The 41,030-nt window shown below is 49.0% G+C and carries 43 protein-coding genes, 1 tRNA gene and 2 pseudogenes; 9 read left to right on the forward strand and 37 right to left on the reverse strand.

All coding sequences use genetic code 11. The annotated features are described in order from the left end of the window. The first annotated feature begins 78 nt into the window (after window positions 1-78). Genes AB5935_RS04730 through AB5935_RS04740 form a run of 3 tightly spaced genes read left to right on the forward strand, consistent with a single transcriptional unit; the run spans window position 79 to window position 4,443 of the window. Window positions 79-1,542, forward strand: a complete 1,464-nt coding sequence (locus tag AB5935_RS04730; RefSeq protein ID WP_368327339.1) for a DUF262 domain-containing protein — start codon at window positions 79-81, stop codon at window positions 1,540-1,542. 8 nt (window positions 1,543-1,550) lie between these two features. Then, a complete protein-coding gene (locus tag AB5935_RS04735; protein ID WP_117543617.1) occupies window positions 1,551-4,100 on the forward strand; it encodes a DUF262 domain-containing protein in 2,550 nt (849 codons plus the stop codon). Window positions 4,101-4,125: 25 nt separating this feature from the next. After that, window positions 4,126-4,443 (forward strand): hypothetical protein, encoded by a 318-nt coding sequence (locus AB5935_RS04740; RefSeq protein WP_007839714.1) that lies wholly within the window; start codon window positions 4,126-4,128, stop codon window positions 4,441-4,443. A 209-nt stretch (window positions 4,444-4,652) separates the two neighbouring features. Here the strand turns inward: AB5935_RS04740 and AB5935_RS04745 are convergent, their stop codons facing one another. From AB5935_RS04745 to AB5935_RS04760, 4 genes are read right to left on the reverse strand one after another with little or no spacing between them, the layout of a single operon-like run. Then, the gene (locus AB5935_RS04745) at window positions 4,653-5,429 is read right to left on the reverse strand and encodes a hypothetical protein (RefSeq protein ID WP_087339958.1); all 777 of its coding nucleotides are present in this window, start codon (window positions 5,427-5,429) and stop codon (window positions 4,653-4,655) included. A 37-nt stretch (window positions 5,430-5,466) separates the two neighbouring features. After that, entirely contained in the window at window positions 5,467-6,852 is a 1,386-nt protein-coding gene (locus AB5935_RS04750; RefSeq protein WP_117543615.1) for a hypothetical protein, read from the reverse strand. 40 nt (window positions 6,853-6,892) lie between these two features. Continuing rightward, window positions 6,893-8,512 (reverse strand): zincin-like metallopeptidase domain-containing protein, encoded by a 1,620-nt coding sequence (locus tag AB5935_RS04755; RefSeq protein ID WP_007839696.1) that lies wholly within the window; start codon window positions 8,510-8,512, stop codon window positions 6,893-6,895. Further along, window positions 8,509-8,706 carry a hypothetical protein gene (locus tag AB5935_RS04760; protein ID WP_005841751.1) on the reverse strand — a complete coding sequence of 66 codons (198 nt, stop codon included), beginning with the start codon at window positions 8,704-8,706 and terminating at the stop codon, window positions 8,509-8,511. Before AB5935_RS04760 ends, AB5935_RS04755 begins: the two co-directional genes overlap by 4 nt. Window positions 8,707-9,130: 424 nt before the next feature. On the opposite strand from AB5935_RS04760, the gene AB5935_RS04765 reads away from it, so the two are divergent. The 6 genes from AB5935_RS04765 to AB5935_RS04790 all read left to right on the forward strand — a co-directional run bounded on the left by AB5935_RS04765 (window position 9,131) and on the right by AB5935_RS04790 (window position 14,512). After that, on the forward strand, window positions 9,131-9,400 hold the full coding sequence (locus AB5935_RS04765) for a hypothetical protein (protein ID WP_007839694.1): 270 nt from the start codon (window positions 9,131-9,133) through the stop codon (window positions 9,398-9,400). A 204-nt stretch (window positions 9,401-9,604) separates the two neighbouring features. Next, the gene (locus AB5935_RS04770) at window positions 9,605-10,384 is read left to right on the forward strand and encodes a ParA family protein (RefSeq protein ID WP_007839692.1); all 780 of its coding nucleotides are present in this window, start codon (window positions 9,605-9,607) and stop codon (window positions 10,382-10,384) included. Between the two features lie 13 nt (window positions 10,385-10,397). Beyond that, window positions 10,398-10,631: a hypothetical protein gene (locus tag AB5935_RS04775; protein ID WP_007836052.1), complete on the forward strand. Its 234-nt coding sequence runs from the start codon at window positions 10,398-10,400 to the stop codon at window positions 10,629-10,631. Window positions 10,632-10,651: 20 nt separating this feature from the next. Next, entirely contained in the window at window positions 10,652-12,448 is a 1,797-nt protein-coding gene (locus AB5935_RS04780) for a fimbrillin family protein (RefSeq protein ID WP_007839688.1), read from the forward strand. Window positions 12,449-12,995: 547 nt separating this feature from the next. Next, window positions 12,996-13,841, forward strand: a complete 846-nt coding sequence (locus AB5935_RS04785) for a Fic family protein (RefSeq protein WP_087339938.1) — start codon at window positions 12,996-12,998, stop codon at window positions 13,839-13,841. Window positions 13,842-13,870: 29 nt separating this feature from the next. After that, complete coding sequence (locus tag AB5935_RS04790) at window positions 13,871-14,512, forward strand: hypothetical protein (protein WP_117856193.1); 642 nt, start codon at window positions 13,871-13,873, stop codon at window positions 14,510-14,512. Window positions 14,513-14,620: 108 nt separating this feature from the next. On the opposite strand, the gene AB5935_RS04795 is transcribed toward AB5935_RS04790, so the two are convergent. The 33 genes and pseudogenes from AB5935_RS04795 to AB5935_RS04955 all read right to left on the reverse strand — a co-directional run bounded on the left by AB5935_RS04795 (window position 14,621) and on the right by AB5935_RS04955 (window position 40,950). Then, window positions 14,621-15,592 carry an InlB B-repeat-containing protein gene (locus tag AB5935_RS04795; RefSeq protein ID WP_221413253.1) on the reverse strand — a complete coding sequence of 324 codons (972 nt, stop codon included), beginning with the start codon at window positions 15,590-15,592 and terminating at the stop codon, window positions 14,621-14,623. Window positions 15,593-15,665: 73 nt separating this feature from the next. After that, the gene (locus AB5935_RS04800) at window positions 15,666-15,896 is read right to left on the reverse strand and encodes an HTH domain-containing protein (RefSeq protein ID WP_007839681.1); all 231 of its coding nucleotides are present in this window, start codon (window positions 15,894-15,896) and stop codon (window positions 15,666-15,668) included. Then, window positions 15,893-16,444, reverse strand: a complete 552-nt coding sequence (locus AB5935_RS04805) for a M23 family metallopeptidase (protein WP_007836045.1) — start codon at window positions 16,442-16,444, stop codon at window positions 15,893-15,895. The genes AB5935_RS04800 and AB5935_RS04805 overlap by 4 nt, the downstream gene beginning before the upstream one ends. A 10-nt stretch (window positions 16,445-16,454) precedes the next feature. After that, complete coding sequence (gene traN, locus AB5935_RS04810) at window positions 16,455-17,579, reverse strand: conjugative transposon protein TraN (RefSeq protein WP_117543611.1); 1,125 nt, start codon at window positions 17,577-17,579, stop codon at window positions 16,455-16,457. Between the two features lie 112 nt (window positions 17,580-17,691). Continuing rightward, entirely contained in the window at window positions 17,692-17,856 is a 165-nt protein-coding gene (locus tag AB5935_RS04815) for a hypothetical protein (protein ID WP_007839679.1), read from the reverse strand. 35 nt (window positions 17,857-17,891) lie between these two features. Further along, window positions 17,892-18,848, reverse strand: coding sequence for a conjugative transposon protein TraM (gene traM / locus AB5935_RS04820; protein WP_117929121.1), 957 nt, complete (start codon window positions 18,846-18,848; stop codon window positions 17,892-17,894). A 15-nt stretch (window positions 18,849-18,863) separates the two neighbouring features. Continuing rightward, window positions 18,864-19,520 (reverse strand): hypothetical protein, encoded by a 657-nt coding sequence (locus AB5935_RS04825; protein WP_007839678.1) that lies wholly within the window; start codon window positions 19,518-19,520, stop codon window positions 18,864-18,866. Window positions 19,521-19,534: 14 nt separating this feature from the next. Further along, window positions 19,535-20,332 carry a type IV secretion system protein gene (locus AB5935_RS04830; RefSeq protein WP_117929119.1) on the reverse strand — a complete coding sequence of 266 codons (798 nt, stop codon included), beginning with the start codon at window positions 20,330-20,332 and terminating at the stop codon, window positions 19,535-19,537. Between the two features lie 4 nt (window positions 20,333-20,336). Continuing rightward, complete coding sequence (locus AB5935_RS04835; RefSeq protein WP_087339808.1) at window positions 20,337-20,882, reverse strand: DUF4141 domain-containing protein; 546 nt, start codon at window positions 20,880-20,882, stop codon at window positions 20,337-20,339. A 24-nt stretch (window positions 20,883-20,906) separates the two neighbouring features. Continuing rightward, window positions 20,907-21,230 carry a hypothetical protein gene (locus AB5935_RS04840; protein WP_227194034.1) on the reverse strand — a complete coding sequence of 108 codons (324 nt, stop codon included), beginning with the start codon at window positions 21,228-21,230 and terminating at the stop codon, window positions 20,907-20,909. 245 nt (window positions 21,231-21,475) lie between these two features. Continuing rightward, window positions 21,476-23,920, reverse strand: coding sequence for a conjugal transfer protein (locus AB5935_RS04845; protein WP_117543603.1), 2,445 nt, complete (start codon window positions 23,918-23,920; stop codon window positions 21,476-21,478). A gap of 556 nt (window positions 23,921-24,476) precedes the next feature. Next, window positions 24,477-24,695, reverse strand: a complete 219-nt coding sequence (locus AB5935_RS04850; protein ID WP_007839672.1) for a hypothetical protein — start codon at window positions 24,693-24,695, stop codon at window positions 24,477-24,479. Continuing rightward, entirely contained in the window at window positions 24,688-25,008 is a 321-nt protein-coding gene (locus AB5935_RS04855) for a hypothetical protein (RefSeq protein WP_233514125.1), read from the reverse strand. Before AB5935_RS04855 ends, AB5935_RS04850 begins: the two co-directional genes overlap by 8 nt. A gap of 17 nt (window positions 25,009-25,025) precedes the next feature. Then, on the reverse strand, window positions 25,026-25,334 hold the full coding sequence (locus AB5935_RS04860; RefSeq protein ID WP_032947745.1) for a hypothetical protein: 309 nt from the start codon (window positions 25,332-25,334) through the stop codon (window positions 25,026-25,028). Beyond that, complete coding sequence (locus tag AB5935_RS04865; protein WP_007839670.1) at window positions 25,331-26,134, reverse strand: fimbrillin family protein; 804 nt, start codon at window positions 26,132-26,134, stop codon at window positions 25,331-25,333. The genes AB5935_RS04860 and AB5935_RS04865 overlap by 4 nt, the downstream gene beginning before the upstream one ends. Before the next feature lie 11 nt (window positions 26,135-26,145). Continuing rightward, entirely contained in the window at window positions 26,146-29,160 is a 3,015-nt protein-coding gene (locus tag AB5935_RS04870) for a fimbrillin family protein (protein WP_117928659.1), read from the reverse strand. Between the two features lie 81 nt (window positions 29,161-29,241). Further along, complete coding sequence (locus AB5935_RS04875; protein WP_007839666.1) at window positions 29,242-30,156, reverse strand: fimbrillin family protein; 915 nt, start codon at window positions 30,154-30,156, stop codon at window positions 29,242-29,244. A gap of 48 nt (window positions 30,157-30,204) precedes the next feature. After that, window positions 30,205-31,083: a hypothetical protein gene (locus AB5935_RS04880; protein ID WP_007839662.1), complete on the reverse strand. Its 879-nt coding sequence runs from the start codon at window positions 31,081-31,083 to the stop codon at window positions 30,205-30,207. After that, on the reverse strand, window positions 31,076-33,148 hold the full coding sequence (locus AB5935_RS04885) for a hypothetical protein (protein ID WP_007839660.1): 2,073 nt from the start codon (window positions 33,146-33,148) through the stop codon (window positions 31,076-31,078). Before AB5935_RS04885 ends, AB5935_RS04880 begins: the two co-directional genes overlap by 8 nt. A 12-nt stretch (window positions 33,149-33,160) precedes the next feature. After that, on the reverse strand, window positions 33,161-33,700 hold the full coding sequence (locus AB5935_RS04890) for a DUF3575 domain-containing protein (RefSeq protein ID WP_007835993.1): 540 nt from the start codon (window positions 33,698-33,700) through the stop codon (window positions 33,161-33,163). Next, on the reverse strand, window positions 33,697-34,002 hold the full coding sequence (locus tag AB5935_RS04895; RefSeq protein ID WP_007839659.1) for a DUF3127 domain-containing protein: 306 nt from the start codon (window positions 34,000-34,002) through the stop codon (window positions 33,697-33,699). The genes AB5935_RS04890 and AB5935_RS04895 overlap by 4 nt, the downstream gene beginning before the upstream one ends. 162 nt (window positions 34,003-34,164) lie before the next feature. Then, window positions 34,165-34,884: a DUF2786 domain-containing protein gene (locus AB5935_RS04900; protein ID WP_007839654.1), complete on the reverse strand. Its 720-nt coding sequence runs from the start codon at window positions 34,882-34,884 to the stop codon at window positions 34,165-34,167. Between the two features lie 13 nt (window positions 34,885-34,897). Then, window positions 34,898-35,806 carry a toprim domain-containing protein gene (locus tag AB5935_RS04905; protein WP_117543597.1) on the reverse strand — a complete coding sequence of 303 codons (909 nt, stop codon included), beginning with the start codon at window positions 35,804-35,806 and terminating at the stop codon, window positions 34,898-34,900. Between the two features lie 93 nt (window positions 35,807-35,899). Next, complete coding sequence (locus tag AB5935_RS04910) at window positions 35,900-36,991, reverse strand: DUF4373 domain-containing protein (RefSeq protein WP_007835987.1); 1,092 nt, start codon at window positions 36,989-36,991, stop codon at window positions 35,900-35,902. A 31-nt stretch (window positions 36,992-37,022) separates the two neighbouring features. Beyond that, window positions 37,023-37,097 (reverse strand) — tRNA-Thr (locus tag AB5935_RS04915). Between the two features lie 6 nt (window positions 37,098-37,103). Then, complete coding sequence (locus tag AB5935_RS04920) at window positions 37,104-37,340, reverse strand: hypothetical protein (RefSeq protein ID WP_007835985.1); 237 nt, start codon at window positions 37,338-37,340, stop codon at window positions 37,104-37,106. A 19-nt stretch (window positions 37,341-37,359) separates the two neighbouring features. Next, window positions 37,360-37,581 carry a hypothetical protein gene (locus AB5935_RS04925; protein ID WP_087339817.1) on the reverse strand — a complete coding sequence of 74 codons (222 nt, stop codon included), beginning with the start codon at window positions 37,579-37,581 and terminating at the stop codon, window positions 37,360-37,362. Window positions 37,582-37,656: 75 nt separating this feature from the next. Continuing rightward, window positions 37,657-38,088, reverse strand: a pseudogene (locus tag AB5935_RS04930) (hypothetical protein); the annotation flags it as partial. A gap of 22 nt (window positions 38,089-38,110) precedes the next feature. Next, complete coding sequence (locus AB5935_RS04935) at window positions 38,111-38,329, reverse strand: hypothetical protein (protein WP_005811483.1); 219 nt, start codon at window positions 38,327-38,329, stop codon at window positions 38,111-38,113. A 19-nt stretch (window positions 38,330-38,348) separates the two neighbouring features. Beyond that, on the reverse strand, window positions 38,349-38,720 hold the full coding sequence (locus tag AB5935_RS04940; protein ID WP_007839240.1) for a DUF4373 domain-containing protein: 372 nt from the start codon (window positions 38,718-38,720) through the stop codon (window positions 38,349-38,351). 84 nt (window positions 38,721-38,804) lie between these two features. Continuing rightward, the gene (locus AB5935_RS04945) at window positions 38,805-39,179 is read right to left on the reverse strand and encodes a hypothetical protein (RefSeq protein WP_007839242.1); all 375 of its coding nucleotides are present in this window, start codon (window positions 39,177-39,179) and stop codon (window positions 38,805-38,807) included. Window positions 39,180-39,256: 77 nt separating this feature from the next. Beyond that, a pseudogene (locus AB5935_RS04950) lies at window positions 39,257-40,177 on the reverse strand (DUF3987 domain-containing protein); the annotation flags it as partial. A 131-nt stretch (window positions 40,178-40,308) separates the two neighbouring features. Beyond that, window positions 40,309-40,950, reverse strand: a complete 642-nt coding sequence (locus AB5935_RS04955) for a BT4734/BF3469 family protein (protein WP_007844954.1) — start codon at window positions 40,948-40,950, stop codon at window positions 40,309-40,311. Window positions 40,951-41,030 lie beyond the last annotated feature (80 nt).

Here is a 41,030-nt window from a genome sequence, read left to right on the forward strand (position 1 = left end):
TATCTGCAAATTCAGTAATGAGAGGACGTGTAAACGCAATAAGGACGTTCAAGGGCTTAGTTGCGGATTTGAGGTTACATGAAAACAGTTTATGAGGCTATGGTTGATTGGATGCAAAAAAACAAGGAGTATCGGAATAAAATTGTTGATGCTTTACTGGGACAGGACATTGACGACGCTACTGGCATAGACAAGGCCAACAACATCCGAGTGATATGGTATGAGGTGACAGATGAAGAGAAGGCAACTTCCATTGACATTTTTACACGATTGAATATAGGCAAAATACCTCTGACGAATGCAGAACTGATCAAGGCGCTGCTTCTCCGCCGTGGCAATTTCTCTACATCGGAAGCATCAATGAGGCAGCTTCAGATTTCCACAGAATGGAATCAGATTGAGCAAAGACTGCAAGATGATTCATTTTGGTATTTCTTGTGCAGGTCTTCATGGCCATTCAAATATGACAACCGCATAGAGTTTGTGTTTGACTTGATGAAAAGCCGGGATTTAGATTCTGAGTTTTATTTTACATTCAATGCTTTTAATAAGCAGTTGGAGGAACTTTCTTGCAACCCTGTTTGCACCACAGAGCAAGCGAAAATTGAATATATTTGGCAGGAAGTAAAGCATACATTTCAGACTTTGGAAGAATGGTACGAGGACAGGACTTTATATCACTACATAGGTTTTCTGATTGAGTATGGCGCAGATATAAACGAACTTATGAAAAAGTCCAAGGAAATGAACAAGACAAATTTCTTAACTGACTATATAAAGGGGAACAAGCTCAAGGGGCTTATGAAAGGAATAAAGTTATCAGATCTTAATTATGGGGACAAGGAGGTCAAACAAGTATTATTGCTTTTCAACATCCTCACCGTTCTACAATCCAACAAGTCTGATATGCGCTTCCCTTTCAGCAAATACAAAAAGGAGAAGTGGGACATAGAGCATATCAGCTCGCAGACGGACAAACGCATCAATGATGACAGCCAACGTCTAGAATGGATTCATGACATGTTTGAGTTCCTCGTCGGGTCAACGGAAGAAGAAGACATTTCCGCGTATGTTGACAATCTGAAAAAGGAAATCCAAAAAATTGAATCAAAAGAAAAGGACAAGAACATCGCAAAATCCAAAGTTGACAGCAAGAAAGAGGAATTGATACTGATAAACCGTATAGCAGTCCTGCACTCAAACAGCCAAAGGGAGAAAATCAATGATACAGAGTTTGATGAGTGCTTTGATGCTGTACAAAAATACTATGGTGAGGATAAGTTGGAAGACAAAGACAACATACGGAATCTCACCCTGCTGGATGCCCAAACCAACAGAGGATATGGCAATGCTTTCTTTCCCATTAAGAGAAAATGGATCATATCGAACGACAGTCAAGGCATATTTGTGCCAATTGCTACGAAAAACGTTTTTTTGAAATACTATACAAGGAAAGGTAGCAACTTGATGGTCTGGGACAAGACTGACGCAGAAGACTACGTGACCGCAATGGAACAAACTTTAAGAGAATATCTCAAATAAGAATCATCATGTCAACAAATAACGAATATAAAGGAGAACGACTTTCGTTCTTTAAACTTTTCTCACAAAAAAACTACAAGTTAGTTGTTCCTATTATCCAAAGAGATTATGTCCAAGGGCGAACAAACGACGATACAAATGAAGTCAGGAATGAGTTCTTGGATTCCTTGTATAGCTATCTGGACGAAAACCGTCCAAACAGAGATCTGGACTTTGTCTATGGGACTCTTCAGGCAGGACCGAATGAAGACTACATCCACTTCATCCCTTTAGATGGTCAGCAACGATTGACAACTCTGTTCCTGTTGCATTGGTTCCTCTCTCAAATTTCCCAAAATGAAGAAGCCAAGAATATCTTCAAAGCCAAAATGACAAGTGGCAAAAAGTCCTTGTTCACGTATGAAACCCGCCAAAGTTCCACAGACTTTTGTGATGCACTAATGCAGGCAACAATAGACATGGGGCAATTGGTGGCGATTAAAGAGAAAGACAACAAAGACACTCCCTCCTTGTCCGCTACGCTAAAAAATGAACCTTGGTTTTTCCGTTTTTGGAAGAATGATCCAACCATACAGTCCATGTTGGTAATGCTGGATGCCATTTATCATAAGTTTATAGGACATGAGGAATTTTTTGAAAGACTTTTAGACGAGGAAAATCCTATTGTCACATTCATTTTTATGGATTTGAAGGAATACAAACTTACGGACGATCTGTACATTAAAATGAACTCGCGCGGGAAGCCTCTTTCCAAGTTTGAGAATTTCAAAGCTAAATTCGAGCAATACCTCAAGCAATTTGATGGAAATAAATCGGTACATAGCAGAGAGTTTACGCTGAATTTCAACAATAAAGAGAATCTTGTAGGACTTCAGCAGTATTTCTCATTCAATATTGATACAAAATGGGTTACACTCCTGTGGCAATATTGTAAGGAAGGGAAACAGGACAGAATCGACTCGCACATTGAAAATCTTTTCCGGGTAATTGTCACCAACTATTATGCATCCATCGTCAAACTCCAAAACAAAAACACTTCCGACCCGACTTTCGATGTCCTGACAGGAGGAGACAGGAGTTTGACCTTTGCAAAATATGAGGAAACAAAAGTTCTCACATATGATGCCATATTGGCGGTAATTGATTCACTGGATGCCCTCTATAATGGCAACCAAAAGATAGCCCATTACATTTCAGTGGATTATAAAGATTATTATGACGAGGATGAAATCTTCAACAAGGCTATAGAAAACAAACTGTCAAGGGCAGAAAGAATGCAATTCTTTGCGTATGTGCAATATCTCATCCACCACAGGAACAAGATAGATAGCTTGAATGAATGGATGAGGGTCATTCACAACCTTACCCATCCTGACAATACTATTGCTGACGGCAACGATGACCTTGCCCGTGGAATCAAGTCTATCGAAAAGCTCATTCCACATGCACCAAACATCATCCAATATCTCCGAGAAGCATCAAGCATAGATGGTTTCTCAAAGCACCAGTCAAGCGAAGAGTGCATTAAAGCCCATCTCGTAGAAAAACCAGCGTGGAGAGAATTGATAGAAGGAGCGGAAAAGCATCACTACTTCAACGGACAGATAGGATTCCTTTTAGAGTTCTCTGGAATTTGTGAATACTATCATACCAACAAGCATCTGGACTGGAGTAATAGCGAAAATAAAACTTTCAAAAACGCATTCATCAGATATTCAAAAATCGGAAAGTTCGTTTTCGACCTCAATGAAAAAGGTGTTCGCTTCAATGACAAAGACTTTTGTTTTGAACGGGCCGTGTTGGCCCATGGCGACTATTTGCTTGAAGGGAATACAGACTATTGGAACCTGCTGTCAACAGAAACAGTTGCCAAAAACGTCAAACGTGACCTCAGTTGGAAACGCATGCTCCGTATGGGCGATGACAAGGTTATGCAAAAAGGAAAAAAACTCGTCAAAGCGACTTTTGATGACATAGCAGACCTAAATGACATTATAGGCTCATTGGAAAGACTTTGCATTCCTCAGACAGAAGAAGAATGGCGCAATACATTGATCTCATCACCTAAAATGTTCAAAGTATGCGAAAAAGGGTTCATTTATATTAGCAAGGAAGAGATACTTTTGCTTGGCAAATGGTATCTGAATCATTATCATTCAGAATTATTCACATACCACCTTTGGGTCGAGAAATTTAAGGATGAGGATATCTTTTTTGAAGGATTCTGTAAGGAGTATGCTTGGCAAAAACGATCGGATATTAGTCCACATATATCAATCAAGGACTTCTCGTACAAACACAATAAGTACAGCATTGAAATATATACTGTGTTAAATGCAAACCATGATTTCGATAAGTTTCAACTTACATTCGGGTTTAACAACGAAAACAAGTTCGATTATCCTGATGAAATCATTGAGATTCTTAAAGAATTGGGGATTGAAAATGAAGACGAGACTGTCAATTGGTTTAGCTGGTATTGCAAGTCGGAAAATTCAATCTTAAGCAAAACAAAATATTTGGCAGATGCATTATTTCAATTGAAACAAAAAAAATAAATTTATATATAGAAATACAATATTTATGACAATGTTATTTGTAATATTCTCTATCGTTTTAATGTGTATCATTATAGCTGTCATATATTTCATTTGGCGTATAATGAAAAGTTCATCAGCTACATGGATAAAAATAACAACTTTTTTTATTGGAATAATAATAATCCTCTCTATTATCGGTATGCTGATGCAATTTTTAATGATTATTATTTTTCAAAATTCTATTGAACAGGATGATACAAAAGCTATAGATATGGACTCTCCTATCTTTGAAGAAGAATTGATACCTATAACTGAAGAAGATATGAAATCAATACCTGAAGATACAATCAAATTTCGTTAATAAGTAAATATGAAAAAAGCCCCCCTTTTAAAGGGCTATCCATATTTCGTTTGGTTAGAGCTATAGGAGCTTTACATCCACAATCGCAAATCTATAAAATACTATCAGAAAAACAAAAGAAAACCTTTCCAAAGAAAAAAAGATTCCATATCCACAAAATGAGGCTGTCGGTTCGCAGCCTCATTTCAGAAAAGAGGAGTTCCGGCCTCTTATACCTTCTCCTGTTTTCCCGCCTCTCTCTTTTTCTCCATATCCTTTTCAACCAGGGTTGTGATTACCCTAGATGGGGAGGAATTATGGATGTACATGAACAGTCCCGGATTTTCTTTCAGGGCGACAATCACTGCCTTCTCGCAAGGTTCCTCTATATATCTGACCGTTTCACAATCTTGTGACACCGCACTTATCTGTAGTTTTTCAGACGGTCTGGATATATACATGATATTGTCCGCACATGCGCTGACCGCCGCATACCTGACCTTTTCCGTCGGGGATCCGATATAAATGAAAAGCTCCGGATCGGCCGTGACAGCCCTTATCTGAACCTTCTCGGTGGGATGTTCAATGAATATGATGGAGCCGCAGTCACTCTCCACAGCCTGCATCTGGAGGTTTCCGGACGGATTATCCATATAGATGATCTGTCCGCTGTCACTCTTCAGTACCTCGGACTTTACCTTCTCCGTCGGTTTGTTGATATACAGGAACACCCCTATGTCCTTCCTGACCGCTTCTAGTTGTACCTTCTCGGATGGCGCATCAAGAAGCATGATCAGGGAGGCGTCCTTTCTGACCACCTCCAGCTGCACCTTTTCAGACGGCGCGCCGATGAATTGTATCATCTCCGGATTCTGTCTGACAACATACAGCTGGGCTGCCTCGGACGGATGTTCCATGCCCATTATCTCCATCGGATCTTTACTCACCCTCCGCAAATCTGCTCCGGACAGATTGTCAATCAATCTTTTCAATATATTTTTTCTCATCTTTATACTTCTCTTTTCTTCTGTCTTTGAATCATAATCATATTTCCTGAGCGGCAGCCGAATGAATCTGTTTGGCGATCTGGAAGGCTTTCAGACCGTAGCCCGCCGGTCCCTTGACAATAGCGAACACCGAGTTTCCCGACGCTCCGGGCAAAGCGGTCTTGTTACCTTTCAGCATCTCGCTCATGGTCTTTCCGGATACCCTGCCTATGTCAACCCCGTGGGCGCTCATGTCTTTCAGGATATCCGTCGCGTCAAAACTCTCTCCATTGGTGCGGAGCACCGCACTTCCGTTCCGTATGGTCAGTTCACGGCGGCCGCCCTTGAACCTCATTTCTCCGGAGGATGGTTGCGCCTCCGTTGCCTCTGTTTTCTCCATGGCAACAGTCTTTTCCGGAACAGCGGAAGTTTCCAGGACCGCCTCTTTCCTGAACGTGCCGACTGCCGCGGAAATTTTTCTTGTACGGTAGGCTTCCGCCTTTTCCGTCGCTTCGTATCTGGCGTCGTAGGTGTCCATATGCCCGGCATCCCGCATAAGCTCTCCATATCTCTCCTCTATTTCCCCGAGCCTGGTAAAAAGATTCTTTACCGCTTCTGAAATATCCTCCTTGAAATGGATGCCTGCGGTCCCTCCGGGCATGACGGAACCGAGGCATGACAGGCATGCCTGCCGGGACGGGTTCTTTATCCTCAGGATGTTTGCCGGACTGTCATGCACCGCCATCAGCTGGACTTTCTCCGTGGGATTCCTGATATGGCCTATCAGGGAGGAGTTTCTGCCAACGGCCAGCATCTGTGCCTTTTCCGTGGGGGTTCTCACGAGTCTTATCAGGGAGGCGTCCCCGTTAAGGACGGACAGCTGTACTTTTTCCGCCGGTTCGCTGATAAACCTTATCAGTTCCGGATCCTGTCCGACCGCATACAACTGGGCCTTCCAGTCGGGTACGCTTATCTCCCGGATGAGGTGCGGGTCCTTCCTGACAACGGAGAGCTGCGTGTTTGCGGAAGGGCTGCCGATAGCGGTGATCAGTCCGGGATCCGCCATCACGGCCAGCAGCTGCGCCCTCTCGCATGGATTTTCCAGAAGGGTGATCATTTCCGGATTCCGTCTGACGACCAGCAGCTGCATCTTTTCCGTGGGTTCATGGATATAGCGTATCATTTCCGGATTTTCGGCTATGGCGGCCAGACAGACCTTTTCTGTCGGCTCACGGAGCTGGAGCAGACAGTCCGCCTTTTGTCTGACAGCGGCCAGCTGTACCTCCTCCGTAGGATTGTCCAGAACCGAAACCAGATCCGGATTCTGCCGGACGGCGGCCAGCTGCATCTTCTCTGACGGATTCTCGACCGCGGTGATCAATTGCGGGTTTTTTCCCAGTTCTCTGAACTGGGCACGTCTTATAAAAAAATCTGTTATTCTCATATATGTATGCCCGTCATGCCGGTGGCTCAGCGTTTGGTTGTCATAATTCTCTTTGAACTGATGAGGAAATCTTTCCGCTGATGTCCGCTATACGCACACCGTAGCCGGAGGGCTGTTTCCGGATAGAGAACAGCATTTTCTGTTTTGCGGGGTTCAGGACGGTTCCCCGTCCCCGTAACATGCTTTCCCATTGGCTGCCGGATATGTTCCTGACATCTATTCCGGCTTTTTCCAGCCCCTTCAATATGCCGGTCGCATCATATTGGTTCCCGTTGGTACGTATGACCGCGCCTTCGGATGTGATCTCTATCTCACGACGGCCGCCCTTGAAAAGAAGAGGGGTCGTCATACTCTTGTCCGGCGCGGCTGCTTTCTCATAATGGTTGATTGTGACCTTGCTGCCTGCCTTGATTATACTACGGAGATGCGTATCCAGATCGACGTGACGGAACGAGGCTGTCATGACCGGCGTGCCGTCTTTTCCCGACACCGCTTTCCTTGCGCATACGCCAAGTACCTCATGGAGTCTTTCCGCATCCTGATTATATGCCTTGTATTCATCCCCCACACGGATGAGGGCCATTGCATCCGGATATTGTTCTTTCGAGCGGTCATACATATCGAGAATGCCGGAAGGAACCGTTTCGTTGTTTCCTTCTTCTTTTATGGGAAGTGGGGATACGTCCTCTTCCCTGGCGGATGTGTCTGCCAGGGTGTACTGTTTTTCCACACTATCCTCTATCATGGCGGATGCCTTGCCGACCTCCCGTAACACACTCATGACATAGCCGGGGTCCTCCTTCAAATTTGACAGCCAGCTTTTCAGATACTGTGCGTTCTCCTTTCTCGGAGTTACGGCTATCCCCAGGTCCCTGCCTGCGACGGCAGCTGTGAATTCGGCGATGATTTCCTCCCGGGCATATCCGCACGTTCCGAACGGGTGATGCAGCCCTCGGTCCAGTCGTGAGGAATGCCCGGTGGAGTGGGCCATTTCGTGAAGGGCGGTCATCTGGAATGATTCCATGTCCTTGAATTGTCCCGGAGCCGGAAGAACGATCCTGTCTTTGGACGGGCTGTAATATGCCCTGTCCTGCACCTTCAGTTCTATGGGACAGAGCCATTTCTGTTCCTTTATCATTTTATCCAGCCGGGGGTTCCCGTTTCCTTTTACGTTGTCCGCTACGGCAGGACCGGAGAATCTGACCCTCATGTCCTCATACCGCTCCGGATATTTTTCCTTGAAATCCGTCTGGTCTATGTTGAACACATAGAAATGTTTCATGAAGGGAGTCACCTTATATTCCTGCTTCTGAAGTTCCGGGAGGCTTTTGTAATCATCGAAGCTGATTTTTTCCCCCGTCGTCTTATGCTTCACGGTGATATCGTAAAAAGTCACGGGAAGGGCGTGCGATCCTTTTATGACCATCAGGTTCTCATCCTTCAGCTGACGGAAGGTCATGAATACCGGGAGGGTGTATCCCATCCTGTCCATCTCCATGTAGAGCATAAGACGGTTCATGCTGTTGTACGGACGCCCTGATATGTTCTGTGGCAGGCCGGCACGGGGGGTGAACCAGGGCTTCTGCCATTCACCGGCGGACATCTGCCTGATCTTGTCAATCATCAGTTCCGCATATCTTTCCAATACCTTCCCGTTCATGGCAGCAGTTCCTGATAAAGCCTTTCCTCGTATTCCTTCAAAAAACGCACCGCATCCGCTGCTGTGGGACAGGTGATGCCATTGCCCCGGGCATAGTCCGAAAACGGTTCCTTCAATTCCGGGTTGAGCATGACATAACCAAGCATGTCCAATTCCCCGTTTTCCACCTTGTGTATCAATTCCATTTCTTCCATTGTGTATTTTTTTATGGTTAATGGGACAAATGTAAGGGCGGACCGGCACAACCTTTTTGTGCTGTATCCATATTTCTACAAAGAAAGAGAGCTTCCCTTTTCTTTCTTTGGCAGTTTAATGTATTATTCGTATATTTGCAGTGCCAAAATTACCCACGAATAAATTTCGTATTATAGAGCGTGTGAATGCTCATATTTTTGATGGGCTTTTTTTATGCCCTAAATTATCATTTTGCTGTTTTTAGCAAAATGATGCATATAAAGGATACTGTAGGAGTCGCAACTTGTTGTGCAAACTACGGCTGCCTTTCCCGACTACATTTTTGCTCTATGAGCGAAATCTGTGGGTGTTTTGGCGAACTTGGGAAACGGCGGGCGTTCTTGCGTTCTATATAATTGCCGAAACGCCAAAATACTCACAGTTATGAAACAAACAGTTTCTATTTTTGCTCCCGACATAAATGTCGCTAGCAAATCTTCAGCTATTCAATTATGGCTGAACCGTAAAAACCAATTCTTTTCTTCTGTACTTGAAGAGGACGTATCCAACCGCCAGGTCCTGCTGCTTGGCCATGCCTCCTTTGTTTTCTCTGCATTAATATGCGCATCTTTCGTATCACAGGTTCCCGCTCTGATTTGTCTGGCCTGGTTCATGGTGGCATTGCGGCTTTGTGTGAAAGGAGGCCTGGGATGAAGTTCGTTACAGAGCCTTCCGCGGCTTCCGGTATGATCCGTCTTCCTTTGAAAAGAAGAAATGAAAGTTCCTTCGTTATGGGAGATCATGGTATCAAAATATTTTAGTGTTAAAATATATAAATATTAAAGCATTAAAACATCAAAATATTGGAAAAGAGAATTATTTTCCTTAACTTCGTAACACACTAAAAAACAAACAGATATGGTGAAAATTATAGCAGTCCATAATCAGAAGGGTGGAGTTGGCAAGACTACTACCACTACCAATGTGGGGTTCGAACTGGCACGAAAAGGATACAAGGTCCTTCTTGCTGATTTGGATCCGCAAGCCACTCTGACCTCGGCTCTGGGGGTGACAGATCCGGAAGAAACGGTTTTCTCGGCCTTGCAGGGTGCGGTGGATGGCAAGGAAACGCGGCTTCCACGGATACGGTTGCAGGAGAATATATCCCTGTGCCCGTCATGCAGGAAAATGGCGGATGCGGAGTATCTTCTGCAGAACGAATACGGGAGGGAAAACTTCCTTAAAGAACTGGCTGCCAGAACGGATGAAGGGTACGATTTCGTGCTCCTTGACTGCCCGCCGGCTGTCGGACTGATCACGGTCAACGCGCTTGTGGCCGCCACCGACCTGATTATACCGGTGCAGCCGGAAGTGGCTTCTTTATATGGTCTGGTTTCCATCCTGGATACGGTTGCTGTAATACGGAGGAAGATCAACAGGAGACTGAACCTGCTCGGCATGCTGGTGACACAGTATGACAGAAGGACTACATTGCATGCGGAGATATTGGAAGCGATGCGGAAACAGTACGGGGAAACGGTCTTTTCCACGGTCATCAGCCGTTCCATCAGGGTGGCAGAGTCCATGAGCAGAAAGACGGATGTCGTATCTTACAGCAGGAACAGCAGTGGAGCGGCGGACTACCGGTCCCTTACCCGGGAGATCCTGTCCAGATTGAATATGGTTGACAACAAATAAAAGTAAAAAGAATATGGGAAAATTTATTGGAATTGACGAGATTCTGCAGGGCGGAACACCAAACCGTCCCACACACTCCACTCCGGAGGAGGGAAAGAAAGGGGAAGCACTGGCCAGAACCTCACTGGAGTATCCGTTGGAACTGCACCGCAAGGTGAAGAAATACGCTGTTGACGCCGGAATGAAGGAGAAGCAGGTCATAGCACAGGCTATACGGGAATTCTTCGAGAGAGTGGAGAAAGAATAAAGAATATAAAATTGAAGAAAATGAAGACATTCGGATATTTGTTGATGGCGGTCATGGCGTGCATGACATGTTCCTGCCGGGATGAGGAACCGCTGCCGGACCCGGTTCCTCCCGTAATGGAGCCGGAAAATCCCGGAAACCCGGAAGAGCCGGATACGGGAAAGGTGTACCTCGGCATCGCCCCTATCATCGAGAACATGCAGGAACAGAGGGCCGTGGTGGAGAACTGGAAGGAGGGGCATTGCCTGGGAGTGACAGCTGCAGGGGATGTGAACATACCCTTCACTTTTGACGGCAGGCGGTGGAAAGCCGGAAAACAGGTGGAGGTGACGGCTGAGCAGAAAGTGTCCGCCTACTATCCTTATAATGTACAATATACGGACATGACCGCCATACCTGTGGACATCACGACACAGGAGGATTATATGTATGGAGAAGGAGGGGTAAGCGTTGAGAAGCCGAGCGCGGCCCTTGTAATGCAGCATGCTCTCTCCCTGGTCAGGATACTGATAAAAAAGAATGATTATACAGGTAACGGGATGGTGGATGCGGTCACTTTTGGAGGTGTAAGGCTGTCTGCGTCCATGGATGTCACGTCCGGAAAGCTCCTTCCGGCAGGACAGCCCGGAGAATATAAGGCCGGAGGGAACTACACACTGGACGATGCCTCTCCGGTATATGTGGAGGCGATCCTGATGCCTGTGGGTACGGCTGAGGGTATCACTGTCAATGTACATGTGGACGGGAGGGATTTCACCTATGCCCTGCCGCCTACCCATGTGTGGAATCCCGGCATGATCTATACTTACACTCTGAATATGAAATCCGGTTATAACTGTGAGGTGGACGTGGACCATGTGCCGATGGATGAGGAGTATTGGAGCACTTTCGGAAAGACCGACCGGATTGTCATGAGGGATTGCGGGACGGACAGGATTTATATATGGCCGAATTATACGTTCTATGGCTATGACACCTATACCGGTGAGGGTAAGGTCTGGGGATTCTTTTTGCGGTATAGAAACCGTGGAGGTGGGGAAGGCTTCGCCGGACAGGCACGGTTCGTACTGATGGATGGAAACAGGATTGTGGAACAGTACCAGCCGTTTGATATCAAATGCGGTAACGGTGCATGGGACGGATACTGCAAGTATTGTTATGTGCAGGCTGTGCCGGGAACATACCGGCTGGCAGTGCTGTTCAAAAAGAACGGGGAGTCAGCCTGGTTCAAGCCTTACGGATACGATCAGAATTCCAATGACGGAGAATGGATGTATGAGGTGAGACCGGCCACTGATATGCCGGCACTTCGGATGATAACATTGGAGAACCAGAAATGCAATACGTTTCTGGCATATCCTGTTCCTGATAATGACTGGTTCAATATAGTCTATACGCTTTCAAACAAAAGCAGGAAAGCCATGAAAGGGGCTATAAAGGTTGTATGGGAGAGGGAGTTTAAACTGGAATCCAACTCCTACAGACCGAGTGATAAAAAGGAGAACAAGATTGATGACTATGAATGGTGCGATGAACTGGGAAGCTGCACTGTTGACATAGCGGCAGGAGTACGTTTTTGGAAAGGGATAGTATCCTGCAAGTTCCCGATTCAGCGAGCAAATCCAAGAGATCCTGTTAGCGGTGTTGGTTATTGCACTCCGATAGCCCATTTGTATTATCGGGAAGAAGGAAGCAGTGAGTGGAAGCTTTTGCGGTGTGACACAGAATACCTGTTCAACCGGAACTATCCGGGTTCCGAGTCCGCAAAAATGGATGAAGCGTTTAATTACTTAGGCATTATACCTCAAAGTTGGTAAAAGACGATAACAGGCCCCATTCTTCCTAAAGAAAAAAGATAAGACATGATAGTCAATGTACCGGTTTACAGGAGAACCGCATAGAAAGATTTCAAGATATTCTTTACGCTCCTTGTAATAAACCCGGCTGTTAGTATTGATGTTTGGAATAGTGCGGTTTATGATAATGACAGCCGGTATGTGCAATGTGAACAAGCTGGAATGCCTTTTTCTGAAGGGTTCCGGCTTGTTTATTACATGGCTGAAAAAACAAGACAAATAAGAGGGTTGTGTCCATAGTGTTCCTGGAACATCCGGTATTTGGGTAGAATTCCGGTAGAAAATGTTTTCTCCACCCTTTTGAAGGAGAGAAAGTACGGACAGACGGTCTTGCAATCGCTCCGTTCCGGTGTTTTATCTTGAGTTTTGTTATGTTTTTTTATTTTCTACCATTGTTCTACCAGTAGGGCGGGGAAAGTAATGATATCACACTTTTATCAAGGAATTACATATAGAATGCAGGGTTATATTGGTCAGATTTAGTATCTTTGCAAAAAATGGTACTGATATGGAGGACAAGTTGATTTCCCGATATGATATTTTAGTGAACCGGTACAAGGAACTTGTATCTGAGAAGCTGAGCAGGAAAGATTTTATAGAATACAATGAAATTCTATTCTCGGCGCATAGCTGTGCTATAGAGGGGAACAGTTTTTCAGTGGACGAGACCCGCACCTTGAAAGAAAAAGGGCTGGGCATGATCCCCAAAGGCAAGACCTTGCTGGAGGCATTTGAAATCCTGGATCATTTCCAGGCTTATGAATATCTTCTGAAGAATTTGGACAGGCCGCTGACCGAGGAACTCCTGAAGGAAACCCACCGGCTGCTGACGGAACATACCCTCTCTTACAAGACCCAATACGATGAAATACCGTCCAACCCGGGAGAATATACAACAGTGGACATGTGTGCCGGTGATACGATATTTGGGGACCATGAGCAGCTGATAAAGCAGGTCCCCCGCCTGTTGCAAAGCACCCAGCAGGTCCTGGACTCCGGGAAGATCCATCCGATGATCATCGCGGCAAAATTTCATGGATTTTATGAATATCTGCATCCCTTCCGGGACGGAAACGGTCGTCTGGGACGTCTGATGTCCAATTTTATATTGCTCAAAAAAGAACAGCCGCTGCTGATAATTCCCGGTTCGCAGAGAGAGGAGTATATCACCGCCTTAAAATATATCAAAAAAGAGCGTACAGATGAATTTCTGATAGATTTTTTCTTCCGGACATCCATAAAACGGATGGAACAGGAAATCGAGGAAAAAAAGAATCTCACGGAGAATTTTATCAGGGGGATGGAATTTGTTAGAAATGTAAAATCATCCAATGATGACATTTTAGAAATCTAATATTACATTCTGACAGTCCGAACAGTACTTTGCAGGCGAACTTTACAGCCCCCAAAGATTATCAGTACACCATAGGAGTGGTCAATCCTCCAGAAGATACCTCCTCCGCATTATCCATATCATCATCCAGCAACTATGATGATATTTATGAAGGATACAACAACCGGACTTACAAGGCCCGGTATGGTGAAACTATAGAACTCAGCATACGTTATCAGTCAGAAAAAGTGGATTTTGCAGGATGGTATGAGAATGGCACATTGCTGTCAACAGCGGAGGTATACACATTCACCCCATCTGACACTCCGGACAGGGTACGGCATATAACGGGCAAGTTTGTGATGAAAACTACGACGGAGCCCTCGCTGACATTCAATATCAGTGCCGAATCACCAGCCGGTTTCATCTCTTCCGGAAGTATTGAAGTGAATATAGACGGTAATAAAACAATATTGAATACAGCATCCGGCATCAGAAGTTTTACCATTACAGGACGGCAGAAGGCAGTTCTCACTGTCAAGGACCTTCCTGACTATATCAATGGAGAGGGACGCTGGCTGGGATGGTATGTTTTTTATAATGGCAGCGAGAAACAGGTGTCTACCTCCTATACTTATGAGATCACCACACAAGGGGATGCTACTGTTTATACCGCCCGATTCCAGAAATAATATATTCTGCCGGCATTGATTAAATTCGGTTAGTACCTAATAATCTGGCAGAGAAAGATGAGGTGTGTCAAAACACTGACACAACCTCATCTGTAATGCGAAATTAAATCAAAAAATATACCTATAGTTTCCGATCACCTTATCAACTTTGCCAACATTTGAAATAGGTTCGCTGGAGCAAACAGTGACACCATCCACAACCAAAGTAAATGATTTTTCTTTGCTGGTCATGCTCTCGGACACGTCACCGTTATATTTGTCATAACTATCCAATCGTGATGCCGGAGATCCTGATGTGACTGCGAAGGTATAATTTTCCTCCCAGGAGTCGTAATTTCCTCTATCATCTTCCCGTTCTGTGATTTCAACACCATAAACAGTGTAAGTCGCTGAGTGACCCGAGGTAACGGAAACAGTTCTGGTTAATTGTCCCATTAGGACTTCATCTTTGAAAGAGACATTTATAATCGTAACAGATTGTTTGAAGTTCGCCTGCAAAGTACTGTTCGAACTTTGCAACTGCACAGTGGTGCTGGCTGAGGAGGCATTCATAATTTTTGCATCTCCTTTAGTCACAGTCCATCCGGAAAATGTGTATCCGGATTTTGCAACAGCGGTGATGGGGATATTGGTTTTTACTTTGTATGTTCCCCCTCCGGTAACAGTTCCTCCGGAGGTCGGATTGGCAGTCAGGGTCAAAGTACGTTTCTTTTCCTTGAACTTGCACTTGAATTTATGGTCCTTGCCATTCAGAAAAACTTGATATGATACAGAACTTCCACTGCCTGTATAATTGTACTTTTGGGGTTCATCTGACGGTCCCCCGTAGAAATAGTCTATCTCATATCCGTCAGAGGCTTCAGCACCTACCGTGGGTCTTTCTTTACCATCATAAAGTCCCTCTCCATAAGCGGTACCACCGGTAAACGATACGGTACGTGAGTCCGCATCCTCTTCTCCGTCAACCTCGATAGTCACCGCGGTCTTTCCGGTTGTGAGCTCTTTTTCAATTTCTTCACTGCATGAGCCTAAGAAGATGGTTGCCAGCAGCACAATGTAATGTAAATGATTTGTTTTCATAAATTGTATTTTGATAGTTTTTAATATGCAAATGTAAGTGGGAAGCAGCACAACCTTTTTGTGCTGCCCTTCACTAAATTTTAATTTTCAGTTGGATATCAAAAGATTTCTTGAAATAATATGTATTTCGTTCATTGTCATATTCAATCTCTGCACCCATGGCCCGGAGCTCTAAGAAGTAATTAATGATTGTATTGCGATGTACGCCCATTTCCTTCGCTATTTTCGCGGCACTTCCTGTATGTTCTTTTTTCAGCAGACGGGTCAGTGTCTGTAATCTTTCCATGTAGTCCAGTATTCTCATAATCCTCTTCTTTTTCTGATGTATGGCCTGACCGGCCTTCCGTACTTTCTCACCTCATAATGCAGATGGTTTCCCGTGCTTTTTCCGCTTGATCCGATGAATCCGATCACTTTGCCACTCCTGACCTCTTCCCCTTCCGGAACATAACAGGCGGACAAGTGCCCGTACAGGGTCACAAAACCATAGGCATGGCGTATCATCACACAGTATCCATATCCTCCCTTTCTTCCTGAGTATATGACCTTTCCATCAGCTGCGGCATGCACGGTCGATGCAAGTTCCGCCGCAATATCCACTCCTGAATGGAACCTGCGCTGTCCGGTAACCGGGTCGCTCCTCCATCCGTAGGCGGAACTGATACGGTGGAACCGGTGTACAGGGGGATGTACCGGTATCCTGTATTCCAGATGATGCCTCTCCACGATGTCCATGATCTCCCCGATGCGCTCAAGACTGGAACACCGGGAGAGTGCGTCCTCCAATATGGCCCTTTCCTTATCAGGTACCGGACAGAAGAGGCATAGGAACAGAACTAGTTTCGTTATCATGTGGTATCCTTTATGGTTTTCCTACAATCTCCGGGAACAGTATCTCCGCATTGATCAGTTGTCTGTTCTTCAATTTGTAATAGAAATGTCTTCCCCCGTTTCTCTCCTGTATCTCTATGATGAGCACCTTCTTGTCCGGTATGGTGAATTTCGGAAGGGCGACCGTAAAGTCACATGAAGAAAGCGCAGCCACTTCCTCCGGACGGTTGAAAGAGAAGAGAGGCTGCTGCTCCAGCTGCTGGACGGCGGTCTTTTTCCGTTTTTTTGCATCCTGTATATAAAAACGGATGAAGTCTATGGTATAGCCGATCTGGGAACGGTTGTGCAGCCCGAAGCGGAACAGCAGGATATCATTGTCCACAAAGATATTGGTCACGCAGAATCTCATGCCGGCCACCTCGTCCTTGATATTGGTCAGCAGCTTCGGCCTCCGTGATATCTCTTTTTCAAGCAGTGCTTTCTGCCGGGTATTCCGCTCTCTTCCCTCCAGTATGGCCACCTGCTTCTTTTGGGTGTCCTGTTTGTCCACAATGAAGGAAAATCTCTCACATCCGGGCGCATACCGCAGGTCAAACGTATAGAACCTGCCGCTTTCGGTGATGGCGGTAAGGTTGGTCTGCAGGGCAAACGGCGACACGGCCCTGAGTGCGACAATATTGTTCACATTCTCCGCTTTCTCCACCTGTACGGTGGTGTTTCCGAAATCCACATACACGATTTTTTCCGGATAGATCACATGGGTCAGTTTCTCGTCAGAAACCGGAAGAACCGCCGTTTCCGGCATGGTACCACCCTCCTTGTAGACAGCCTGCGCTCCCTCGTCGAAGGATATGCAATAGGTGTAATACCTGCTGTCCTCCGTAACAACCGACAGGTTGGTCTCTCCTTTGAAATCCCTTACCGTTGATTTCAGCCGGATGACGGACGGACATACCTGTATGACTTCCCCTATGATGTTCTCATCCCCCATGTTCAGGTATTTCACGGGAGTGGGGAATATCATATGGAGCGTCTTCTCATAACCGATCTTCAGGTTTCTGCACTCCAGCTCGTCAATACGGAGCTGCTGGGCTCTTCCTGATAAAAAAGCAAACAGGAGAAGTATCCCTGTGATGTAAATTCTGTTTTGTCTCATATCTTGATAAATTATATTTTAATAGTTTGATGTTTATCTTTGCATCCGGCTTTAGAATTTGATTCGTGATGGATTTCCTGTATGGTTTCCATTGTATAATTTTTGTTTTTATTTATTGTTTACTTTTCAGGTTCCGGACCATTATCCGGGACTTTTGCTTCTCATCCACAGATGCCTTTTCATCACTTCTTTGCCCTGACTGTTCGTGACGTGAATACACACCATACAAATACCCTTTCTCCATGAGGTCACCTGTTATTGTCCTGCTGTCTTTCATATCTTTATTTTAATGTTTCAATATGCCGTTTCCGGTCAGCTTTCCCCCGGTTCTTTTTTCTCCATCAGAAACACGGCATAGTTGGTCTTGATGGTGACCTTCACTTTCTTGATATTCTTGCTTGCGGCCTGCTTGGTGGCGTTCACCACACCGTTCACACCTCCGGCAATAAGCTGGCTGCCCATGTCCAGGCCTCCGGTTATCTGCGGATTTGTCCCGTCCACCGCCCCGGCCGTGGCATCCTTGTTGATTTCCGCCTTTGCGTTCCCCGGTACATAGATACCTTCCATTGCGTCAGAAGAATATACTTCTTTTTTAAACGGAAGGATATTGCCGCCCACATTGACTGTCCTGATCTCCACAATGACCCTTTCGCCGTCTATCTTCCTCACTTCCCCGTACACCGGCGAGTCCTTCCTCACCCGACGGCCGTCATCGGTAAGACAGTCCTCACCCAGACGCATCTTCAGCGTGGATCCGGCCATCACGACCTGGTCGGAATGCACGTACGCGCGGATGGCGTTCCGCCTGCTGCTCTTGTGCAAGGCGACCGTATTGAATCTTGTCCTTGCCGGAGGGGCTTCCTTTGTCTCTTCCTTCTTCTCCACCTTCTTTTTCTCCTGTTTCCTTTTTTTCTTCTTCCGCAGTTCACGGGTGATACTGTCCAGGTTCTCTTGTGTGGGAAGGATATAGGAGGCGGTATCCGCCTTCCGCCCGTATTCCTCTTCCGGCGGCATCTCACTGTTGATGATGAGTTGACGCATACGCTCTATGTCCACCGGATTGTCCCCGCCCTGTCCCTCCGCCTGCTTGCGCAGGGGGGTACGCTCGAGCTGGGCCTTCACATCCGTAATGGTCACATCCTTGTTGTCCGTGCTAAGACGGACGGTGTTCTGATTCTCTTCCTTTCCTTTCATCGCGGAGATTGTCCAGATGACAAGAAGGACAAGTAACCCGAACACGCTGACAATGATTACTTGAGTCTTCTTCATGTTCTTCTGTTTTATTCAATTCCTTTCTTTGTTTCCATCCGAGGTATCCAACAGCTCGTATTCCTGTGTATAGTTCCGGAAGAAGAAGCCTGTCACATTCTCCGGATAGGACGGGGTGGTGCGTATGGCGTCGCCCCGGCTGTATATCCTTATACGTTTGACCCCGCCGGCATCATGGATGGACAGGATGGAGGTGAACAGCACATTGTAACCGTCATCACGTATCCCGACCCTGTGCAGCTTCTCAAACACGCACTTGTAGATGACACCCCTGTCCGCCGCGTCGGCATAGGCGCGGTCGTTCAGGTATTTGTTCCAGATGGCGTTCAGCTCGGATTTCTCCACCAGAAACACGGCCTGCGCCTGGTTTCCGGAGATGCTCATCCTGTCGAAAGAGTTTACATAATAGGCCACCGCGTTGCAGTGGGCCTTCAACAGGGTCTCGTATAACTTGTCCGTTTCCATGGACTTCAATTGCAGGAACTCTCCGCCGGTATTCACGACAAGGATCCTGTCCGTCACTCCGCGGACGGTCATGTTCATGAAGAACAGCACCAGGGCGACGATGGCCGCACACAACAGGCTGACCGCCTTGACATAGACGGAGGACCGCTTCTTGGCCTCTCCCAGTGAGGCGAAGTCCCTCACCATATTCTTTATATCCATTTTCATATTCTTCCGTTGTTTTAAAAAAGGTTATGGATCCTGCCTCTCACAATCGCCAGCAGGGACAGTTTCAACGCAAGGGAGAACAACACCTGCAGGACGACATTCCACGAGGTGTTCATGACATACTCGCAGACGATGGCGTCCGAAAACTTGCTGGCAAGGATGAAGGCCGGTACCATCAGATAACAGACCAGCAGGTTCTTGCACCACGTATGGAAATACGTCCGGGTACTCTCGTTGTAGAAACAGGCTATCGCCACAGGGGATATAAGTTCCAGCAGGAGCAGTAACATGTATCTGCCGACTATGAACAGGGTCTGCGCGTACATGTAGAAAGGGGCGGCTATGACGCCGGCCACATACGCCAGCAGATAATCGAACGAACTGCCGATCGGATTGAGCAACACGCCGGCAACGTCCATTACCGACATGTCGCTGAACTGTTTCTCGAACTGTGCGATTATCGGCTTCTGGAACAGGTCGGCCACATCATAGACCTTTCCGCCGAATCCGGCCTGCAGATCGTCCATCAGTTTGCCGAACACCGTTTCCAGGGCTTCCAGCAGCACGGGGAACAGTGCGACGGCGGCTATGCAGAATACATACTGCCACACCAGGTTCATGTAATCCTTCATGGTGGGCGTGCCGTCCTCGTTGGACTGCACCTCCCGGTATACCGTATACAGACGGTGGATGAGCGTGACAGCCATGAATCCCGTCACTACCGCATAGAAGGCTTCCACGGCGATGTTCCCCCGGATACTTTCATAAGCATTGTGGATATGCTCGACCGATATTTCTGTTATTGATGCCATATTCCTATTCCGTTACAAGCCCCAAATTCCGTCTGATGGTACGCGTATGTGACATGATCTGTCTGATGGTGCCCAGTGAAGCCTCCTGGCGGCGGACTTCCTGAAGACATCCGTCGAGCTGCTCCATACGTTCGCTGTCGTTCATTTTCAGGTCACTGCTGAGTATATCCCCGGTCAGGGAGATGATGGCGGCGTTGTTCGCCACCACGTCCTGCACGGCCGAAGTGATGCCCGGCAGCTCCTTCATGTCCATCTTCTCCGCCTCTTCCAGCGTCCTGAGGCAGTTGCTGTTCAACCGGTTCTGCCGGTCTATCAGGTCCGTGAACATCCGTGCGCGTCTGACGGTGGCGGACACCTTCTGGACATAGTCCAGGGCGGTCTGGAGCCTGTTCACCTGTTCCACCGTCTGCTTCACCGTACTGGCCGTATTGGCGGCATTGATGATTCCCTGTGCCGTATTGCCGGGGTCGGTGACCACCCACTGGGCTCCCGCCGTCACGCAATGCAGCGACATTCCTGTAAAAAAGAAAAAAATTGAAAGCAATTTCATGATATTCCTCCTTTGTTCTGATTCCTATTTTGTTACAAGTCCCAAATTCCGTCTGATTGTCCGTGTACGGGAGATGGTCTGACGGATGGCGGACAGTCCCGCCTCCTGCTCCCTCAGCTTTTCCAGACACTTCCTCAGATGCTTTATCCGTCCGCTGTCGTTCATTTTCAGGTCACTGCCGAGTATGTCCATGGTCAGGGAGATGATGGCGGCGTTGTTCGCCACCACGTCCTGCACGGCCGAAGTGATGCCCGGCAGCCCCTTCATGTCCATCTTCTCCGCCTCTTCCAGCGTCCTGAGGCAGTTGCTGTTCAACCGGTTCTGCCGGTCTATCAGGTCCGTGAACATCCGTGCGCGTCTGACGGTGGCGGACACCTTCTGGACATAGTCCAGGGCGGTCTGGAGCCTGTTCACCGATTCCGTCACCTGTTTCACCGTTGCTGCGGTATTTCCCGCGGTCAGTGTGCTCTGGGCGGTGTTGAGAGGGTCGGTAATCGCCGCCTGTGCGGCAGCCTTCAAGGTCATTCCGCCGCACAGGAGCAGAAGCAGAAGCGGCCTGTATCCCTTTAATCCTTTTTCCATACGGTCTCCTTTCATTTCCTGTCCTTTGACGGGTGTCTCTCCATGTATCTGCCTATCGCTTCCTCCATCGGCATGGTCCTGGAATAGCCGTCAATCTCAGCCCATGTCTCCCCGTCGGTCTGGAAGGCGAGGAACTTCTCCCGGCTCAGTTCGTTGCGCACCACCACCGCATACCTCCCCTGGCCGCCGGTGAAGCGGATGAAGCACTCGGAATGCGGACGCTCCCCGGAAAAGTCGTTGCGGATGGACCGCATCATGTTGCACTGGGCGGGGTCGCCCCCCATCTCGAACCTTTTCTCCACGGCCCTGTATACCACATCCGTTGTGGGAAGGATGTACAGCAGCTGGGTATTGGTGATCATGCCTTTGGTAAATTCGTCATCGGGAAGCTGGTCGGGACTCTGGACGATGGTCATCACCGCACCGTTCTCCTTGCGTATCTTCTGGTAGCAGAAGGCGACTGCGGAATGTATGCTGATATCCTCGCCTCTGGACTTCATCTGCGCCGTTTCGGCATACTCGTCAAAAATGATCATCCCCCTTCTGGTCCGGTCGGAAAGGATCTTGTCATGAATCACGTCGAAGATCAGGGCCATGACCAGGTCGGAGAGGAACTTGTCCTGTTTGATCTGCGTCAGCTCGAACACGACCAGCCGCCTGTTCCCGAAATCGGGCACTCCGTCGGTCCTGCATACATTGGCATACCGTTCACCGGGAAGGAACTCGCTGCATATGAGACGGAAGGAGGACAGGTCAAAATAATTGGGGTCTACGTCCTTCCGCCGGCAAATATCCTCATAATGCTCCGTCACGTGGCGGTAGAAAGAGGGAAAGGAATGGGGCGGCAGGCAGGTGGCGTAATAATCCTGGATGAATTTTGTGAGGGCTACGGACTGCTCCTCCTCGTCCTTCCCGAACATGCGGCGCCAGAAACGCTGCACGATACCCGATAGCACCTCTATCTTGTTGTTGTCAAGGGAACGGCCCTCCAGATCGAAGGGATTCAGACCCAGCGGTGTCTCCCCGTCATAGTCCACATGCAGCGAGATTTCAGGATAAAGCTTGCAGAGCTGTCCGAAAGAGTACCCGAACTCCACCACCACCACGATATAGCCCTGCCCGATGAGCTGCTGCACGATATTCAGTGTCAGCACGGACTTGCCGCCGCCGGTGGATGCCACCACGATGCCGTTGCGGGCCGGTATGCGTTTTTTCTTCGCGTCCCAGATATCCTTTTTCAAAGGTATCTGATAAATACGGTCATTGAAATACACCCCTTCCTCATCCGGGGTGAATGTCGTGTAGTTGATGAACAGACAGAGCGCGAGGGAAAGCGGGGTCAGGAACAGGAAACCGCTGTCAAGCCCTTTCTCCTGTCCGGGAACCGAAGCCAGGTATATGTTGGCCAGATGCTCGTAGGACGGTATATAGAATTTGAAGTCCGAGACGGTCAGGTATTCCCGCAGCTTCTTCTCGGCCCGGTCCAGCAGTTCCGGGCTGTCATCCCATATCATGACGGAAAAATTGGCACGGCAGAGGAGCTGCCTCTCCTCCATGATCTCCTTCTGCATGTTCTCGAGCTCGTCCGCCTTCGGCTCCAGCATGGCCCTGTCCCATCCCTTGTTGGTGCGGTAGACCGCCACACGGCGGGAGAACTCTTCATAAAGTTTCTCCGATCCCTCGAAATAGAGGATCTGGTTGACCGCATGGTTGCAGTGCAGGTGCACGCCCAGGCCTTCCAGTTCCGCCATGTACAGGCTGCATCCGGACACGGGCAGTGTGGTGTCCTCCACATCGCTTCTGACGGTGCGGTCAGGCAGATAGTCACCGTCACAGACGGTATAGCAACGCGCTTTCTCCCGGTCGACGGTGATCTCTCCGGAGAAATGGATGTCACGGTCGCAGTCAGCCCGGGGGAAGAAGTTGATGTACCGGATGACATACTCCCTCAGGCCGGCGGCGGCCATCCTTTCCAGACGGGTGTCCCTGATACTGTTTATCACACCAATGGCGGAGTTCACCCCCTCCAGAAATTCGGTGAGTTTCTCCCGGTCGGACACATGCAGCCTCTCCCGGTAGGAGAACGGGTTGGCATTGTACGAGGCTGCCAGGGAGGACAGGCCGGACAGGGTGAATATCAGAAGACAGTCATGTTCCAGATACTCACGGCCGGAGAAATGCCTCTGTTCCGCCTTGTCGATGAAGCTGTCCCCTTCCAGCTCATGAACGTACTCCCTTTTAAGGAACACGTCCTGCTTGTGCACGAAGCTGCCGGAGGGCAGGTGTTTGAACGCCTGGTAGAGACGCGCGTTGCGCTCCTCCAGGTCGGTACGGTGCAGGCTGTAGCATTCCGGATTGTACATGCGGAACGCTACAGACACGCAGCCGTTTCTGGTAAGGATGACACCGTATTCGTCATTGATGACATCCAGTATGGAATATCCTTCGTTTGCCATTTTCTTATTGTTTGTTTTTTTATTTGTTATCCCGTTCAGTTGTTATTTATATCTTTGCAGCAATAAAACATATTGTATCTTTATATCTTTTTAGTTTATGAATGAAATCAGTACAGCCCTTAAAACATTGACTGACAAAATCACTGTAAAGTTGGAAATCGGAGAAAAGCATTTTAATGTTTTTCTATGTATTGCTCTATGCGCACTGGTCATTTATCCGCTCCTGTTCACAGCCGTGGTTCATTTCAGAACACTACCGCTTGGGATACAGTTATTGATTGTGACAGGAATTTCGGTTGCCTATTCAGTAGTCCTCGTTCCGCTTTCCGCATTTTGGGTTTCCAAAGAATGGATCTGCTATGCACCGGTTGGTATCCTTTCCTGTATGTCAGGGATTTACTGGGTATTTGCCTGCCCTCTCTCCGGAGTTGACCCCAACTTTATAATATTTTGGAGAGTTATGATAATACTCCTTCCGCCCATGCTATTGTTGGGTATAGCCATCAACCTGTGGGAACTCCGCCATGTCAAAACCGGTAACAGACAAAGCAACAGTTTAAGGAGGCAACTCTTTATCATCTTCTTTTTTATCATTGTTTTCACCACCTATTTCCTTATTTCCAATTTCTTTAGGAGTGCTGTTTTTACGTATACGTATATTTCTTGAATCTTTTATTTCCTTGGTGATACAATAAAAGACAAAAGACACACAAAAAAAGAATGTCCAGACAAAAGCAAACAGCACTTCGGGACAGTCAGTTATAAGTCTATTCATATTTTCTGTAGTCTATCTGTTTTTTCATTAAAGCATTTCTCACATCACGGTTTGTAACCGTCTTCTCCCAATGCGGCGGCCTGTACTTCTTCCTTGAGGCATTCTTATAGAACTTCCTTGCCAACGACAGACCACATCCGACAAGCAATACGAATATGAAAAGCATTTCACCGCCTGTCGTACCGTCCTCCAGCCAGCTCTTGACGTTCAGCAGGAGTACGGCCACGGCGAATCCGCCGTAACCGAGCAACAGATAGAAGTCGCGTACCAGCAGCCCGTGTATCTTGCACGGGTTCTCGATCCCTTTGCGCACCTTGTACTCCATGGCGGTCAGATTGAGAAGCTGACACCGGCTATCTTGCCCACGCAGAAGCTGATGACGGTCACCGCGATAAGGACATAGCCGACCATGTAGGCGACGTTCATCCATCCCTGTTTCTTGTTGCCCTCGTTGGTCTCGTCATTGATGAGTCTCCAGTTCTTTCCTATGCCTACGGCAAGCGCCATGACCATCACACCGAGGAAAACCGGCAGTGCGATGTCGTTCAGGACGGTGTTGATGTCACTTTTGATGGATTGTGCCCCTGCCGGAAGAACCGCCGCCAGCAGGACGGATAAAGTATAAATTTTCTTTTTCATTGCCTTTCTTGTTCTTTTTCAGTTATTGTTCCTTCATAATTGCCTCCGGGCTGCCAGCCGGTGATGGTGATGTCCTCTATCTCCACCCCGTTTCCGGCGGTTTTCAAAGTGTAGACATATTCCTTTCCGGATCGGAATGCCGTCGCCGGCATGACGAAGTCGTATGGATGTCCGCCGGCCACCAGCGCCACGTGCATGGCCGGACTGTCACCGGGATAGAGCAGCAGGCTTCCTGTCCCGGAGGATATTGTGCCTTTTTCCGGTTTTATCTCCAGTGAGCCCGTCAGAAGACTGTACGAGGCGGAGTAGCTGTAATCCGCCACCCTGACCGCGGTGACGGCGGCGGGCATTCTGAAAGTCACCTTCGAAAGAAGATGATACAGGGTGATGGAGGCGGAGGGTGCGTTCCCGGACACCATGGTCCTCTCTGAATACAGATAGTCTGTCTGGCTCCTTGCGTCCAGGCCCATCTTTCCGCCGCTGCAGGACGGGCTGTAAGGATAATACGCATATATGCCTTTATCCCCGTCCGACAGGGAAATCTCCGCGAATGTCCATTTCCCGGACCGGTTGAGGACTCGGATGTTGTCCGGATACAGGTTTCCGGCCGTATCCGTTACAAACATGCCGAACTCGCTGACGGACATTTCCTGCCCGTCATCGCCACGTGCCGTGCAGGAGCTGATGGACATGACGGCGTCCTGCTCCGGACTGTCGTTAGGGCCGGAGCAACCGCTGAGGGCTGCAACCGGCATTACAAACGTCAGACAAATAATGAGATGATTGAATGGTTTATCCATATTTATAGTTTTTAGTTTATGTCCACCGATACCTTTCTGTCCTGGTATACAGTGATTGACAGTTTCCTTCCGCTTTCGTTCTGGGTCAGCGTAATCGTGCCGCTACGGTCGGAAGTTGTCGGGTTTTCACTGACGGTTGCCGAGTTTGTGCCGGCACTGATCCAGGACACGTTGGCGGAAGCCGACCAGCCGATATTGCTGCGGGAGGTTTCGCTGCCGTTGGTGTATGTGATCTTCTGTGAGGTGACACTGTAGGTGACGGTTCCCCCGGTGGAGACAACGTCATCACCGCTGACGGCTCCGAGCGTGAATATGTACCCGTAGGTGATTACATCCGCGGGCTTTCCATCCTGATGGATTGTCACATGGCCTGATTTTCCTCCGTAACTTGCCGTATAAGTACAATTGCGGGATGAAGTGCTGCCATTGGCCGCCACTGTGACAGTCGTGCCGCTCCGGCTGAAGCCCGACGCGCTTCCTGACCATGAGGCGGATGAGCTCACATCCACACTCCGGTATTCTGTGGTGGTGCCTGTTGTTATGCCGTTCCACTTCGTGTATTTCGGACGGCTTTGTGATGCTGTCGCACTCAGGCGGCTTGTGCCTCCGGATGAGCCGATACCGGACGGGCTGGCGGACACTGACAATGAGCCCGTGGTCCAGTTGCCGTACTCCGTTGTCTGACTGCCGGCGGACTGTCTGACCGTACAGGCGGCCGACCTGCCGTTTGAAGTGGCCGTGACTGTGCAGGACCTTTCAGACGCTGTTGTGTTGTTGCCTGCTGTCAGTGTTGTTCCGGACAGGCTGAATCCGCTGCCGGCTGCCGACAATGACGGTGTGGCCCTGTCTGTTTCCGTACCGCCGGAACCGCCGACACCGTTCCACGTCCATGTGCGGGTACGGGTTGCCGCTGCGCTGATGGAGGATGTGCCTCCGCTTGCGGCTATCGTGGCCGGATTGGCTGACACTGTCACGTTCCAGGCACTCCATGACGCATATTGCCTGTTTCCTGCAGACTGGGTGATCGTACAGCCGGCTGATTTACCGGCATGGGTTGCCGTATATGTTATACTTCGCGTGCTTGTTGAGGTGTTGTTGCCGGCGCTGACTGTTTTTCCGGCCAGGCTGAATCCGGCTGCACTGCCCGAAATGACAGGTGTGGCGGTTTCCGTACCGGTCTTTACCCCATTGGTATATACGTCACGCACAGCCGAGCAGGTCAGCGTTGACGTTCCTCCGGCGGCCGCGATAGTGGTCGGACTGGCGGATATGTTTACTTTCCAATCTCCGTAACCGGTTGTTCCGGCCGGCTGCTTGACTGTACAGGTCGCTGATTTACCGGCATGGGTTGCCGTGACTGTACAGGACCTTTCAGATGTTGTTGTGTTGCTGCCTGCTGTCAGTGTTGTTCCGGACAGGCTGAATCCGCTGCTGGCTGCCGACAATGACGGTGTGGCCCTGTCTGTTTCCGTACCGCCGGAACCGCCGACACCGTTCCACGTCCACGCACGGGTACGGGCTGCATCGGCCGTGATGACGGATGTACCTCCCGTGTTTGCAACCGTTTCCGGATTGGCCGATACGGTTACACTCCAGTCGCTCCAGGATGCGTATTGTTTTGCACCGGCATCCTGTGTTATGGTCAGGCTGTTATCCGATGTTATGCCGTTGTAACTGCCTTTTACGGTAATACTTCTGGCATTTGTCGTAGTATTGTTGACAGCCAGGACCTGATTCCCGGACAGGCTGAATCCCGTCCCGGTTCCACTGAGGGAAACCGTTACATTTTCTTTTTTATCAGGATCCCGGTGGTCGTTATAATAAGTGCTGAGAACGGCTGTGACAGCCTTGTCTCCTCCGGCAGCGGGTATGTTTCCCGCAGTTGTGCTGATTTGCAAGGTCTGCCGCGTGGTAGCGGAGGACTGTTGTACCGGCAGGATGTAAGTCCTTCCGGATTCTGCCTGGGTAAACAGGACCTTGCCGTTTCGGGGAGCGGTATTCAGGTTTTCCGCCACCTTTATTGTTTTGCCCGCCTTGTCCGGGGTTATCCAGACGTCTGTCGTTGAAACCGTGTAATCCAATGGACTCTCAGTGCCGGGCAATGGCTTCCCGTTTATTGAATAATATTTGTTTGAAACCGTTTCGTAGTTATAGATGCCGCCGGAATAGCCGCTGCCGATGGTTTCCGGACTGACGGTAAAGGTATACTGCAGCTCTTTGCCCATGAACGGAATTACGGTAGTATGCCCCGCAAGGAATTCTTTCTTTGCCGTAAGGGTGTAGTCCTTTTTTGTGCCGTCGGCAAATAAAAGGGTAAGGAATGTACCGTCGGCATCCCGGGCCTGCGCCGGAATGACCGCAGTGAATGTGCCGCCGTCATTATACATCCGTATATCCGAGGTGGCTCCAAGGGTATTGGCGGTGCCGGTTCCCAGGTTGATATTGGCTGTAGCCTTGGCCCTTTGGATGGTCACGCCGGAAAGTGCCTCTCCCGCTTCCGGCGTATAAGTGACCTGCAGCCGGGACAGCCGGTGGGAGAAGGCGAGCGTTATGACCTTATCGGTTGTTCCGCTCCTGTTGGCCGCATACATGAAGTCGGAAAGCGTGATGCCTTCCCGCTGGTCCCCCTGTATGCTGAAATCATAATCCAACGGATTGCCCATGTCTTCCCTGTAGGGGTAATAGGCATAATAGTCCGTTTCATAGCCGGCGGCTATTTCGTTGGCGTCCCCGTCCGCCACGAACTGCGAGCCGTTCCAGACGAACCGCTTGTTGTCCGCATAGTTTCCGGACGTTTTCAAGGTTGCAGGCGCTGATGACATGCGTACTGCCGCATAGACGCCGATGGCATCCCCGGTCTCAAACGTTGTCTCGGTTGCCCGTGCTCCCCCTGCGTCAATTTCAAAGGACACGGTATCACGGCTGTGGATTGCGGTGCCTTCCTCATTCTCACAGCCCTGCAGGGACAGGAGGGTTGTCATGGCCAGCCAGGGGAAAAGGCTGTTTAAAATATTCTTCATTTTCATCGTTTTGTCTGATTATGGGGGATTGGCAGCCCCGATATGGTTTGTAACAGGGCGGGAAGAAAGGCTTCCCGCCCCTTAAAGTCAGATTACAGGTACAAGCTGGATTTCACCTTTCACATCGTCTGTCCAGGGTTCGATGGTCACACCGCTGCCATCGGCACCGCCGATGACCAGACCGTTATTCCCCAGTACGATGTCGTAGATATTACGGTAAGAGCGTTCCCATTTCGTTCCGGCCGGGAAGGTGAATTGCAGCTGCTTTCCGTCAATGGTGAACACGGCCTGCATATCCTTGCCCGCTGTCGCATCAACCGGAACGACAATGGATGAAAAGGATACGGCCTTGTCTGTCAGGGTGGCGCCGGCGCTGAATTCCACATTGCCTGCCGTCGTTTTTGTCAGGGAACCTGTTGAAATATCCATAGTGGCACGGGTATACAACGGAGTGGCGGAACCGACATTCTTCAGTATGATCCCGGTAAGGACGCCTTCCTGTCTGTATCCTTCCGTTTTCTTCATGCGGAATACGACCTGTGAAAGGGCATGTTTCATCGTGATGTTCACATTACGGTTCAGGATGCTCGCCTTGGTGTCGCCCTGTCCGTACAGATGGTCCGTCTGGGTGGTGATGTCCACCGGAAGGGCGGAGGGGGTGGTCAGCGTGGCATCATACGGATAATAAGCGAACACCGTCGCCTCGTTCTCATCCAGCAGGATCTCTTCCGAAGTCCATCCGGCAGCTGAATAGGTGAAAGGGGTGTTGGTATAGACGGCATTCTGGTTGTACGGAGTGCCCAAAGTACCGTTGCAGACATAAAGACCCAGCTTGTCACCGGCTTCCCAGGCGGTCTTTTCCGCACGGGAAACAGCGGGAGCACCGATGTTGGCGTTGATTTTCAAGGAGGCACGGACATCCTTGACGGTTCCTTCTTCATTCTCGGAACAGCTGCATGCCAATACGGCAAGACACGCTGCGAACAAAAACATTTTCTTCATTTTGTAAAATTTTAAATTGATGATAAATTGATGATAAAAAAACAGTATTTAATAAGTAACCGTTCCCTGGCCCCATTCCACATTCTGCCAGTCCTCGATGGAAGCGGTGGCGGTATGCAGTGACGGTGATACGCGGACGGTGATGTCCACGCTGATACCGTCAGCGGTGAAGTCCTTGAACACATCACTCAGGTCAAGATCCGCATCCACGGGCATGTCCCCGTCCAGATGAAGACGGATGATATTGCTCACCCCGGTATTGATGCCGAACACCAGCACTTCCTTCCGGAAGAAATTCTCCTTTTCAGGGGAGACGGTGAAAGGCAGGGTGGCGAAACCGCTTCCCTTTTCCCTTGTACGTACATACCGGCTTGTGGTCACGCCGTCAAGTTCGGCGGTGATTCCGGTATATTCCAGGATTCCCGTATTCGTCACCGTGATGTTGAAGACAATCCGCTGCACCATCAGTTTGCTCTCGCAGGTGACGTGCAGGGTGTCGTCAGTCATGACCGTACCGGTCACGGAAGAGGAATACGCATATCCCTGCTCCGCCGTGATCTTTCCCTGTTCCGTCGGAACACGCAGGCGGACGGTGGCGGCGGAGCCCGCATCCTCAAGGATGTTGACATCCTTGTTGCAGGCGAGAAACTCGTAACTCCCGATATGCAAGGTCCCATACGCATCACCGCTTCCATTAAAAGGAATGGAAAGATTGTCATATTCCGCCACGCCGTTACCGGTCAGCGGAAAAACCATCAGGTTCATCTCCGCCTGTTCCGGTGTGCCCATATCGGAAGGGTGACGGAACCCGTTACGGGCGTGCAGGTATCCTTTGTAGATACAATCCTCGGTGAACAGGCCGTCACAAGAGGAAAGTGACAGCAGGGACAGGAATATGCCGGGCAGAATTCTTACTATTTTATTCATATTGCGACAGGTTTAAATTATACGTTGTTATCAGCCGGTTGATTTCCGGATCAAGACGACCGCGATAGGCTTTGGAACCGTCCAGTTCCAGTGAGCGCATGAAGGAGGACACGGCTTTGCCGTCGTCTTTCAGACGGCTGTACAGGATGGACAGCAGGTAGCACACATTGGAACTTTCCGGCAGGGATTCCAATATTCCGGCAGCCCGTGCATCATAGCCCAGTGACATCAGGCAGATGGCCGTGTTGTAGTCGTTATAGTCCGACAGTATCACCAGCGCGTCCTTGTACTGCCTGTCCTCCATCAGGTCGAGACCGTGCATGTAGGCCGAGTCAAGGACGGTGGTGTATTTGAATTCCTCTATCATATCCCGGCGGTGCAGGTAGAATGCGAAGTTCACCGCACGTGCCAGAGGATAATAGTTCTCCCTGATATGCTTGTAGGCATCCGGAAAACGTTTCCGGATCCCGGCCTCCCTTGCGTCCGGATCCTTGACGGAGGACATGATATCCAGAACGGCTGACCTGTCATCCATTTCCGTATCCTGTTGTACCTTGCGGACAAGAAGCTGCCAGTCCTCGCCAATCCACCGGGGACGGATCAGGGTGTCGATACCGGCCCTGTCATCCGTCCTTCCGGACAGGTACTCCTTCAAGGCAACGGCACGCTGTCTGGACAGGATACGGTTCGCGGCCGCGCTGCCTTCCGGGGATGCGGTGGCGGTCATGTCAATGCTGTCCATCACCAACTCACCGGTATAGGTCAGCTTGTTGATCGCTTCCAGAACTTTGTCTATTTCGGAACGGTTGTTCCCGTATTCCTCGTCAAACAGGTATCTGCCTGCCGGATAATTGATATAGGCGGTCGTATTGGCCGTGGCCTTGCGGTATATCTTCTCCTTCCTGTACCGGGGCGCATGGTCCAGGAACTGCACCATACTGCTTATATAATAGGTAATGGTATCCGAGGACGGTAAATTGGCGGAACTGCCATTGACGGCAAGTATCCTTCCGTCTACTGTCAGATCAATACGTTTCGTGTTATCGGTAACATCCATCTCCTGCCGGTAATAATAGCTGAAGGTATTGTTCCTGTTCCTGATGACCGTATCCAGACGGGCGGCCTGGTAAGGGAAACGAACCAGCTCCTCATATTTGCGTGACACCGCGTCACGTTTGCGTTCGTTCTCCGCAATTCGCTTGTAATCGAAGTATCTCTCCGCTATACGCGCCGAATCTTCCGGCGTCACCCTGCGTACCTTCAGAGGGGTGCCTTCCGAGAACATGCGGTAGCGGGACGGAATCAGCGTGGTGTCCAGGTCACGGCGGAGCCAGTAGGCGGGAAGTACGGACAGGATGGTGTTGTGGCCGGCGATGGCCATGCGGTTCCGTTCCATCTTCGCGTTGAAGTGCTGGTAACGGCGGTTCCATCTCTCAGTCCAGTCAATCCATTCCTCGCGGGCGATATAGTCATGCTTCCATGCCTGGTAGAACTCCTCCTCCAGCTCGGCCATGGCACGGCGGTAGCCTTTCATGTCGAACATCTCTTTCAGATAGGCGGAATCCGGGATGATGCTGTTTATGAAGGCCTGGTACTGCGCGTATCCTTTTTTCTGCCGCTTGACGAAGTCGGCGCCGGATAGGAAGATCCTCTCCAGTTCTATGCGTCTGCCACGCTTGTAGGCCACAGGGGTCAGCTGTACCTGCCATTTGTCATCTATCAGCCTGCCCGGAACGGTCACGACAAAATCCAGATTCACTTTCCCGGCACGCTCGGGGATGTTCCTGTTACGCGCGACAATGGTCACCTCGTCCAGCTGCAACACGGTCATCTCTTCACCCGTAACGCTGTCACGTTCGGCCATGGTGACAATATGTTCCACTCCCGAACTGTCCTTCCAGGTGATTTTTTCGGGAACGGAATAGCATGTCGTGTCCGGTGCAGGCCGCTTGCCGGCCTGTGAGAGACCGACCTTGCTGATGCTCCTTTCCATCTTGTGGGACAGGGAACAGGATAAGGACAGCAGTGGAAGTAAAAGGATTACAGGTATGTTTCTTTTTTTCATAGGACCGTACATTTAGAAAAGATATATCATGTTCAACGCCACACGTGAAGGTATCAGATACCATCCGTGTTTTCTGCCCAGGAAGGCGCCGCATTCCCGGCAACGGTATTCGTTGTACCTCGCCCAGACCGCGGCGCCGCCGAGTTCCCATTCTATGTTCCATGTTTTTGACAGGGGGTAGGCCTTGCCGATGGAGAGGCCGATGCCGTAGCCTTCTCCCTCATAACGTTTCTTGTTCCATATCCTGCCGATCGAATAGCCGCTTGCCAGGGTGTTCATCCCGACAAAAAAATTGGAGTAGGACTCCACGAACCAGTAGCGCACGCCCGGCATGACAGTCAGGTTGCGGAACTGGCGGTTGTCCTTAAAGACGAAAGGATTGTACTGGACCGGTAGATGAAGCGACCATCGGCGGTTCAGTGTCATGGACCCCTCCAGGTTGATGTTGCCCGTTGCCAGCCCTATCAGGTTGGTACGTGCGGAATAGAACTGGGCCGGGGATGCCAGGCAGACGCCCAACAATATCCCCAGAAAAAAGAATTTCTTTCTCATCTGTTTTCTCCTTCCTGATTGGACGGCCGGGAATTCAGCACGGTGATGTCCCATGCCGTCAGCGTGTTGAAGTAACGGCCGTCCCATTCACGGGCGGAAATGTCAAATTTGACACTGACCTCCATACCCTCCTCCATGGGAAAACGGTCCATGTTGTCATTCATCACTTGCAGGCAGATCCTCTTCGGATACTGGTCTTGCGTTTCTATCACAAACTCACGGGACTTCCACGGAGTGCCCGATGTCTTTCCGACTCCTTCCTTAACCGGAAAGAGGGTAAGTACTTTTCCTTTTATCTCCATATTTTTTTCGTTTATGTGTTTTTAATCAAGTGAACGGGGATGAACCGCAACCATCCTTTTCACGATCTGCTAAAACCATTCGGCATCCGGATCGACCTCCACGGAAAGCCGGTCCATGATCCATGTGATCAGTCTGTTGACAAAGCCCATGTTTTTATCCTTTTAAAAAAGAGTATTATCCTTCAATTGCCTGCTCAGACTTATATGGCGGCCGTCATCAACTCCGGTCATATAAGCCTTGTGGTTCGTCTTATGCCTGTTCGCCACAGGCTTTCTTCTGACAAGCCTGAACCTGCCCATATAGTCGTCTATCAGTTTTTGGTGACAGATCATGAGGCCGGTTTCCTGCGGCGTCTGCCCGGACTTCTCCAGCTGCATGCGTAAACCGGGTATGCAGCCTTCCAGATAAGACCGGATATAGTCCTTCTTACCTTTGGCGGTTCTCCAGTAACCGCGTCTGCCTTGCGCATACCCGGAATACTTCTCTTCGGACAGACGTCTGAAGGTTTTACGCAGGTAGTCAAAGAGCGCAATGACAGTTGCCGCATTTTCCTCTGTCCCGATTACCACCATATGGGTTGTGCCCGCGTAGAGCAGCATCTTGCAGTAATTGTATTCACATAAGACCCTCATCAGGTCCCGTTTCCAGATATTGCCGGCTGCATCCTTGTAGCTGATTCTGTCAGATTCGCAGGCTGTCAGCCGGTTTTGTGGATTCTCACCGGCAAGATCAAGCAGGGAGAGGTTGTATTCCATAAGCAGGCGGTGTATCGCCGCTGCCGCCGCATGAGCTTCACCTTCAGATCCGATCTGTGTGGCGGATTCTTTGAGCCGGATAAGCTTGCGGATTCTTTCCGTTATCTTTTCTGATACTTCTTTCATATTGTTTGCTGTATTACATCTCATTTCCTGCAGTCATTGCTTTTTTTTTACAGGCTTGCAGGAACTCGTTGAAATCGTTATGCCGGGGATACAGCCGGACGGACTCATTGACCAGTACCGTATCCTTCCCAAGATTCCCCTCCAGTTTCTCCAGGGCGTCCATGCCTGCTTTGTCGTTGTCCAGAAAGGCATGTACCAGCCGGTGCCGGGAAAGGAACTCTCCGGACCTGCCGGCCATGGCCGTGGAGTTCAGGATGCAGAAATTCATTGGCGGCAGTCCGGGATGTTCCCTGGCATACTGGAGATAGCTGAGAAAATCCATGAATCCCTCGAAAACGGCACAACGGTCGCCTCCATTGTCAAGACAGGTGACGGCTTTTACTCCGGCACATCCCTTGAATATCGGATTCCTGAGCTCCATGCCTCCCTTGTCATTGGGGAAAGCTACGGCGAAACAGCGTCTGTCCTTCCTTCCGCTGAAATGGTAGTATGCTTCCTTGCAATATGCCTTTGCAATGTCCGCATCAATTCCACGCCGGCCCATGTATTCCAGAAGCATCCTGTTGGTCAGGGGATTGATATTGTCAACAGTCAGTCTGGGGCTAGTGCCGGCATCCCCGGCGGAAGTCGGAACAGGGAGGGGGTCGGACGGGGCGGACAGGTCACTTTTTTCAATCCGCCGCATGGCGGAGTGAAAATCGCACCGTTGCAGACGCATGACCAGGTCAGCCACACCTCCCGAGCTGTCCTCACCGAAATCCTTCCATTTGTTCGTGTGCAGGTTCACCATGAAGCTGGGGGTCTCCTCATTTCTGAAAGGGGAGCTGTACATGAGATAGCCGTGGTAGGACCTGACCGGTTCATGACCGTATTTTTCCAGTATCTCCCGCAAGGGGATCGCATTGGCTTCCTGTGATTTCATAATCTTTCGTTTTTTTTAAGTTCCTGCCGCACCGGCTTCACAGCGGGACGGCAGGATGGAATGTTCTTTCGCATACTAACTAATGTCAAAATATCATGCGGTCCGGACGGACGTCAGCCTGCTCCTGAGAAAACATAGCGGGCTCCTGATGCGCCCGTTGCTGCGCTCGATTTCCTTCAGGGCGGCTTCCAGCACACGGGGGGAGTCCGCGGACAGATGCAGGATCTCATGCTGCTGTGCCGGAGAAATGCCTAGACGCTCAAGGGCGGCACGGAAACCGTCCTGCCTCTTTTCTCCTGAACATTCAGCGTTGTACTTGCGGATATAGTTCTCTATCAGCGGAGTGAGGCAGCCGCCCACACTGTAACGGTAGTCACCGTTACGGATGCTGTCCTTGACGGCGGCTATGGCGTACTCCAGAGGCATGGCCGGATAACGGGCTTTCAGAATGCACGCCCAGCGGATCTGGTCATCCTTCAGGTTCAGGTATTCCAGATCGGATTTTAAAGTCCGGATGGAATTGTCCTCCTCATCCGTCTTTTCCTGAACGGATGTAAAGGAGCTTGAGGATGATATGTTTTCTTTTCTTTCCTTTATATTGTAAGCTTCCGGAATATTCACGGATTCTTCCGGAATAAATCCGGTTTTTTCCGGAAGAATTCCCTCTTTCAAAGGAACGGGCGCTTCTGAAGGTTCCGTGAAGGGAACAGAGGTGACTGCCACAGATCCACAGATCGGAACGGACGCCGCTTCCACAGGGAGCTGTGCCCGGGAAACCGGGAAGGAGGATTTTTCTTCGGAAAGAAGATTTATTTCTTCCGGAATGACTGTCTTGCGCTTGGCCGCGTGACACATGGACACATATCGGATCTGGATGGAGTGCCCTGTCAGAATGCCGTACTGTTTCCAGATTCCGGCATTGAACAGCCCCGTTTCCGTACAATAGTTGATGATCCGGAGAACCTCCTCTTCCCTCATGTTCCAGTATTCCGCACAATCGAACAGCTCGTCCTGTGTGAAACGGATATAACAGCCTTCCACACGGTAGATCTCATTCAGGACATACTGGTATATCGCATAACCGGCACAGCTGTGTTCCTTTCTCAGCTTGCGGATCTTGATGTCACGGAACCGGTCCGTTTCGGCCCTGTAGTACTCAAAGCCTTTTCTGGCAATTCTTCCCATAATTATACGTTTTAAGAATTTTTTTTCAGTGTGAAACAAACAGGATTCGAACCTGTATCACCAGCCTGCATACAATGCGGTGACTTGCCTGTTAGTCCATTGTTCCGTTCCGTTACGATTCTGATAAATATCTCATTAAACTATCCTTATCTCTAAAAAGTCTTTTTCCCCATTGTGGATAATTGTTTCTGGGCACACTTAGTCCATCTGACAGCTTATAAACCATAAGAAAACTATCATCAGTATAGGATATTTCGATAATTATTTTGCTTATACTTGTATGGATAATGTTATCCCCGCTCAGATAGCATACGCTATCTCCTACGTTAAATTCAGTATCTATATTCATACCTATATCGTTTTAAATATTAATCTTTTTCGATGAAAGTGTTAGTAGTATTCAACACTCCGGCTGAATCCCGATTTTTACCATCACGCACAAAAAAACTATCGCTTAACAGCCTTTCATAATCGATTTTATTCATAAGAATAACACTCGCATTGCCATCTATATACAGTTTGCATTGCATGAATTGAGTTCCTTTTACTTCCTCAATTACATCTATTTGCATTGTTCTTTTTTTACTCATATCTATATCGTTATTAGTTATTGAGCAAAACTTCTTTTTTACTCTGTTTATAGTCATACCCAGTTCTTTCTGTTGAAAATCAAAAATGGCTTTTTGCATCTCTTCATCATTTTTAGGCTCATGAGTATATCTCTCATGGCAATAACAGTAGTTGCTTCCGTAAGCACATGTACAAAACATCTTATTCAGCTCCTCTCCAACTTCCCATCTGGCATTATCGTTAGGTATTCTTCCCTCCTGTAACCATTGCCACTGGGTTTTCATTTTCTCTCGGTATGCAGCATTTCTTATTCTTTTCTCTTTCCGTTTCTTGGCTACATCCCGGTACTCCTTCCTTTTGGCCAAAAGGATGGCTTTGGCAGTGTCCTTATCTTCATGGACCTCACTGTCTTTGAAATAGACAGCTTTGGCAGAGTAAAAGCTGTTAGTCCATTGTTTTGTACCTTTGGCCTCCTCATTGGGGATAAAACCCTTTTTAGCCCATTGCAGGGCCGTTAATATTTCCATATTGCTCCCTTTCTATTATATATTATTTAAGTTCGAAGATTCTGTTGATGGTGTCAGCTAATTTATCATTGATGATTTTCGAGTTCCAACTGTCAAATTCAAGAATAATACCAACTTGTCTGGAACCGCCGGAGTCTGTATAAGACCTGCCCATTGTGATATTTACAGGCAGGTTCTCCTCTTTGGCTACCTCTATAAAAGCGTTTGCCAGTTTTTTTAACATTTCACATCTTATCAACATAGTATTTTCGGATTAGTGATTATGAATTGACAGCCATGAAGAAACCGGCATTATTATACTGTTGCCTGATTTCTGCGGATGTAAGAATATGATACTTGGTATACAACTCAGCATTGAACAAGTCAACCTGAATACAATACTCCACGATTTTCTCCACTTCTTCCGGAGAGAGTGCCCAATAGTCCGCTACTCTGCAAAGCATATTCTTACACCAATACAATGAATGGTTTCCTGTACGGAATATCTCATTTTCTATATAATCATAAACCGCATATCCATTACATCCATATACAGTTTTCAGATCACTGACTTTGGTTTCATGCAACTGTGATGTCCTTTTATAACAAGGCAGGAATGGAATAATCTTATTGTCTGAAATAACGGATTTCATAATGTCTTTTATTTAAATTTCGGTAATAAGGATGCAGTTCAGATTCTTATTGAATTCTGAACAAAAGATTGTTGCTGCAAAAAATTATACTCTTGCAGGTATATCGTATCTTTTACGTATTTTTTTTACGTAATTGAAAACAGTCTTTTCACAGACTTTTGGAAAAGAGGGATTATTCTCCTTTAGATATTCATGAATCTGGGTGGAAGAATAATAAGGACAGGTTATCAGCAAATGCTTAACTGACTCCTCATAAGGATCGAGACGGCAGGAATAAGAAGGGCGCGGACGATTGCCATGTTGAAGAAGCTCATCAACATTTAATCGGGAAAGCCGCATGACTCTGCCGGGAGGAAGTTGCAGCTTCTTTGCTATTTGAGAACGGCTCAAGCCAAGAAGTCGAAGTTCGGCAATGTTATGCCAGTCGTGGTAGTCTTCTGTAATCTTTTTTGCATCCATTTTCTACATAAATATAGTTTTCGTAAAGTGAAATATTTAATGTTACGAAAAAGTGATGCGGCAAAGTTACGAGTTACACTCTCGCAGATAATCCCCGTTCCGTCCGAGTCTATCAAGTTTTGCAGCAGTCCCGTGCCCGTGTTGTTGCCGGGGATGATGAACATGCGGTTGGGCGGCGCCACGGGCGGCTCCTTGTCCTTGCGTGCCTTCCCCAGCGCTTCGTAGGCTCTTAGCTCCTTGCGGTAAGCTTTCATGCTCTCCGCCACCTGCCGGCGTATTTCCTCGTGTATGGGCTCTATGAGTTTGCGTACCCATACCAGTACACTCTTCCCTGCGGCGGCATGGCCCGTGATGAAGGTCTGCAGGCAGGGATACTGCCATTTGTCCCCGTACTTGCAGCGTACGATGTGCGACAGTGAGGCGCCCAGCACCGTCATTGCTCCCAGCAGGAGCACATCATGCTGTGCCGGGGTCTTGGCAAAGGAGAGGATGCTCTTCAGCGGTTCGGGCCAGTCGTGATCTTGCGGAAAGTAGGGTAGGGGAGAGAGGGGTTCCGTTCCCTTCATTTCCTTTTCCTCTTCCTCGTGCTTCTTTTTTCCTGTTTCTTTTTCTTCATTCTCCACCTTATTATATCGCGCGCACGTGTGTGAGAAAAAAGGACCTGCGTCTGCTGCGTCTGCGTCTGCGTTTTTGTGAGAGGGGGCGACTCTCACTCCGCACATTTCCGCCAGGTGGAACACGCTTCCCAGGTGGATGTCGCCCTTGCAGGTGTGCAGGGCGTTGCTGAACAGTTTCTCCGCCGCCGCACTGTCATGCTTGGGCGAGAGGCTGCACAGGCTCATGAAATCCGCACGGCCCGCCTCGCCGCAGTCCGTGGCGATGGCAAATGCCAGTTGGGTGTATTCCAGATAGGTGGGCGCGATGTCCGCGTGTGATGCCTGTACCGCCTCCGTCAGGCGGTGCAGTTCTTCCAAAAGATTGTTTTTGTAATGATTCATATTCCTTTTTATGTTAATTTGGTTTCGGTATAAGAATACCTCGTTTCTGAATGATTCTGAATAAGCGGCCCGTTGGCCCGTGTGCTGCTATGCCCGTTGGCCGCGTTCTGTTCCGCATGGGGATTGGCACATTAGCCCATGGGCGTCTTGACTCTCATCAAGGCCCTTTCGTCATGCGACAGGAAGCAGGCCCGCACCAGGTCTTTGCCCGAGTAGTCCACTCCTTTGCCCTTGTCTTTGTCCGAGCAGTCGCCATACCTCAGGCGGGCGTATTCCATCAGCCAGTAGATGTTCTCGGCCGCATTCTGTTTCACGTCGCTTGTCCGGCCGAGATCGTAGGGCACGAAAGCCTTCACGCCGTGTCCTCCGGGGCTTACGAACACCAGTTCGGGCAGCAGGAAAGGGTCGTCGAACAACTGCCGGCGCATCCTTTCGGCCTCCTCGCGGCTGTCCAGATGATCCAGATCCAGTATGCTCAATCCCGAAGGAGCCAGCAGCCGGTCGCTCCGGCGGTAGCTGAAAGTTCCGCAGGGGGTGACGTATGGCAGGGTGCTCTGTTTCAGCCTGCGGTACTCCTTCTCGTCACCGTATGCGGCGGCTGCGGCTTCGGTCAGTTTCTTCAGCCGCGGGCTGCCGGTGACTATGTTCCATACTTCCTCCAAGGTCAGTTCCTTGTGAGGGACGAGCGTGGCAGGCGTCACGTTTTTCCCGTTAGCGTCCTTCACCGGCGAGATGGGGGGAAGGAAAAAAGATAGTTTACGTTCTTGATTCATGATTCGTTTTGTTTAAAAAGTATTAATTTTGCATCCGCATTTTTTTTGCGTCCTCTGAATTTCTTCCCGAAGGTAGGAAG

This window comes from Phocaeicola sp. RTP21198st1_B8_RTP21198_201120, from assembly GCF_040929485.1.
Classification (GTDB): domain Bacteria; phylum Bacteroidota; class Bacteroidia; order Bacteroidales; family Bacteroidaceae; genus Phocaeicola; species Phocaeicola dorei.

Excerpts from the sequence above, each read along its gene's own strand:
- AB5935_RS04885 (WP_007839660.1), bottom strand. The coding sequence starts at position 33,148 with ATGAAAAAAAGAAACATACCTGTAATCCTTTTACTTCCACTGCTGTCC.
- AB5935_RS04755 (WP_007839696.1), bottom strand. The coding sequence starts at position 8,512 with ATGAACGGGAAGGTATTGGAAAGATATGCGGAACTGATGATTGACAAG.
- AB5935_RS04740 (WP_007839714.1), top strand. The coding sequence starts at position 4,126 with ATGACAATGTTATTTGTAATATTCTCTATCGTTTTAATGTGTATCATT.
- AB5935_RS04955 (WP_007844954.1), bottom strand. The coding sequence starts at position 40,950 with ATGAATCAAGAACGTAAACTATCTTTTTTCCTTCCCCCCATCTCGCCG.
- AB5935_RS04945 (WP_007839242.1), bottom strand. The coding sequence starts at position 39,179 with ATGGATGCAAAAAAGATTACAGAAGACTACCACGACTGGCATAACATT.
- AB5935_RS04875 (WP_007839666.1), bottom strand. The coding sequence starts at position 30,156 with ATGAAGAAAATGTTTTTGTTCGCAGCGTGTCTTGCCGTATTGGCATGC.
- AB5935_RS04750 (WP_117543615.1), bottom strand. The coding sequence starts at position 6,852 with ATGAGAATAACAGATTTTTTTATAAGACGTGCCCAGTTCAGAGAACTG.
- AB5935_RS04920 (WP_007835985.1), bottom strand. The coding sequence starts at position 37,340 with ATGAATATAGATACTGAATTTAACGTAGGAGATAGCGTATGCTATCTG.
- AB5935_RS04870 (WP_117928659.1), bottom strand. The coding sequence starts at position 29,160 with ATGAAAATGAAGAATATTTTAAACAGCCTTTTCCCCTGGCTGGCCATG.
- AB5935_RS04925 (WP_087339817.1), bottom strand. The coding sequence starts at position 37,581 with ATGAGTAAAAAAAGAACAATGCAAATAGATGTAATTGAGGAAGTAAAA.
- AB5935_RS04745 (WP_087339958.1), bottom strand. The coding sequence starts at position 5,429 with ATGAGAAAAAATATATTGAAAAGATTGATTGACAATCTGTCCGGAGCA.
- AB5935_RS04850 (WP_007839672.1), bottom strand. The coding sequence starts at position 24,695 with ATGAATAGACTTATAACTGACTGTCCCGAAGTGCTGTTTGCTTTTGTC.
- AB5935_RS04805 (WP_007836045.1), bottom strand. The coding sequence starts at position 16,444 with ATGATAACGAAACTAGTTCTGTTCCTATGCCTCTTCTGTCCGGTACCT.
- AB5935_RS04765 (WP_007839694.1), top strand. The coding sequence starts at position 9,131 with ATGAAACAAACAGTTTCTATTTTTGCTCCCGACATAAATGTCGCTAGC.
- AB5935_RS04880 (WP_007839662.1), bottom strand. The coding sequence starts at position 31,083 with ATGAATAAAATAGTAAGAATTCTGCCCGGCATATTCCTGTCCCTGCTG.
- AB5935_RS04815 (WP_007839679.1), bottom strand. The coding sequence starts at position 17,856 with ATGAAAGACAGCAGGACAATAACAGGTGACCTCATGGAGAAAGGGTAT.
- AB5935_RS04900 (WP_007839654.1), bottom strand. The coding sequence starts at position 34,884 with ATGAAAGAAGTATCAGAAAAGATAACGGAAAGAATCCGCAAGCTTATC.
- AB5935_RS04785 (WP_087339938.1), top strand. The coding sequence starts at position 12,996 with ATGGAGGACAAGTTGATTTCCCGATATGATATTTTAGTGAACCGGTAC.
- AB5935_RS04770 (WP_007839692.1), top strand. The coding sequence starts at position 9,605 with ATGGTGAAAATTATAGCAGTCCATAATCAGAAGGGTGGAGTTGGCAAG.
- AB5935_RS04890 (WP_007835993.1), bottom strand. The coding sequence starts at position 33,700 with ATGAGAAAGAAATTCTTTTTTCTGGGGATATTGTTGGGCGTCTGCCTG.
- AB5935_RS04760 (WP_005841751.1), bottom strand. The coding sequence starts at position 8,706 with ATGGAAGAAATGGAATTGATACACAAGGTGGAAAACGGGGAATTGGAC.
- AB5935_RS04860 (WP_032947745.1), bottom strand. The coding sequence starts at position 25,334 with ATGAAAAAGAAAATTTATACTTTATCCGTCCTGCTGGCGGCGGTTCTT.
- AB5935_RS04845 (WP_117543603.1), bottom strand. The coding sequence starts at position 23,920 with ATGGCAAACGAAGGATATTCCATACTGGATGTCATCAATGACGAATAC.
- AB5935_RS04935 (WP_005811483.1), bottom strand. The coding sequence starts at position 38,329 with ATGTTGATAAGATGTGAAATGTTAAAAAAACTGGCAAACGCTTTTATA.
- AB5935_RS04940 (WP_007839240.1), bottom strand. The coding sequence starts at position 38,720 with ATGAAATCCGTTATTTCAGACAATAAGATTATTCCATTCCTGCCTTGT.
- AB5935_RS04780 (WP_007839688.1), top strand. The coding sequence starts at position 10,652 with ATGAAGACATTCGGATATTTGTTGATGGCGGTCATGGCGTGCATGACA.
- traN (WP_117543611.1), bottom strand. The coding sequence starts at position 17,579 with ATGAGACAAAACAGAATTTACATCACAGGGATACTTCTCCTGTTTGCT.
- AB5935_RS04795 (WP_221413253.1), bottom strand. The coding sequence starts at position 15,592 with ATGAAAACAAATCATTTACATTACATTGTGCTGCTGGCAACCATCTTC.
- AB5935_RS04825 (WP_007839678.1), bottom strand. The coding sequence starts at position 19,520 with ATGAAAATGGATATAAAGAATATGGTGAGGGACTTCGCCTCACTGGGA.
- AB5935_RS04905 (WP_117543597.1), bottom strand. The coding sequence starts at position 35,806 with ATGAAATCACAGGAAGCCAATGCGATCCCCTTGCGGGAGATACTGGAA.
- AB5935_RS04735 (WP_117543617.1), top strand. The coding sequence starts at position 1,551 with ATGTCAACAAATAACGAATATAAAGGAGAACGACTTTCGTTCTTTAAA.
- traM (WP_117929121.1), bottom strand. The coding sequence starts at position 18,848 with ATGAAGAAGACTCAAGTAATCATTGTCAGCGTGTTCGGGTTACTTGTC.
- AB5935_RS04800 (WP_007839681.1), bottom strand. The coding sequence starts at position 15,896 with ATGAGAATACTGGACTACATGGAAAGATTACAGACACTGACCCGTCTG.
- AB5935_RS04840 (WP_227194034.1), bottom strand. The coding sequence starts at position 21,230 with ATGTTCACGGACCTGATAGACCGGCAGAACCGGTTGAACAGCAACTGC.
- AB5935_RS04730 (WP_368327339.1), top strand. The coding sequence starts at position 79 with ATGAAAACAGTTTATGAGGCTATGGTTGATTGGATGCAAAAAAACAAG.
- AB5935_RS04895 (WP_007839659.1), bottom strand. The coding sequence starts at position 34,002 with ATGGAGATAAAAGGAAAAGTACTTACCCTCTTTCCGGTTAAGGAAGGA.
- AB5935_RS04775 (WP_007836052.1), top strand. The coding sequence starts at position 10,398 with ATGGGAAAATTTATTGGAATTGACGAGATTCTGCAGGGCGGAACACCA.
- AB5935_RS04835 (WP_087339808.1), bottom strand. The coding sequence starts at position 20,882 with ATGAAATTGCTTTCAATTTTTTTCTTTTTTACAGGAATGTCGCTGCAT.
- AB5935_RS04910 (WP_007835987.1), bottom strand. The coding sequence starts at position 36,991 with ATGGGAAGAATTGCCAGAAAAGGCTTTGAGTACTACAGGGCCGAAACG.
- AB5935_RS04830 (WP_117929119.1), bottom strand. The coding sequence starts at position 20,332 with ATGGCATCAATAACAGAAATATCGGTCGAGCATATCCACAATGCTTAT.
- AB5935_RS04865 (WP_007839670.1), bottom strand. The coding sequence starts at position 26,134 with ATGGATAAACCATTCAATCATCTCATTATTTGTCTGACGTTTGTAATG.